At 69.4% G+C, this 57343-nt stretch carries 49 protein-coding genes and 8 pseudogenes (2 of these 57 running past the window's edge); 27 read left to right on the top strand and 30 right to left on the bottom strand.

All coding sequences use genetic code 11. From position 1 onward, the window contains the following. The 4 genes from CES90_RS43225 to CES90_RS43210 form a co-directional block, all read right to left on the bottom strand. Positions 1–344, bottom strand: the 5' portion of a protein-coding gene (locus tag CES90_RS43225; protein WP_189788487.1) for a hypothetical protein. 328 nt of this gene lie to the left of the window's left edge; 344 of the gene's 672 nt are visible here — the first part of the coding sequence; its start codon is at positions 342–344; its stop codon lies off the left edge, out of view. Beyond that, positions 341–1537, bottom strand: a complete 1197-nt coding sequence (locus tag CES90_RS51770) for an HAD family hydrolase (RefSeq protein ID WP_308437949.1) — start codon at positions 1535–1537, stop codon at positions 341–343. The genes CES90_RS43225 and CES90_RS51770 overlap by 4 nt, the downstream gene beginning before the upstream one ends. A 72-nt stretch (positions 1538–1609) precedes the next feature. Further along, positions 1610–1882, bottom strand: a complete 273-nt coding sequence (locus CES90_RS43215) for a hypothetical protein (RefSeq protein ID WP_189788488.1) — start codon at positions 1880–1882, stop codon at positions 1610–1612. 620 nt (positions 1883–2502) lie between these two features. Next, the gene (locus CES90_RS43210; RefSeq protein ID WP_189788489.1) at positions 2503–3393 is read right to left on the bottom strand and encodes a helix-turn-helix transcriptional regulator; all 891 of its coding nucleotides are present in this window, start codon (positions 3391–3393) and stop codon (positions 2503–2505) included. A gap of 138 nt (positions 3394–3531) precedes the next feature. Between CES90_RS43210 and CES90_RS43205 the strand changes: the two genes are divergently transcribed. Next, positions 3532–4311 (top strand): NAD(P)H-dependent oxidoreductase, encoded by a 780-nt coding sequence (locus CES90_RS43205; protein ID WP_189788490.1) that lies wholly within the window; start codon positions 3532–3534, stop codon positions 4309–4311. Positions 4312–4779: 468 nt separating this feature from the next. Here CES90_RS43205 and CES90_RS43200 read toward each other — a convergent pair. Continuing rightward, positions 4780–5648: pseudogene (locus CES90_RS43200) on the bottom strand (IS5 family transposase). A gap of 292 nt (positions 5649–5940) precedes the next feature. Here CES90_RS43200 and CES90_RS43195 point away from each other — a divergent pair. After that, the gene (locus CES90_RS43195) at positions 5941–6207 is read left to right on the top strand and encodes a hypothetical protein (RefSeq protein WP_189788491.1); all 267 of its coding nucleotides are present in this window, start codon (positions 5941–5943) and stop codon (positions 6205–6207) included. 300 nt (positions 6208–6507) lie between these two features. Here the strand turns inward: CES90_RS43195 and CES90_RS43190 are convergent. Continuing rightward, a pseudogene (locus CES90_RS43190) lies at positions 6508–6765 on the bottom strand (IS5/IS1182 family transposase); the annotation flags it as partial. 193 nt (positions 6766–6958) lie between these two features. Between CES90_RS43190 and CES90_RS43185 the strand changes: the two are divergent. Further along, a complete protein-coding gene (locus CES90_RS43185) occupies positions 6959–7369 on the top strand; it encodes a RidA family protein (RefSeq protein ID WP_100568610.1) in 411 nt (136 codons plus the stop codon). Between the two features lie 127 nt (positions 7370–7496). On the opposite strand, the pseudogene CES90_RS43180 reads toward CES90_RS43185, so the two are convergent. Next, positions 7497–7631, bottom strand: a pseudogene (locus tag CES90_RS43180) (IS21-like element helper ATPase IstB); the annotation flags it as partial. On the opposite strand from CES90_RS43180, the pseudogene CES90_RS43175 reads away from it, so the two are divergent. Then, positions 7631–7771 (top strand): annotated as a pseudogene (locus CES90_RS43175) (IS5/IS1182 family transposase); the annotation flags it as partial. The pseudogenes CES90_RS43180 and CES90_RS43175 overlap by 1 nt on opposite strands. A 383-nt stretch (positions 7772–8154) precedes the next feature. Then, entirely contained in the window at positions 8155–8616 is a 462-nt protein-coding gene (locus CES90_RS43170; protein ID WP_189788492.1) for a hypothetical protein, read from the top strand. A 20-nt stretch (positions 8617–8636) separates the two neighbouring features. Here the strand turns inward: CES90_RS43170 and CES90_RS50710 are convergent. After that, positions 8637–8844: pseudogene (locus tag CES90_RS50710) on the bottom strand (NF041680 family putative transposase); the annotation flags it as partial. A gap of 296 nt (positions 8845–9140) precedes the next feature. Between CES90_RS50710 and CES90_RS43165 the strand changes: the two are divergent. After that, positions 9141–9881 (top strand): transposase, encoded by a 741-nt coding sequence (locus CES90_RS43165; RefSeq protein WP_229914521.1) that lies wholly within the window; start codon positions 9141–9143, stop codon positions 9879–9881. Between the two features lie 466 nt (positions 9882–10347). On the opposite strand, the gene CES90_RS50705 is transcribed toward CES90_RS43165, so the two are convergent. Beyond that, entirely contained in the window at positions 10348–10491 is a 144-nt protein-coding gene (locus CES90_RS50705) for a hypothetical protein (RefSeq protein WP_229914522.1), read from the bottom strand. Between the two features lie 131 nt (positions 10492–10622). Here CES90_RS50705 and CES90_RS50700 point away from each other — a divergent pair, with 131 nt between their 5' ends. The 3 genes and pseudogenes from CES90_RS50700 (at position 10623) to CES90_RS43150 (ending at position 11319) form a co-directional block, all read left to right on the top strand. Next, positions 10623–10769 (top strand): hypothetical protein, encoded by a 147-nt coding sequence (locus tag CES90_RS50700; protein WP_229914523.1) that lies wholly within the window; start codon positions 10623–10625, stop codon positions 10767–10769. Between the two features lie 25 nt (positions 10770–10794). Further along, positions 10795–10976, top strand: a pseudogene (locus CES90_RS43155) (hypothetical protein); the annotation flags it as partial. A 199-nt stretch (positions 10977–11175) separates the two neighbouring features. Then, positions 11176–11319, top strand: a complete 144-nt coding sequence (locus tag CES90_RS43150; protein WP_189788494.1) for a hypothetical protein — start codon at positions 11176–11178, stop codon at positions 11317–11319. Between the two features lie 89 nt (positions 11320–11408). Here CES90_RS43150 and CES90_RS43145 read toward each other — a convergent pair whose 3' ends face one another. Further along, complete coding sequence (locus CES90_RS43145; protein WP_189788495.1) at positions 11409–11873, bottom strand: MarR family winged helix-turn-helix transcriptional regulator; 465 nt, start codon at positions 11871–11873, stop codon at positions 11409–11411. 156 nt (positions 11874–12029) lie between these two features. On the opposite strand from CES90_RS43145, the gene CES90_RS43140 reads away from it, so the two are divergent. Together CES90_RS43140 and CES90_RS43135 are read left to right on the top strand one after the other, a co-directional pair. Beyond that, entirely contained in the window at positions 12030–12974 is a 945-nt protein-coding gene (locus tag CES90_RS43140) for an NmrA/HSCARG family protein (RefSeq protein WP_189788496.1), read from the top strand. A gap of 161 nt (positions 12975–13135) precedes the next feature. After that, positions 13136–13516, top strand: coding sequence for a DoxX family protein (locus CES90_RS43135; protein ID WP_189788497.1), 381 nt, complete (start codon positions 13136–13138; stop codon positions 13514–13516). A gap of 121 nt (positions 13517–13637) precedes the next feature. Here the strand turns inward: CES90_RS43135 and CES90_RS50695 are convergent. After that, positions 13638–13850, bottom strand: a pseudogene (locus CES90_RS50695) (SMI1/KNR4 family protein); the annotation flags it as partial. A gap of 40 nt (positions 13851–13890) precedes the next feature. Between CES90_RS50695 and CES90_RS43130 the strand changes: the two are divergent. Further along, positions 13891–14085 carry a hypothetical protein gene (locus CES90_RS43130; protein ID WP_208921582.1) on the top strand — a complete coding sequence of 65 codons (195 nt, stop codon included), beginning with the start codon at positions 13891–13893 and terminating at the stop codon, positions 14083–14085. An 18-nt stretch (positions 14086–14103) separates the two neighbouring features. On the opposite strand, the gene CES90_RS43125 is transcribed toward CES90_RS43130, so the two are convergent. The 5 genes from CES90_RS43125 to CES90_RS43105 all read right to left on the bottom strand — a co-directional run bounded on the left by CES90_RS43125 (position 14104) and on the right by CES90_RS43105 (position 16576). Next, a complete protein-coding gene (locus CES90_RS43125; protein WP_189788434.1) occupies positions 14104–14484 on the bottom strand; it encodes a polymorphic toxin-type HINT domain-containing protein in 381 nt (126 codons plus the stop codon). 100 nt (positions 14485–14584) lie between these two features. Then, positions 14585–14755 (bottom strand): hypothetical protein, encoded by a 171-nt coding sequence (locus tag CES90_RS43120; protein ID WP_189788435.1) that lies wholly within the window; start codon positions 14753–14755, stop codon positions 14585–14587. Between the two features lie 96 nt (positions 14756–14851). Further along, the gene (locus CES90_RS43115; protein ID WP_189788436.1) at positions 14852–15193 is read right to left on the bottom strand and encodes a hypothetical protein; all 342 of its coding nucleotides are present in this window, start codon (positions 15191–15193) and stop codon (positions 14852–14854) included. A 771-nt stretch (positions 15194–15964) separates the two neighbouring features. Then, positions 15965–16369, bottom strand: a complete 405-nt coding sequence (locus tag CES90_RS43110) for a type II toxin-antitoxin system VapC family toxin (RefSeq protein WP_067249461.1) — start codon at positions 16367–16369, stop codon at positions 15965–15967. A gap of 9 nt (positions 16370–16378) precedes the next feature. Continuing rightward, positions 16379–16576, bottom strand: a complete 198-nt coding sequence (locus tag CES90_RS43105; RefSeq protein WP_155057999.1) for a hypothetical protein — start codon at positions 16574–16576, stop codon at positions 16379–16381. An 892-nt stretch (positions 16577–17468) separates the two neighbouring features. On the opposite strand from CES90_RS43105, the gene CES90_RS43100 reads away from it, so the two are divergent. Then, positions 17469–19292, top strand: a complete 1824-nt coding sequence (locus CES90_RS43100) for an IS481 family transposase (RefSeq protein WP_373313632.1) — start codon at positions 17469–17471, stop codon at positions 19290–19292. 97 nt (positions 19293–19389) lie between these two features. Here CES90_RS43100 and CES90_RS43095 read toward each other — a convergent pair whose 3' ends face one another. Continuing rightward, positions 19390–19821 (bottom strand): GntR family transcriptional regulator, encoded by a 432-nt coding sequence (locus CES90_RS43095; RefSeq protein ID WP_189788438.1) that lies wholly within the window; start codon positions 19819–19821, stop codon positions 19390–19392. Positions 19822–20193: 372 nt separating this feature from the next. On the opposite strand from CES90_RS43095, the gene CES90_RS43090 reads away from it, so the two are divergent. The 3 genes and pseudogenes from CES90_RS43090 to CES90_RS43080 all read left to right on the top strand — a co-directional run bounded on the left by CES90_RS43090 (position 20194) and on the right by CES90_RS43080 (position 23328). Beyond that, complete coding sequence (locus CES90_RS43090; protein WP_189788439.1) at positions 20194–21810, top strand: replication initiator; 1617 nt, start codon at positions 20194–20196, stop codon at positions 21808–21810. 81 nt (positions 21811–21891) lie between these two features. Continuing rightward, positions 21892–22083, top strand: coding sequence for a helix-turn-helix domain-containing protein (locus CES90_RS43085; protein WP_189788440.1), 192 nt, complete (start codon positions 21892–21894; stop codon positions 22081–22083). Then, positions 22083–23328, top strand: a pseudogene (locus tag CES90_RS43080) (tyrosine-type recombinase/integrase). Before CES90_RS43085 ends, CES90_RS43080 begins: the two are co-directional and overlap by 1 nt. A 113-nt stretch (positions 23329–23441) precedes the next feature. Here CES90_RS43080 and CES90_RS43075 read toward each other — a convergent pair. Genes CES90_RS43075 through CES90_RS43060 form a run of 3 tightly spaced genes read right to left on the bottom strand, consistent with a single transcriptional unit; the run spans position 23442 to position 33742 of the window. Further along, positions 23442–23951, bottom strand: coding sequence for an SUKH-3 domain-containing protein (locus CES90_RS43075; protein WP_189788441.1), 510 nt, complete (start codon positions 23949–23951; stop codon positions 23442–23444). Then, a complete protein-coding gene (locus CES90_RS43065) occupies positions 23951–30787 on the bottom strand; it encodes a polymorphic toxin-type HINT domain-containing protein (RefSeq protein WP_232791372.1) in 6837 nt (2278 codons plus the stop codon). The genes CES90_RS43075 and CES90_RS43065 overlap by 1 nt, the downstream gene beginning before the upstream one ends. Before the next feature lie 51 nt (positions 30788–30838). Further along, positions 30839–33742, bottom strand: coding sequence for a LamG-like jellyroll fold domain-containing protein (locus CES90_RS43060; RefSeq protein ID WP_189788442.1), 2904 nt, complete (start codon positions 33740–33742; stop codon positions 30839–30841). 232 nt (positions 33743–33974) lie between these two features. Here CES90_RS43060 and CES90_RS43055 point away from each other — a divergent pair, with 232 nt between their 5' ends. The 3 genes from CES90_RS43055 to CES90_RS43045 all read left to right on the top strand — a co-directional run bounded on the left by CES90_RS43055 (position 33975) and on the right by CES90_RS43045 (position 35381). Next, positions 33975–34172 (top strand): hypothetical protein, encoded by a 198-nt coding sequence (locus CES90_RS43055; protein ID WP_189788443.1) that lies wholly within the window; start codon positions 33975–33977, stop codon positions 34170–34172. Positions 34173–34208: 36 nt separating this feature from the next. Beyond that, a complete protein-coding gene (locus CES90_RS43050) occupies positions 34209–34427 on the top strand; it encodes a hypothetical protein (RefSeq protein ID WP_232791371.1) in 219 nt (72 codons plus the stop codon). A gap of 183 nt (positions 34428–34610) precedes the next feature. Next, entirely contained in the window at positions 34611–35381 is a 771-nt protein-coding gene (locus CES90_RS43045) for a calcium-binding protein (RefSeq protein ID WP_229914503.1), read from the top strand. 244 nt (positions 35382–35625) lie between these two features. Here the strand turns inward: CES90_RS43045 and CES90_RS50690 are convergent, their stop codons facing one another. The 4 genes from CES90_RS50690 to CES90_RS43025 form a co-directional block, all read right to left on the bottom strand. Next, positions 35626–35895, bottom strand: coding sequence for an AAA family ATPase (locus CES90_RS50690; protein WP_229914504.1), 270 nt, complete (start codon positions 35893–35895; stop codon positions 35626–35628). Positions 35896–36171: 276 nt separating this feature from the next. Next, the gene (locus CES90_RS43035; RefSeq protein WP_189788445.1) at positions 36172–37857 is read right to left on the bottom strand and encodes a thiamine pyrophosphate-binding protein; all 1686 of its coding nucleotides are present in this window, start codon (positions 37855–37857) and stop codon (positions 36172–36174) included. After that, positions 37854–38837: an agmatinase gene (gene speB, locus CES90_RS43030; protein WP_189788446.1), complete on the bottom strand. Its 984-nt coding sequence runs from the start codon at positions 38835–38837 to the stop codon at positions 37854–37856. Before speB ends, CES90_RS43035 begins: the two co-directional genes overlap by 4 nt. A 75-nt stretch (positions 38838–38912) precedes the next feature. Then, positions 38913–40379: a sodium:solute symporter gene (locus CES90_RS43025; protein WP_189788447.1), complete on the bottom strand. Its 1467-nt coding sequence runs from the start codon at positions 40377–40379 to the stop codon at positions 38913–38915. A gap of 145 nt (positions 40380–40524) precedes the next feature. Between CES90_RS43025 and CES90_RS43020 the strand changes: the two genes are divergently transcribed. Both CES90_RS43020 and CES90_RS43015 read left to right on the top strand, forming a co-directional pair. Next, the gene (locus CES90_RS43020) at positions 40525–42105 is read left to right on the top strand and encodes a PucR family transcriptional regulator (protein ID WP_189788448.1); all 1581 of its coding nucleotides are present in this window, start codon (positions 40525–40527) and stop codon (positions 42103–42105) included. Positions 42106–42223: 118 nt separating this feature from the next. Then, positions 42224–43018 (top strand): phosphatase, encoded by a 795-nt coding sequence (locus tag CES90_RS43015; RefSeq protein WP_189788449.1) that lies wholly within the window; start codon positions 42224–42226, stop codon positions 43016–43018. Positions 43019–43030: 12 nt separating this feature from the next. Here the strand turns inward: CES90_RS43015 and tesB are convergent, their stop codons facing one another. From tesB to CES90_RS52240, 3 genes are all read right to left on the bottom strand, one after another. Then, positions 43031–43909 (bottom strand): acyl-CoA thioesterase II, encoded by an 879-nt coding sequence (gene tesB, locus CES90_RS43010; protein WP_189788450.1) that lies wholly within the window; start codon positions 43907–43909, stop codon positions 43031–43033. 66 nt (positions 43910–43975) lie between these two features. After that, positions 43976–45133, bottom strand: a complete 1158-nt coding sequence (locus CES90_RS43005) for an acyl-CoA dehydrogenase family protein (RefSeq protein WP_189788453.1) — start codon at positions 45131–45133, stop codon at positions 43976–43978. A 447-nt stretch (positions 45134–45580) separates the two neighbouring features. Then, positions 45581–45667, bottom strand: coding sequence for a peptidoglycan-binding domain-containing protein (locus CES90_RS52240; RefSeq protein WP_208921919.1), 87 nt, complete (start codon positions 45665–45667; stop codon positions 45581–45583). A gap of 26 nt (positions 45668–45693) precedes the next feature. Here CES90_RS52240 and CES90_RS42995 point away from each other — a divergent pair, with 26 nt between their 5' ends. Genes CES90_RS42995 through CES90_RS42970 form a run of 6 tightly spaced genes read left to right on the top strand, consistent with a single transcriptional unit; the run spans position 45694 to position 54366 of the window. Further along, complete coding sequence (locus tag CES90_RS42995; RefSeq protein WP_208921581.1) at positions 45694–49551, top strand: SDR family NAD(P)-dependent oxidoreductase; 3858 nt, start codon at positions 45694–45696, stop codon at positions 49549–49551. Beyond that, complete coding sequence (locus tag CES90_RS42990; protein WP_229914492.1) at positions 49548–50807, top strand: activator-dependent family glycosyltransferase; 1260 nt, start codon at positions 49548–49550, stop codon at positions 50805–50807. The genes CES90_RS42995 and CES90_RS42990 overlap by 4 nt, the downstream gene beginning before the upstream one ends. 56 nt (positions 50808–50863) lie before the next feature. Continuing rightward, positions 50864–51058, top strand: coding sequence for a ferredoxin (locus tag CES90_RS42985; RefSeq protein WP_189788402.1), 195 nt, complete (start codon positions 50864–50866; stop codon positions 51056–51058). A 43-nt stretch (positions 51059–51101) separates the two neighbouring features. After that, complete coding sequence (locus CES90_RS42980; protein ID WP_189788401.1) at positions 51102–52169, top strand: glucose-1-phosphate thymidylyltransferase; 1068 nt, start codon at positions 51102–51104, stop codon at positions 52167–52169. Next, complete coding sequence (gene rfbB, locus CES90_RS42975; protein ID WP_189788400.1) at positions 52166–53167, top strand: dTDP-glucose 4,6-dehydratase; 1002 nt, start codon at positions 52166–52168, stop codon at positions 53165–53167. The genes CES90_RS42980 and rfbB overlap by 4 nt, the downstream gene beginning before the upstream one ends. After that, a complete protein-coding gene (locus tag CES90_RS42970; RefSeq protein WP_229914491.1) occupies positions 53164–54366 on the top strand; it encodes an NAD(P)/FAD-dependent oxidoreductase in 1203 nt (400 codons plus the stop codon). Before rfbB ends, CES90_RS42970 begins: the two co-directional genes overlap by 4 nt. A 76-nt stretch (positions 54367–54442) precedes the next feature. On the opposite strand, the gene CES90_RS42965 is transcribed toward CES90_RS42970, so the two are convergent. The 3 genes in view from CES90_RS42965 to CES90_RS42955 are tightly spaced (each overlapping or abutting the next) and all read right to left on the bottom strand, a layout consistent with a single transcriptional unit that may run on beyond the window. After that, positions 54443–55219, bottom strand: a complete 777-nt coding sequence (locus tag CES90_RS42965; protein ID WP_189788399.1) for an FkbM family methyltransferase — start codon at positions 55217–55219, stop codon at positions 54443–54445. Next, complete coding sequence (locus CES90_RS42960) at positions 55216–56016, bottom strand: NAD-dependent epimerase/dehydratase family protein (RefSeq protein WP_189788398.1); 801 nt, start codon at positions 56014–56016, stop codon at positions 55216–55218. The genes CES90_RS42965 and CES90_RS42960 overlap by 4 nt, the downstream gene beginning before the upstream one ends. Beyond that, positions 56000–57343: the 3' portion of an NDP-hexose 2,3-dehydratase family protein gene (locus CES90_RS42955; RefSeq protein ID WP_189788397.1), read on the bottom strand. Its footprint extends 72 nt past the window's final position; only the last 1344 of its 1416 coding nucleotides appear in the window; its start codon lies beyond the right edge, outside the window; its stop codon occupies positions 56000–56002. Before CES90_RS42955 ends, CES90_RS42960 begins: the two co-directional genes overlap by 17 nt.

Here is a 57343-nt window from a genome sequence, read left to right as displayed (position 1 = left end):
GCGCGGTCTGATCCCTCCCACCAGCTCCGCAGCCACCACGGCCGAGGGTTCGGTACAGCCCGCCGCCCGCCCTGCTTCTCCGCCCGGCGCTGCGCGGCGTACTCCTCAGCCCGCGCGAGCCACAGCACCCGCGCCTCGTGCAGTTCCTCCACCGCCCGCACCAGCGCGTCCGGATCCGCCTCCAGCCGCCGGGGAATCGCGGCGCTGAGCGTGAGGTGGTGGTACGTCGCCCGCAGGCCGTAGGGCGCGAAGACGGTGAGGCAGGTGCGCAGCGCGCTGTGCCGCCGGTGGAGGGGGAACCGGGCATCGTGCACGCGCGCCCGGTGGGTCAGGAAGCTGGTCACTCTGTGAGCTCCAGGTCCAACGCCCGGGCAAGGGCGGCGGTGACGGCGGCGGCGTGCGTCGGCAGGTGTTCCTCGGCCCAGTTCCCGGCGAGACTGAGGAAGTCCCGCAAGTCCTGCTGAGCGCCGGTGACGAGCGCGCGCACCTCGTCCCCCGGCAGCTCGATCACCGGGCTGCCGTCCTTCGCGTAGGCGTCGAGCGTCAACCGGACGGTGTCGCCGACGCGTTCGGCCACCGAGGACGGGTCGTGGCCGAAGAAGGAGCAGCCAGTGCCGTCGAGCACCTCCAGCCAGTCCCGCCACGTCTCCAGGCCGCTGCAGCAGCCCGGCTCGACGAAGACGGTGCCGGTGGCGTCGTCGGTCACCCGGAACCCGCCGGCGGCGAACAGGTCAGGCATGGTGAGCAGCCCGTGCAGGAACGCGCCGAGCGGATCGCTCGGGCACGGCCCGTGCTCCTCCTCCGGCTCGAAGTCGTTGCACTCGGCGATCCGCATAACCGCCGCCCCGACCTCCGCCGGGGTCAGCTCCCCTCCCAGCACGAGGTAGCCGTAGGACTCGTGCTCGCCAACCGGCCAGAGCGCGAAGTCGCTGGCAGCGACAATCTCCAGAACGGGTTGCATCACCATCACACGGGGATGATGCCGGACCCACTGCCACACCGCCACGGGCTTTCGCTGCGGCATCAAGCTCAAGGCGGGCCCGCTACCAGAGCTTCGCGGTTCCTCCGGATCATGGTCGACCGATCGCTCACCATCTGGTTTCTTGTGGCCGACGACGTCTTGGGAGACGACCCAGGCCTGGACGAGTCGGTCGAGTCCGGTGTTACGGATCTTCGTTTCCTGCTGGACGGTGCGGCCGTTGGTGACGATGACGCAAGTCCAGCCGTCCGCCGTCGCTTTGCCCAGCGCCTCGCGGGCCGAGTGAGCCAGGACGACGCGGTCGGCGGCGCCGTTGTCGACAAGGGCACGGATGGCGGCGGTTGGCACCACGTCGCCGTATCGGTCGGTGAGGGCTGCGGCGACTTCGTAACGCGCGGTGTCGCCGCTCGCGTCGATGGCCAGCGCCCATGTGAGGTCGGAGTTGGGCAGGTCGTGCTCGGCAAGGAAGTCGGCGACGGCGGCGCGGAAGCTGCATCGCGGTCGACAAAAGTGTTGTCGAGGTCCAGCAGCAGCAACGGCATGAGCGGGGTAGAACATGGAACCTCCTGCGAGGCGGGGCAGTATCCGGCTGGCTCGGCACGAGGTCGGCGAAGTGGATGTTGCGGATCGTCAAGGATGGACTTCTGCAAAGCCACTCAGCAGCCGATAGTAGGGGTAGAACGATCTCCACCGCGTTTCGGCGTCGGCTTCATCGGGCTGGCGCGAGAGCGGGATGGTTTCGCAGGGGAAGAACGCGTCGTAGATCGTCCGGCTTGGGTGGAAGGCGACGAACTTGTGGGTGCAGAAATGGTTCTCAACCCATTGGATTAGAGGGTCCTTGTGGTCCTTGTGGTCCTTGGGGACGTAGCCGAGAAGGATGTTGCGGACTGTGATCTGCTCCACGAGCAGGTGACGTGGCCGGTGGCGACCGCGACCGTATCGAGGATGTCCGCGACCGCCTCCGCGCCCCGGCCGCTCCCGCTCCAGCCACGACTCGAAGCCGACGTGCCGCCCCGGTCGTCGCCGCCCAGTACCAGGCTGGGAAGTTACGGTCACCGCGCGACCAGCGAAACGTGCGCACGGGAGGGACATCCTCGAACGGCCCGTCACGCAGTCCCGTAGCGGACGCAGACGACGCCCGTGCACCGCGTCCACGTACGACAACTCGACGCCCGGCCCCGCGCGATCCACCCCAACTGGTACAGCCATCCAGCAGCCCCAGCGCTGTCCCGTTTCATTAGATCTGCAGAGACAGGTCCGCTGACCTGTGGGGTGACAGGTTGCATTGCGACTCGGAGCACGGAGGGCGCGGAGTCCTGGAGGGGCTGAAGCCGGCGCCGAGTTCGCGTCTCATTGATCATGGCGAGACCGGCGCTTCCTGAACCGGCCTTGTCAGGATGGTGAGACGCTCTGCTCCAGGATTCGCAGTGAAGGTGGCAGTTTCCGGGCCAGTCCCGAGGGGAGCTGGGGTGTCGGCAAGAAAGTGTCACCAGCCGCAAAGTAGGCCGGGGACCGGAAAGCCGTCAGTGTTGAGGCCTTCCGGGCGGTGGATGGGCGTCGTTGAGTTGCTCGCGGACCTGAGCGTTCACTGTGGGATGCGTGTCACCGCTGTCCGCGCCCAGGCCCGCGAGCAGGTGCAGCCCGTCCTCGGCGGGGCTGCCGGGGGCCGCGGACAGCACCAGCAGCTCCATGCCTGATTCATCCGGTAGTGCGAAGTTCTCCTGGTGCAGTTCCAGCAGTCCGACCAGCGGGTGCCGGTACGCCTTGCGTCCATGTGTGCGGGCGCGCACGTCCGCGCGGGCCCAGAGGCGGCGGAAGCGCTCGCTGCCCATCGCCAACTCGCCGATGAGCGAGGCCAGGCCGGGGTCCTCGGGGTATTTGCCGGCGGCCAGGCGCAAGTGCCCGACCACGTCGAGGGTGCATTTCTCCCAGTCCGCGTAAAGGCCGCGCTCGGCCTCCTCGAGGAAGATGTGCCGGGCGGTGTTCAGGCCCCGCATCGGCCGGCCGTAGAGGAGCCCGGCGAGGCGGTTCCCGGCGAGCACGTCCAGGCGGTGGTCCATGATCAGCGCGGGTGCGTCGGCGACCAGGGCAAGGACGCGCAGCAGCTCCGGCCGGACCCGCCCGCCCGGCGCCTTCGCGCGGCGGCGGCGCTGCCGGGCGAGCCGGTAGAGGTGCCCGCGTTCGGTCTCGTCGAGGCCGAGGACGCGGGCGAGCGCGTCGAGGACCTGCTCGGAGGGCTGGATCGCGCGGCCCTGCTCCAGGCGTACGTAGTAGTCGACGCTGACTCCGGACAGGTGCGCGACCTCTTCACGGCGCAGCCCTTCGACCCGGCGGCGGCTGTCGGTGGGGATGCCGACGGCCGCCGGGTCGACCCGGGAACGCCGGGTCCGCAGGAAGCCGGCAAGATCGTCCATGCCCCCAGTATGGCCTCGGTGGTGCCCGTGAAGGTGGTCCTGCCGATACCAGGAAGTCCCGTCCGATGGAAGCGGCGCCCCTGAACGCCGGGCGCCGCGGGGCCCAGGATCGAAGGCATCCGATCCGAAGGAGTTCCCATGAAGACGCTGATCGTCTACGCCCACCCGGAGCCGAAGTCGCTCAACAGCTCGCTGAAGGACCTCGCGGTGTCCACATTGGAAACCGCAGGGCACGAGGTACGGGTGAGCGATCTGTACGCGATGAACTGGAAAGCGGTCGTGGACGCCACGGACTACGGCCCCGACGCCTCAAGTCCGCTGAAGGTCGCCCTGGACTCGGGCCGGGCCTTCGACGCCGGGACGCTCACCCCGGACGTCCTCGCCGAGCAGGAGAAGCTGCTGTGGGCCGACACGATCATCTTCCAGTTCCCGCTGTGGTGGTACACGATGCCCGCGATCCTCAAGGGCTGGGTCGACCGGGTGTTCACCTACCACTTCGCGTACGGCGTCGGCGAGCACAGCGACACCAAGTACGGCGAGCGCTTCGGCGAAGGCACCCTCGCGGGCAGGAAGGCTCTGCTGTCGGTGACCGTCGGCGGCCCGGAGTCGCATTACGCCGCGCGCGGGATCAACGGCCCCATCGACGATCTGCTGTTCCCCATCCACCACGGCATCCTCTATTACCCGGGCATCGAGGCGCTGCCGCCGTTCGTGCTGTACGGCGCCGACCGGGTGACCGACGAGGACTACACGGACGTCGCCAAAGCCTGGGAACAGCGCCTGCTCACCCTGGAGTCGACCGAGCCGATCGCGTTCCGGCGGCAGAACTTCGGCGACTACGAGATCCCCTCACTGCACCTGAAGGAGGGACTGGAGCCTGCGGGCCGCACGGGTTTCGGGCTGCACGTGCGCGGCTGACGGCCGGCCCAACACCCCGAGCTGGGCGCGGGCAATGCCGAAACGGCGTGCTGCCTCAGCCGGCAGCTGGGGATGGCCTCGCCGGTGGAGCGAGGCGAACAGGCCGGTGAGCGCGATGACTTCGGGGTAGGTGGCCACTTCGATCCGCGCTTCGGAGGGACGGTGGGTATCGCCGAACGGGTCCTCGCCCAGCACGTCGAGCCTGCGGTTCCAGCCGCTTGGACCCAGGCCACCTCGAACCCGGCCGCCCCGGCCCTGCCGCTCTGCGGCTCCCCCTGATCGTCCACACCAGGACGATGTCCGCTGGAGTGAGACAAGCCACCTGCTCCGCGAGAAGAGCCACCCCAAAGCGGGACACCGTTTTTTCACTCAAACCTGTCCCAGCCCCGCACACCGCACGGTCAGCACCCAGATCAGTGCGCCAAGCCCCGCTTCACTGAGACGGGACAAGCGCGCTCAACCGCGCGACTAGGTTCGCTGAGACTGAAGACCGAACGACTCGGTTCGGTGAGAAAACGACTCTGTGGTGAGGCGGACGAGTCGCTTGTAGCAGCACAGGGCTGCGGCGAGGCCGAGAAAGGCCAGGTAGTTGCGGGAGTGGCGTTCGTAGCGGGGGCTGAGTCTGCGGTAGCCGGACAGCCAAGGAAATCGTTCGCTCGATCACCCACCTGCGGCGGCCCAACCGTTCGCTGGACTCGATGCCTTTGCGGGCGATGCGTACGCCGATGCGCTTGCCTCGTAACCATTTGCGCAGGTGGGGGATGTCGTACGCCTTGTCGGCGTGCAGGCGCTGAGGCTTGAAGTGGCGGCCGCGGTGGGGGTCGTGTCTCGTTTGGTGACCGGCGACCATGGGCTTCAGTGCTTCGCTGTCGTGGGTGTTGGCGGCCGAGACGCCGACGAGAAGGGGCAGTCCGTTCGCGTCCGACAGTACGTGCGTCTTGGAACCCGGCTTACCCCGGTCCACGGGGCTCGGACCTGTGAGTTCGCCCCCTTTTTTAGCCCGCACGTGAGCGGAGTCGAGGACCACGCGCGAGACGTCGATGAGGCCGGCGTCATCGAGTCGGTGCAGCACCGCCTCATGCAGCCGGCCCCATACCCCGGCCCGCGACCAGATCAGGAACCGGCGGTGCGCGGTCGACTTCGATATCCCGGAAACACGGTGGCAGAGCCCGCCAGGCGCAACCGCTGACCAGCACGTAGATGATCGCCGCGAACAGCGTCTCATCAGGCGTGTCCTGCGTTCCGCCGCCCTGTGGCCGCACCTTCGACGGTGGAATCAGCGGCTCGGCGATCTCCCACAACCCGTCCGGCTGGCAGCGATGGAGGCGGGTGGCCAACGCCCGCGCGAACGCGGCTACTGGACGCAGATGTCGTACCGACTTGATGCTGTCGTAGGTGACTTTGACCGCTTGCGAAGCTGGGCCGAAGGAGTGCCCGGGGCGGTGGTCGCCCCGCTCAGGCAACGCATGGGGCTGCTGACTTTCCACCGCGCTCTGCGGTGACCTGCCGCGAATACTTTGTGACCTCTCGCAGAATGGACCGGTGGTCCATGTGAAAGCGGACTTCTGGGGCGGCGACGGGGATCAGACCGCCGCCTTGTGGCGGGATGGTGTACAGGAACGGGGGCCAGTGCATACCTCGGAATTCAGCGGTCCACGGGAGGACTGGCCGATCAACGCGGCGCTCGCCCGGCTCGGTGTGGCGTCGGTCGGCCCCGGCGCGCCGGACTACCGCGATCTGTTCGTCGAAGTGGGCCTCGGTCAAGGACGGGACGAGGAGGACTGGCGCTGGGCCGCTCTGAAGGCCTCCAACGCGGCCAACTACGACGAGTGGCACGCGAGAGAACAGGCCAAGCGTGAGTCCGAGGAGCGTGCCGCAGCCGAGCGAGCCATCTAGGAGCGGCTGCCCGGTATCCCGGTGCCCCTCAACGGCAAGGAAATCATCACCCTGCTCGGCATACCTCAAGGTCGGACGATAGGGGCGGCCATCCGCCACCTCCAGCAACTCCACATCGACCGCGGCCCCCAGTCCCGCGAGGAAGCCGAAACCGCACTGCGCGCCTGGGCAGCACAGCAAGGCTTGACCCCCGCCGCTGCGGGGCGGGGGAATACAACGTCACCGCGCGTTCGCTGCCCGGCTTCTACCGACCGCTACCGCATCCAGTAGTCATCAGGACGACCTCCTGTACCAGGGCCCTCAAGTAAGTCTGCGGTAGCAGATGAGGGTGCAGGCGATGCTGGTGAAGGCAAGGAAGTGGTCGGCTTTGCGTTCGTGGCGGCGGTGGAGTCGGCGGCATCCGGCGCGCCAGGACATGGTGCGTTCGATGGTCCGGCGGTGGCGGCCGAGTCGTTGTGAGGTTTCGATGCCTCGGCGGGCGATCCGGTGCCGGATGCCGCGTCCGGATAACCATCGCCGCAGGAGGGCGTAGTCGTAGCGCTTGTCGGCATGGAGCTTGTTGGCTTCGTTGATCTCTAGGAACAGCGTTTCTCGACGGGTTCCGGAGTCAGTTGGTGATCAGCGGGTCCACGAGTGTCGACCAGAAATGACGGCGTTGACGTGGGCGCGGCGAGAAATAGGGAGGCGGGTACCAACGGGCCGTTGGCAGGATGTCCACGCTCAACACTCCATGGGAAAGGACCCGACGACCGTGGCTCGTGCCATCACTCTGATCCGCTCCGCCTCCCTGTCCGACGTCGCCGAGTACGCCTACGCAGCTACGGCGCCCGCCGACTCCCGCCTGATCTTCCTCGCCGGGGCGTGTCCCCTGAACGACGACGGCTCGACGGCAGCGATCGGGGACTACGCGGGTCAGGCGCTGAAAGCCGTTGAGAACATGCGGGCTGCTCTCGCTGCCGCCGGCGCGTCACTCCAGGACGTCATCAGTACAAGGGTTCTCGTCGCATCGGCCCGGCGGGAGGACCTGGTGTCTGCCTGGGAGGTAGTCCGGGACTCGTTCGCTGACCACGACGTCCCCAGCACCTTGATGGGCGTCACTGTCCTCGGCTATAAGGACCAGCTCGTCGAGATTGAGGCCGTCGCCGCCGTGCTCGACTCTTGAGGTCCATTGACACAACGCGGCGGCCGAGCGCTGCCTGGACCGGAAGTGCCTGGCGGTAGCACCGCGAATATGGGATTGCCGGCCGCCTGCGAGGGCGGCCGGCAATCGAGGCAGTCAGCTCTCTGGGTCAGCCGGTCTTGGCGGGCTCCTCGGCTCGTGCCCGGGTGGAGGCGAGGCGGCAGGAGTCGGTGCCGGTTTCGATGATGGTGCCGTTGAACGTCAGCCGGTCGACGCTGGCCGCGCAGAGCCGCGGGTCCGTGAATCGAGCGGACGGTCTCGTGACTGTCCGGCTACCGCCGACTCAGCCCTCGCTATGAACGACATTCCCGCAACTATCAGGTCTTCCTCGGCCTCGCCACAGCCCTGTGCTGCTACAAACGACTGGTCCGCCTCACCACGTAGAACACCGTCTTGAATTCCCGGTCTTGGGATTACCCGCCCCCCGACTTCATCCGTGTCTTCCGCACCGCTTACGGCACCACGCCGACTGACTACCGTCATGCATTTGTGCGAGCACATCCTGGCGCCCAGGGCTAAGCAGGTGGCGCGCAGTGCTATCCCCATGCCCACAACCTCCGGGCAAGACTCTGGTCACGGTCTCGGCTGTCCAGCCGAGAGCTGCCGCGCTCGTTGGATGATCCATCACCGAATACCGTCGTGGTTTACCCCGCTGACGCGTTGGGTGGAGCGGAACGTCATACAACCGTGGGACGCGATACGCGTAGCTCTGTCCGTAGGTTCCTGTGATGAGGAAGAACAGTTGCTCAAATGATGAAGGGGGAACAATGCTCAAAGACCTGGTAACAGACGATCTGAGGGAGAGGCCCGTGCAGGGCTGGTTCAAGTCCGCTGCTCGGGGAATCGGAATCGCCGCTGCGGGGGTGGCGGTACTGGTCGGGTTCGCCGGGCCGGCGCACGCGGCAGGCGGGCACTACGAGGCTTCTACCCGGAACGGCTGCGGTCGGGCCGAGGGGTATTACTACTACGACTACACCGCCCACAAGCAGGGCAGGGCCGCCTACAACACCCGGTGGGACTTCAACGTCCGCCGGATTCTCACTTGCGGCGGAACGTATTCGCTCTATGCCACCTACAGCAAATGGACGGGCACCAAGTGGGATTATTCCCACTCCACCGAGTACACCCGGATCGGGGAATCGGGCAGGGGCTACAACGTGGCCGACGTCATGATCTACGTCTGCGAGATCGGGAAGCCCAGCACCTGCGGAAGGATTCACGGCGTATAAGTTCGGCGGATGTCTACCGTCATGGCGTCGTACAACGCGCCGTGGCCGCGGCGGTGTTCGGCCAACGGAGTCAGATCGACCGGCGAGGTCAACAGGCCCGTTCTCGCACAACATCGCGTCCGCCACCTCGAACAGGAGGTCACCGCGCGAGGTCAGGCACGCGTAGAAGTCCTCCCGGAAGTGTGACGTGAAGTCGAACGCGTCCCGCTGGGCATCCTGGTCCAGCACGCTCACCTCTGCGGCCTTCGTATGAACATGATTCCGTGGCGGAACGCATGATCATGCGAAGGCCGTCCGCCTGCCCGGCGAATCCCCGGACGAGTGAGCACGTACGGCTCGACGTACCGCCCAACAATTGAGGACTGCGTACAGCACGGTCGTGTAGCGGGCGGCAGGCTTGTCGTACCGAGAGGCCACGGCCCGGTGGCGAGTGAGGCGGTTGATCCCGCAGCGGATCGCTTCCAGGACGGGCTCGAACTGCGGTGCTTCGCCCCGCTGCCGCCTGTGCTCCCGACGGCCCCAACGTGATCACGGACGTGGCCGCCACCGCGGCCACCACCCACGACAGCCAGGTCCTGCCCGGCATCCACACCCGCCTGGCGCATCGCGGACTGCTGCCCGCCGAGCACCTGGTCGACGCCGGCTACACCTCCCTGCCCCACCTGGAACAAGCCACCCGTGAACACCAGGTCACCCTCTCCGGGCCGCTCCGGAGCAACCCCACCCGCCAACACCGCCGAAACGAGGGCTTCGCCCGGGACGACTTCCACATCGACTACGACCGTCAGCAGGTCACTTGCCCCCAGGGACAGGTCAGCGCGGGCTGGCACGGCCCCTACCCGACCTCCTCGCCCACCGCGGCCCCGCTGATCGTGGCCAGGTTCACCAAGAGCCAGTGCCGCCCCTGCCCGACCCGCATCCAGTGCACCACCACCGCCGACAGTGCCCGCACCGTGGGGTTTCCCCCACGAGAACTCCGCGACCTGCAACTCCGCGTCCGCACCGAGCAACAGACGCCCGAATGGAAGACCCGCTATGCGGTCCGCTCGGGAGTGGAGGGCACGGTCAACGAGTTCGCCCACGGACACGGCATGCGGCGCTGCCGCTACCGAGGACAGGGAACGGCCCACATCCAGCACGTCCTGACGGCCATCGCCGTCAACATCGAGCGCTCAGCGGACTGCCACCGGCTGAGGAAGCACCTACGCCCCGCCGACCGACTGCCTTCCAGAACTACCTCGACCAGCGCGAGATACCCCGGCTGAAGTCCTGGCGAACCCTGGGCAGCTGACCTCGGCAAATCCAAGATCCCCGACAGAGTCAGGCTCAGGTCAGAGCACGGATCTCCGCCTTCAAGGTCCAGACGGGCCGGGCGTGGATGACGGTGTGGACGCACCACTTGTTCGCACCTCTTGCACCAGCGCACCGGGCGGCATGATCGGACGTCTCTCCCACCTCATCGGGGGCGTCGGCCGTCTCCGCGATCTCTCAACGAGAGAAAGGCAGGACAGCGACCGACGCCAGTTGCCCAGGTGGATGACAGGAACATCGCTCGGGCCGGACCGACTGACGACTCACCGGGTGGCCGGGGCCCAAGCCGGGCGGGCGCCGGGCACCCGGTGAGTAAGACTGGTGCCGCGGCGCCTTCGTGGTGATCGCGGAGCAGGGGTGGGCGGCGATCGAGGCGGTGGCTCCGCTCCATGTGGAGCGGAGCGTTCGCTGAGGCCAGGGTCAGGCCTGGTTGAGCTTCTCCAGTTCCTCCAGTTGCCAGTCGGCGACCTCCCTCATGATCGGCCCCTGCGGAGAGGCCCAGTCGAGGCCCGACTCGGAGATCAGCGCGAAGGTCGAGTTGGGTACGCTGCCGGCCTGGGCCATGCGCTGGACCGCCAGGTCGTGCCTCCTTGGTGACGCCGCCGACCGCGTCCGCGGGGAACGTCGTCCTGAGACCTGCGGCCTGCATCTCCGCCACCGGGTAGGCCAAGCAGATCTCGGTCCACAGGCCGAGCATGATGAAATTGCGGCGGCTGGTTTTCCGTATCGCCTGGCGGAAGGCCGGGTCGTCCCAGGAGTTGTTGATGAACACCAGCGCCGAGTTGTCGAACGTGAACAGCTGCTCCTTCGAGCGACCACGGGACGCTGCTGCAGCGGCCTGAGGCACGACCATCGAGGTCGTCACGGCTGCGGCACCGGCGCCAGTGGCCGCAATCACGTGCTGCCGGGGAGACCCCGCAGTGGGAGCGGTGCCGGGTGAAGTTCACCTCGGACGCCAACGCCGCCGTGCTCGGCTTCTTCGACGGCGGCACGCCCACTGGACCATGCGCAATCCGCTCCTCGAACAGCTCGATGAGCGGGCGAACGTGACCGCGTTCGCGGTCCGCCGGCTCATCGCGCGCGGCCTGCTGACCGAGCTCAGCGGCAACCCGGAACGGCTCGCCCCTCAACCCCAACCAGGTCGACGCCGCGGGCCGGCGCGAGACGTGGCCGACCTGGTCACCGCCGTCACCCCGCTCGGTCCCGACCAGGCCACCGACCGTCTCAGGGTGAGGCGAGTTCGACCACATGCGGACCCTGGCATGGATCAAGCCCACGGAGTGGCGAGAGGTGAGGTACGGCACCTCCTGGGCCGGGGCGGTCGACGTGCCGGCCTTCACCACGGCGTCGGTCGACGCGCACCCCGAGGTCGAATGGGAACAGTCGCGTTAGGGCAAGTATTTCTGGCTGTCTCATGGGTCCTCTGAGACGAGCGAAGACAGTAATCGGCGGCGTCACCAGTGCGAGGACCGCGGTGAGGGTCACGGTGGCTCGTTGTCCAGTTGTTCGAGGATGCAATTGGAGAGCCGCGCGAAGGTGGTGAGTTCATCCGGGCTGAGGACGTCGATGACCAGGCGGCGGACCGCGGCTACATGGTGGGGTGCGGCGGCCTCGATGGTTTTGCGGCCGGCCAGTGTAATGGCGACGAAGGCACCGCGTCCGTCCTCGGCGCATTCCTCCCGGGCCACCAGGCCGCGTTTGATCATCCTGGCGATCTGGTGGGACAGGCGGCTCTGTTCCCACTCGATGGTGCTGGCGAGGTCCTGGAATCGCTGCCGACCGTCGGGGGTGTCGGTGAGGGCGACGAGGATCTGGAAGTCGGCGCCGGACAGTTTGTGCGCCTTCAGGTCACGCTCCAGCGTGGCCCAGAGCTTCTGGTGCAGGCGGATGAAGGCACGCCAGGCGTGCTGCTCGGCGGGGCTCAGCCATGTGGGTGTGTCGTTCATGCGCAACGAGTTTACCTGGATGTTTGACATGTCATGCACTCACACCTAACATGCATGACACATCATTTGACACGTCATGCACTTTCGAATGGCTAGATGCATGATTCGTCATGTACGGGGGTGTGTCACCCCCGCCCCAACAAGAAGGAGAAGGCCGTGGCGGAGAAGAAGGTGATCGCGGTGGTCGGTGCGACCGGCGCCCAGGGAGGCGGGCTGGCCAGGGCGATCCTGGCCGACGCCGATGGTGGGTTCGCGGTACGTGCGCTGACCCGCCGTCCCGACTCGGACGCCGCGCGCGAGCTCACGGCGCTGGGTGCCGAGGTGGTGAAGGCCGACACCGGCGACCTGGGGAGCCTGACGGAGGCGTTCGACGGGGCGCATGGGGCGTTCCTGGTGACCAACTTCTGGGAGGACATGTCGCCCGAGCGGGAGAAGCAGGAGGCGGCAGCCATGGCCCGGGCCGCCAAGGCCGCGGGTGTGGCCCATGTGATCTGGTCGACGCTGGAGGACACCCGCGACTACATCCCGCTCGACGACGAGCGCATGCCGACGCTGATGGGCGGCTACAAGGTGCCGCACTTCGACGCCAAGGCCGAGGCCAACCAGTTCTTCACCGATGCCGGGGTGCCGAGCACCTTCCTGCAGACCACTTTCTACTGGGAGAACCTGCTCGGCCCGATGGCGCCGCGACGGGGAGACGACGGCCGGCTCGTGCTGGCCATGCCGATGGCCGACAGTCCGCTCGCCGGCATCGCCGCCGAAGACATCGGCAGGACCGCCTACGGCATCTTCCGCCGCGGCGGTGACCTCGTGGGCCGCACCGTGTCCATCGCCGGCGAGCACCTGACCGGCAAGCAGATGGCCGAGCAGCTCAGCGCGGCCCTGGGCGAAGACGTGGCGTACGTGCCGGTGCCCTTCGACGCGATGCGGGCGCAGCCGTTCCCCGCCGCGGCCGAGACGGGGAACATGTTCCAGTTCTACGCGGAAGTGCCGCAGTTCAACGCGGTCCGCGACCTCGACGTCGTCCGCGACCTGAACCCGCAACTGCAGACGTTCCAGCAGTGGCTGAACGCACACAAGCACGCGTTCGCCGGCGCCTGACGGGCGACCCGGCGGACTTCATTCCACGCACCTGATCCCCATTCCACGCATCTGATCCCCAGGGCCCCGGCGTTCCCGCTGAGCGCCGCTTTCGTCCCGCACATCGGGACGCATCACGAGAACGTCGGGGCCCTGTCTGCCTCCCCCTGATTGGTCAACTCATGAACATCGCTTTGTGGATTCTGGCCGGCCTGCTCGCCGCGCTCTTCCTGGCCGCCGGCGGCGCGAAGCTGGCCCAGCCGAAGGAGAAGCTCGCCGCCTCGCCGAACATGGCGTGGGCCGAGGACTTCTCTCCGGGCACGCTCAAGCTGATCGGCGCCCTGGAGGTGCTGGCCGCGGTCGGGTTGATCCTGCCCGCCGCGCTGGACATCATCCCCGTCCTGGTGCCGCTGGCCGCCGTCGGCCTCGTGCTGCTGATGGTCGGGGCGGCGATGACCCACGCCAGCCGCAAGGAGTCCAGCGCGATCGTGACGAACCTCGTGCTGATCGTGCTGGCCGGTGCGGTGGCGTGGGGCCGCTTCGGCCCGTACCCCTTCACCTGATCACCGGCAGCGTCAAGCTGAGGCCGCACCGTGGAAGGGCCGTAACAAGCCGCGACGCGAAGACCGCAGGTGGGTGGCTTTGTTCACCGGTTTCGGTTCTGGCTCAGGTTCTGTGGAGTGGTCACGGCGAGTGAGCGAGCCGCTGCCGAATCGGATGCGCTCGGAGCTGGGGTGAGGTGAGCTCCAGAGCCCGGTTGTCCTGTCCGCCAGCCATGTGGTCGAGCCATCGTTCATACCAGGCGAGAAAGTCCGGGGCTGAGGAGACGTTCGGGCCCCAGAAGCCGTCTGCGTTGCCGGTGAGCATGCGCCCGGTGAGAGGGCCGGTTATGCCTATTGATCCGAAACGGTAGGTGTTCCGGGTCGTTGATCCCTGTGTGAGTGAACTGGTGGGGGACGCACGGCAGTTGTCGCCGTCGGCGCAGGAGGTTCTTCGGCTGCGGGCGGTGGCCGCGTTGGTGGCCGGCCGGACTCGTGAGGACGTCGCGGCGGTGTTCCAGGTCTCGCTCAAGGCGCCGCACATCGTCCGCGGCTACTTCGGCGGACCCCACGTCCGCTACATCCTCGAATAGAACCCTTTGAGTTTCGGATCAATAGTACGTGTGGGCGTTGTCGACCGTCAGGTTGTGGACGGTGGCCGACCCGCTGGTCCGGTGTTCCACCGCTGTGATCTGGACCAGAGTGCCCGCGCTCGTGCGCAGCCACTGGCCGCTCTTGAGGTCGGTGGCGTCGATCCATTCGCCGAGTGAGGGGACCCAGAAGGGGTGGCCGTCGGTCGCGGTGATCGTGGCCGTGGCCGTGCCCGTGTCGCCGTCCGTGTCAACGGTGAGTTCGACCAGGTGCTTGAGGCCCTCGCCCTTGATCTCGGCGGTGACCGTCTCCGTTGTGGTCTCGCCGGTCTCGGGGTCCGTGGCAAGGACCTTGTCACCGGTCTCGACGTCCTCGATCGGCTTGGCGGAGCCGTCGGCCATCAGGACGAGCGTGCCAGGGATGAAGCTGTTGCTCGTCTTGCAGGAGCCGCCCGCAGCGGGTGCGTCGGCGTCCTTGCCACCCCCTCCGGTGTCGGACTTCTTATCCGCGCCGTCGCCCCTTCTTGCCGCCGGAGTCGCCCTTCTTGGCCTCGGGTGCCTCCTTGGCCTTGGCCGGAGGTGCCGGGGCCGGCTTCTCCTTCGGCTTCGGGGTGACCGGCGGGGTGACCTTGTCGGCGGCGTCGACCGCGTCCTTGGTCTTCTCGACCGCCACCCTGCTCCTGGAACTTCCACTACTTCCGTCACCCACCCCAGAGACCCCGCCAGGACTCCTCACCCGGCGGGGCCTCTGGCTTGCCATCGCTATCCCTCAGCGAGGCAACTGAGACAGCATTTGCGCGAGGTCGCCCGGAAACTCAGACATGTGGGATTCGGCGCTATATCTCACGGTGCAGGCGGCAGAGACCAGCTCCAGCGCCGAATAATCACCACTCGAAAGCATCCTCGCGCACATCCCTAGGGGGACTACGAAATCTGCTTGCGCACCATCCGATAGCGAATCGAGCATGTCGTCTTCCCCTGCGAGAACCAGCTCCACGATCGAACTCAACACTCCCACCACCCTTGGAGCATCTACTCCATGGGCGAGCTCAATCATGTCTTCATATTCGGCAAACCCGAATCGATTAACCTGGAGGTGCTCTCTGGCCACATCAACCACCTTCGAAACTGATCCCCTGATGTTGCAGCCTGGGCTGACAGACCAACGCACATGGACTGGCAGGCGTGCCGTGCGCGCCACCGGGCGGAGAATTCAATCCCCGCACCTTTACCACTTCGAACGATCCCCCTCGGATCCCGGCCGCACCCTCGGCCGCCTCCGCCTGGATGAGGCACATCGTTTCAGCACATCCCGCATGGTAGCGACCCCCCTCAGGCGTGAACTGCCGCACGAGAGAATCCACCTCTCCACCGGGAGCTGGCGTCAGGTCATGACCCGAGTGACCAAAATAGGTTCGCCCTGACGGTGATGTGTATTTCGCCGCAAAGAAGGGGCCATCCGTTTTATTGAAGCCAGCACGCAGGCTGTCGGCATAGTCACCCAGGTTGCAGTTGTGAACGAGGACCGGCGTAGCCCCCGCCACCACATAGTACGTGTGCTGCGCGGCCTCTCTCTACCTGCGTTTTCGCAGGTCAAGTGATATTCGGCGGTCCGCTGAGGTGCGGGTTCGGCCGGGGTTGTTCGTGGTTGTTGCCGTCACTACTGCCGTCAAGGGTCTTGACCCCTCAGGCAGGGCTGGGGACTCGCGGCGGCTCGGCCGTCCGCCGGTTCGGCAGTGCGGGGCCGGGGCGGGACGGGTTCGCCGCTCGGAGGGGGCCAGCTTGGCTCCCCGTCGGAGGCCATGCGCCGACAGCCCGTTCTTGGTCAGCCTGGTCACGGGCCGCTGCCTGGTCTGGGAGCCCGGTCCGGCTGCGCAGGCGGCTACTCCGTGCCGAGGATGCGCAGACCGTGGTGGGCTTGGAAGTCCTCGTAGTCCTTGAGGTTGAGCGTGGCCAGCGGCAGGTCGTAGGTGAGGGCACAGGCCGCGATCCACATGTCGTTGATCGGGCGTGGTCGTCCGCGTTGTATGCCCGCGGCTGACAGGCGGCCCCAGGTTGCGGCGACGGCTTCGTCGCCGGGAAGGATCGGGATGCCGGAGAGCCAGTCGGCGAGTTCCTGGCGGCTGCGGGTGCCCCAGTGACGGATCTCGGTCCACTTGGTCAGTTCACCGAAGGTCACGAAGGTGATCAGCGGCTTGCGGCCGATCAGCCTGGTGGCGAGCGGGCCGGTGAGCTTGCGCTTGTGGGACAGCGAGGCGACGTCGGTATCGAGGATGACGGGTTGCACGGCGGCGGCTCAGGCGACGTCGCGGTGGCGCTCGGCGTACGTGAAGGCCAGGAACTCCTCCAGTTCCTCGTCCGACTCGAAGGTGTCGGCGGCGAGGTCGTCCAGGGACCGGATCGGCTGGGTGTTCTTCGCGGCCAGCAGTTCCTCGACCGAAACTCGGGGCCGAAGCGGTGGGTAGCCGGAATACTCCGCGTCGGGTGTGCTCATCGGGACCTCCACGGGATGGGATGCGGCTACCGAGGCCAGCATACGGGGGCTGCACCGCGCCGACACCGGGCTTCACCCCACAGCCGATCTCCGAACGTGCGTGCGCCGATCCTCGCAGGTGCCGGCGGGATCCTGGGCCGATGGCTTGCCTGGGGGTGTGGTCGGGTACGGGCAGGGGCCATACACCGGGCCAATGAATGGGGCAGGCACTTGGTCCTGCTACATCAGTGCGTCCGCCCGGACGGCTTGCCGCGCCGGAAGCCGGGGTCTGCTCAGCTCGGTCACCAGCCGTCGACGGATCCTGAGTCAGTCGCCGCTCAAGGCCCAACGCGCATCCGTGGACCGCGCAGGGAGCAGGCCGCGGCGAACGGCCGAGTGCATGTTTTCCAGATCCGGGTGGGGAGGGATCGGCCGATGGCGGGGCGCCGGGAGCTTCATGCTCCCCGCCGAAGGCAACGTCGGCCACCGCCCTCGGTGAGCCTGGCGATAGACGCGAAGGGTCGGCCCCCTGGCCAGCCCTGTGCCTGCGATCCGGCCGTAGGACGGTCGTGGGCGACAACTTGCTGTGCGAAGCGCGAGGGGCTCCACGCCGCAACTTGGATCCGGCGGCACCAAGCTCACGCGTGGGTCCGACCACCCGCCGCGCCCAGGACGGGCGTCGGCTGCTTGCCCGACGGCGGGTCGGTCGGCGGCGGTGGCCGGCTCTGGCGGGCGGGCGCCGCCTTGAACCTCGTAGAGAAAATCTGGACGCATCGCCTGACCAGCGTCTTGTCCGGTCCCGGTAGATGCTTGACACTTCGGTCCCAGCTGATGGTTGACAGTGGCCGTGATCGGCTTTTCTGTGCGCGTCGTTGCGGCGTGTGTGGGGAGGCCGGGATTGGCGCTGGTGGAGTTGTCGGTTGTTGAGCAGAGATACCGGGCTGTGCTTGCGGTGCTGGCGGGTGCGACGGTGACGGAGGTCGCTGCTCAGCTGGGTGTGTCCCGGCAGACGGTCAGCGGGTGGAAGTCGCGGTATGCCGCCTCGGGTCTGGCGGGGTTGGTGGACCGTTCGCGTAGGCCTGCCTCGTGTCCGCATCAGGCCTCTGCCGAGGTGGAGGCGGCGGTGTGTGAGCTGCGGCGTAAGCATCCTCGGTGGGGTCCGCGGCGGATCGCTCATGTGCTGGAGCGGGCTGGTGTGGTGGATCCGGTGCCGTCGCGGATGACGGTCTACCGGATCTTGGTGCGGCATGGGCTCGTGGAGCCGGGCGTGCGGCGCCGGAAGCGGTCGGATTACAAGCGCTGGCAGCGCGATGAGCCGATGCAGTTGTGGCAGATGGACATCGTCGGCGGGGTGATGCTGGTCGACCCGGTCACGGGCGAGCTGACCGAGGCGAAGATCGTGACGGGTGTGGACGATCATTCCCGGTACTGCGTGATCGCGTCAGTGGTGGCCCGGGCGACGGGGCGGGCGGTCTGCTCGGCGTTCGTCCATGCTCTGCGGGCGTTCGGGGTGCCGCAGGAGGTGCTCACCGACAACGGCAAGCAGTTCACCGACCGGTTCGGGCAGGGCGGTGAGGTGTTGTTCGACCGGATCTGCCGGGAGAACGGGATCGCGCACCGGCTGACGCAGCCGGCCTCGCCGACCACGACGGGCAAGGTCGAGCGGTTCCACCAGACGCTGCGGCGTGAACTCCTCGATGACTGCGGCCCGTTCGAGAGTGTCCAGGCAGCTCAGCGGGCGCTGGATGCGTGGGTTGAGGAGTACAACTCCTCGCGTCCGCATCAGGCGCTTGGGATGCAGAGCCCTGCGGACCAGTTCACGCCTGTTCCCGAGCATGAGCGGGAGGTGCTCGGCTTGAGGGTGCCCGGGGTCCTCGCGCTCGTCCCGCAGCAGCGGACGGCTCCTGTAGTGGAGCCCTCTGCAGTGGAACCGGCTGAGCCGGTGACGGCCGTGCCTGAGCTGCCGGATCAGAGGGCGGCGGGTGACCTGGCGCCGGTCGAGCATGGCGGGCCGGTGGAGTTCGAGCGGGTGGTGCCTGCGTGTGGGAATCTCCAGGTCGCGGGCAAGCAGTTCTGGCTGGGTCCGGCCCGGTCGGGTCTGACGGTGACGTTCTGGGCCGACACGCAGGTGATCCATCTGCTGGTCGCCGGGGCGCGGATCAAGACGGTGCGGTCGCATCTGTCGGTGGCGGATCTGGCGCAGCTGGCGGCTCGGGGCGGGCGTGCGGCGGGTCCGTCTCCGCTGCCGGTGGGTGAGGGGGCCGCGTTCGAGGTGGACCGGACCGTGAACAACAGCGGGCTGGTGGGCCTGGCCGGGCGCCAGGTGCTGGCAGCGGAGATCCTGGGCGGGCGGCAGGTGGGCGTCCGGATCGACGAGGCCACGCTGTCGTTCTTCGACCCGTCTTCGCGGGAGCTGCTGCGGGTGCGGCCCAACCCGCTCACCCCGGATGAGGTGCAGCGTCTGCGTGGTCTGCGGCCTGCGGGCCCGCCGCCACGGCCCCGGGTGGAGCCGGTGCGTGTCCAGCGGCGGGTCAGCGCGGTGGGCACGGTCATGGTCTGTCGGCAGAGGGTCTCCCTCGGCCGCCCGTACGCAGGCCGGACCATCACCGTGCACGTGTCGGAATCGACCCTCACGGTCGAGCTGGACGGCCAGGTCCGCGTCATCCAGCGCACTACCGACATCCCCGTCCGCCACGTGAAGGCTGACAAGCCCTACAAGGTTTCCGATGTTGTCTAGGCCCACCGTCAGGCATCAGCTGGGACCAGAACGTCAAGCATCACCTGGGACTAGACAGCCTGACCAGCGTCCTGTTCCAGCGTCCCGGCACGGCGGGTCAGTGGCCCCGCCCGCCGCCGCCTGACTCCAGTGCCTCGACGCGGCCACGAAGGTCGGCAATCTGCTGAGCGGCCTCGGCCAGCGCACGTTCCAGCGCCTCGACGCGAGCCGCCGTCCCGCCGACGGATGCGGTCGCGTCCGGGCCGTCGAGGTCATCGGCATTGTCGGCAGCGTGGTCGTGGTGGGCGACGAAGGCTCCCTTGCCGGGGCGGGAGACCGCCCACCCGTCCTGCTTCAACAGGGCCATGGCCTTCTGCACGGTCAGGCTCGCCGCCCCGAACTCCCGCATCAACACGGCCTGCGTCGGCAACGCGTCCCCCGGCCGCAACCCGCCCGAGCGGATCCGCTCGCGCAGGATCTCGGCGATCACCTCGAACGTCAACTGCACCCCACTGCCCGCCGGCCTGCGCCCGCGCCGCCCCACCACCACGCCCGGTCACCCCCGCTTTCCACGCCCTTTACCAGCAAGATCCGGCCCGTCCAAACCGGGAAACCGGCCCCACACTACCCGCGCCCCACCACTCACAAGAAAGGAATCAGGATGGATGTACTTGAATGCGCCTGTGGGCCGATGTTAACGTCACGCACCCGCCGGTGATCACCGCGCGCACTCCGCCCAGACCCCGCCGGTCCCGGCATCCGCGCCCACCCACGAGGCGCCCGTTCCCCTGTGAGCCGAATGCTTCGGCCTGCCCACGCACCCCGCGCCGCCCCTCTCACGTTCCGCCTTCCGCCGAAAGGCCATTCACCCATGCCCGCACAGCTCCAAGTCCCGTCCCCCGCAAGCACACTGTCTGCCGCCATGAGGTTCGCCGCACCAACCGCGCCGCCCACCCCGACGCACAGCACCACCGACGCGTCCGCCGGTCGGCATGCGGCGCTGGAGCGCCGCGCCAGGTTGACCGGCAAGCTGGCGAAGCTCGCCGCCACCGGCCAACTCGCACCCCTCGCACGACAGATCAGCACGCTCGGCGGGTGCGCGCACCCGATCCGCCTCACTGGGCACCGCACCCGTCTGGACAGCGCGACCGGCGAGATCCTCGACCACTTCGACTCCGGTCAACTCCCGGCGGGCGAACTGCTGGTCCGCTGCGGCAACCGCCGCGCCACCCGCTGCCCCGCCTGCTCCACCGTCTACCGCTACGACACCTACCAACTCATCACCGCAGGCCTTCGCGGCGGCAAGACCGTCCCCACCAGCGTCGCCGCCCGCCCACGCGTGTTCGCCACCCTCACCGCACCCGGCTTCGGCCCCGTCCACAACCAGCCCGACACCGGCCGCTGCCACTGCGGCCACACCCACCCCGACGACGACCGGCTGCTGGGCACCCCGCTCGACCCCGAGCGGTACGACTACGCGGGCGCGGTGCTGTGGAACGCGCACGCCCCGGCCCTGTGGGCCCGCTTCACCACCCACCTGCGTCGCGAGATCGCCAAGGCGGCTGGGGTGCCGCAGCGGGTCCTGCGCCATCACGCCACTCTCTCGTACGCCAAGGTCGCCGAGTACCAGAAACGGGGCCAGATCCACTTCCACGCCGTCATCCGCCTCGACGGCCCCACCGGCCCTACCAGCACCCCACCCGCCTGGGCCAGCGTCCAGCTCCTCGACCACGCTGTCCGCGCCGCCGCCGCACGCACCCGCGTCCACCACGAGGGCGAGCCGCCGAAGCAGCCACAGCCCACCGGATACGCCCCCGCGCCCCCGCCCCAAGCCTCAGATCTGACGGGGCGGTTGGTGTTCCGGTTCGGGCGGCAGATCGACGTCCGCGCGATCCGCGGCACCGACTTCACCGAGGGCGGCCCGGTCACCGACCGGCACGTCGCCACCTACATAGCCAAGTACGCCACCAAAGGCGCCGAGACCGCCACCGGCACTCTCGACCGCCGCCTCCGACTCCTCGCCGAACTCGCGACCCACGGCATCACCGACCACGCCCGCCGCATGATCCACACCGCCTGGCACCTCGCCACCAATCGCCGACACGCCCACCTCCGCCTGCGCCAATGGGCCCACATGCTCGGCTTCCGAGGCCACTTCTCCACCCGCACCCGCCACTACTCCACCACCCTCGCCCACCTCCGCGCCGAACGCACAGCCTGGCGCAAATCGGCCGACTCGACGCCGCAGCCGACATGCCGACCGCTGACCACCGCACCGACAGGCACCCGGTCGGTGACCGGGCCGGTCACCGACCGGCCTGACCGCCGGTCACCGACCCGGTCACGGCCACCCCACAGGTCACCGCGATACCGCCAGTCAGCGCGTGGACTCGGATACGACGCTGGTCATCTCCCACTGGCAGTACGCCGGAACCGGCCTCCTGCCCGAACTCGAACATCTCGCCGACCTCCTGGCCGCGACGCGGCAGCCCCGACCCGAGCAACCGACCCCAACCCGGCGCTCGGAGCGCTCCGGTGACCGCGCCGGTCACTCCACCAGTCACCCGGTCGGTCACTCCGCTAATCGGCTGACCAGTGCTGTCCGGGCGGGGGCCGTCGCGTGACCGCCGGCACCGAACTCCTCACCGTCCCCCAGGTCATGGCCCGCCTCCAACTCGGCCGCACCGCCGTCTACGACCTCCTCCGCACCCGGCAACTCGCCTCCCTCACCCTCGGCCGCGCCCGCCGCATCCCCGCCCACGCCCTCACCGACTTCATCCACGCCCGCCTCGACCAGGAAGCCGCCGCCTGATGACCACACCCCGAGACACCCCCGCCTCCCGCCGCGTGCGCGCCAACGGCGACGGAACCGTCTACCAGCGCAAGGACCGCCGCTGGGAAGCCGCCGGATACGTCCTCGCCCCCGGCAGCACTCGCAAGCGTGTCCGCGTCTACGGCAGCACCCGCAAGGAAGCGCTGGCCAAGCTCACCGAGAAGATCGCCGCCAGCAACCGCGGCCTCCCCGTCCCCTCCGCGCAGGGCAGCCTGGCCGCGTACACTGACGTACTGGCTGGAGAACGTCGCCCTACACCACCTCCGCGAGAACACCCACACCCGCTACACCACCTGCATCAACCGGTACCTCATCCCCGGCCTCGGCAAGAAGAAGCTCACCAAGCTCACCGCCAAGGACGTCCGCACCTGGCTCAACCAGCTCCGCACCACCTGCCAGTGCGGCGCGCGAGGCATCGATGCGGGGCGTGATGAGCCCCGTTGCTGCGCCGTCGGATCGTGCTGCCACAAGCTGCTCTCTCCGCTGACGCTGACCTACATCCACTCCGTGCTCAAGTCCGCCCTGGAGCACGCCGTGCGCGAGGAGGAGATCCCTCGCAACGTGGCCCGTAACGTCCGCACCGGCACGCCACGGCCCCGGCGCTTCGAACCCCTTACCGCCGACGAAGCCCGCCAGTTCCTCACAGCCGCGCGTGGACACCGGCTCCATGCCCTGTTCGAACTCGCGCTCCACACCGGACTCCGCAAAGGCGAACTTCTCGGCCTCCGCTGGGAAGACCTCGACCTCGACCGGGGCACGGCTGCCGTCCGCCGCACCTTGCAGCGCACCAGCACAGGCGGACTCACCACATTGCCCACCAAGACCCGGGCCTCCGAGCACCGCATCGCCCTCCCCGCCCGCTGCCTCCAGTCGCTGAAGCACCACCATGAGGAGCAGCAGCGGGACCGTCACACGGCAGGCACCGAGTGGCAGCACAACGGGTACGTGTTCACCACACCGCAGGGCAGGCCGATCGACCCGACCAACCTCACCCGCACCTTCACTACGCTCCTCTGCAAGGCTGGCCTCCGCCGCATCCGCTTCCACGACCTCAGGCACTCGACCGCCACCCTGCTCCTGGAACAGGGCGTCGAACTCGTCGTCATCAAGGAACTCCTCGGCCACGCCCACATCGGCGTCACCGCCACCGTCTACGCCCACGTACGACTCCGCCTCCAGCGAGACGCCATCGACTCCCTCGGCCGCGCCCTCGACCACCCCTGACATACGTACGGCAACGGCGGCGGACACCAGGTGTCCGCCGCCGTTGCCGTCAACTACTGCCGTCAACCCGGCCAGAAGCCCCGTTAGACGAAGCTCTACGCGGCCGAGATTCACTAACGAGAATCAGGTCTTGGCCAAGGATCGAGTCCCGGATCGGAGTACAGACAGATCAGTGGGCGATTCGCGCAGACTGCCAACTCTAGGGAGTCTTCAAAGGTGGAACCAAGCTTCCAAATCCAACCCATGCCAGCAGCAACCACCCTCCCCCCAGCTTCGACGAACACACTTGAATAACTGAGCCATTCACCGATGGGGAAATAGTCCCCGCCGAGAACACTCTCCACCTCTGTTGCTAGATCACGCTGCCCTGATCCAGCGGCGATAGGATCGAAATTGTAAGGCTCGTCATTACTGAAGTTCGGGCCGACTCGATTGACCGGCTCGATTGAGAGCCCTCCCACCGCCGCGAGGATTTCCTCTGCCAATGGGTGGGACCGGTACCCTTCACCCTCCAGCGGCTCCACCCATTGACCTGCGTCGACCTTCCTGCCTGCGCTCCATCCGGACGCAACAAGCGCCCCGAGCAGATCCTCGCTGAGCGAGTCGAAGCGAATCAGGGACATCAGTTGATCTCCAGGTCTTCCAGCAGTCTGACACAACGGCCGCAGGGGTGAGCTGGTTCACCATGCCCATCCGTATTCGATGTCGGCATGGAGTTATTCCGCGTCCTTACCGTTTGCATGGTTCCACCCCTGATGGCCTCGGGCCCCTCCGCCGCCTGCGCCTGAATTAGACAGTGCACCTCCGCGCACCCTCCATGGTGACCTGTCCGTTCGAGCGCATCCGCCAACGGCCCTTCCGCCTGCTGGCCGTGCTTATTGCGGCCGTAGTACTTCGCGCCTGAAGGAGATGTGTACTCGGAGGCAAACTTCACCCCAGGTTCGTTGCGAACACTGTCGGCATAGTCACCCAGGTTGCAGTTGTGTACGAGTACCGGCGTCCCGCCCGCCAGCACATAGTACGTGTGGGCGTCGCTGACGGTCAGGTTGTGGACCGTGGCCGAGTCGCTGGTCCAACGCTCCACCGCTGTGATCTGAACCAGCGTGCCCGCGCTGGTGCGCAGCCACTGGCCGTTCTTCAACTCGGTGGCGTCGACCCACTCGTCGAGTTCGGGGACCCAGAAGGGATGCCGGTCGGTCGCGGTGATCGTGTCCGTGGCCGTGCCCGTGTCGCCGTCCGTGTCGACGGTGATCTCCACCAGGTGCTTGACACCCTCGCCCTTGATCTCGGCGGTGACCGTCTCCGTGGTCGTCTCGCCGGTCTCGGGGTCCGTGGCAAGGACCTTGTCGCCGGTCTCGATGTCCTCGATCGGCTTGGTGGATCCGTCGGCCATCAGGACGAGCGTGCCAGGGGTGAAGCTGTTGTTCACCTTGCACGAGCCGCCCTGGGCGGGCGCGTCGGCGTCCTTGCCGCCCCCGCCACCGGTGTCGGACTTCTTCTCCGCCCCGTCGCCCTTCTTGCCGCCGGAGTCGCCCTTCTTGGCCTCGGGTGCCTCCTTGGCCTTGGCCGGAGGCGCAGGGGCGGGCTTCTCCTTGGGCTTCGGGGTGACCGGCGGGGTGACCTTGTCGGCGGCGTCGACCGCGTCCTTGGTCTTCTCGGTCGCCTTGGTGGCGTCCGTCGCCGTGTCGACGGCGTCCACCGCTTTGTTGACGTACCGCGCGCCCTTCGCCGCACTCGCCGCGTATCCCGCGATCGGGATGGCCGAGGCGTAGGCCAGGCCCGCGTCGATGTAGTTGCCTTCGGCTGTGTACCACAGGCCGTTGAGCAGGTCGGCTGGCTCACCGAAGCCGGGGACCAGGCCCACGACGTCCAGGGCGCCGTGACCGATCGGGCTGATCCAGGACTCGCCCCAGTACAGGCCCGTCGGGTCCGGGAAGGCCAGCGGGTTGTTACGGCCATAGGCGTAGGCGTTCAGGTGTTGCGGGTCCCCGACGTTCAGAACGGGGTCGACGGAGACGAAACGGCCGGACGCCGGATCGTACGCACGGGCGCCGAGTTGGATCAGGCCCGTCGCCGCGTCCGCCGTGCCGCCCACGAACGACTTGTCACCGGGCCATACATCCGCCGCCGGCTTGGCGCCGCGCACCTGGCCGAAGGGGAGGGTGCGGCGCTGTGTGATTGCCGAGTCCGCCGCCTTGATCGCGATTTCGGCGGTGCCGTTCTGGCCGCCGACCAGCCAGGTCACCCCGGCCGACGTCCGCACCGCGATCTTCTGGCCGCCGTGGGAGTAGTAACGGGTACCGGACAGGGAGTTCTTGGCCGTGTCGAGGCGGATCTCCTGGCTGCCCAGGTACAGCGTCACCGCGCCCTTCTCCTTACGGAGCAGGCGGCCGCCCGAAGCGTCGTACACGTACGAGGTCTTGTTCGCCTCGTCCAGGTTGTCGCCGGACAGGTACGGGGTCACCGCGCTCAGGCGGCCCTCCTCGTCCCATTCCAGCTTCTGGTCGACCGCCGGGGAGAGGTCCGTCGCCGCCTTCGTACGACGGACGGTGTTGCCCGCCTCGTCGTACGCGAACGACTGGGCCGCCGTCACTTCCTTGCCCGCCGTCGCGGTACGGACCTCCGCCGACTTCAGAGCGTGGGCGTGAGGCTTCCCCGTGCCGTTCGGCACATACGTCGTCGTCTGCGTGACCGCCGCGTCGCCGGTCGTGCCGGTGGCGTGACGGACCTCGCTGGTGCGGTTGCCCGCAGCGTCGTAGGTGTAGGAGTGCCGGTACGGTGCCGGGCCGCCGACGGTCGCTTCACCGGCGCTCGGCGCGCAGGCGTTGGCGGTCTGGGTCCATGCCTCGGTGAGGCGGCGCAGGTAGTCGTACGTGAAGCACTGGACGTCCGCGGTCTTTCCCTCGGGCGTGTCCGCGATCTTCTGGATGTTGCCGGTGGCGTCGTAGCCGTAGGTGATGTCGGAGTCGGGTGTCTTGACGATCTCCCGGTCGATCCGGGCGCGCTCCAGGCGCCGGGTGCCCTCCTCGTAGGTGTTGGTGAGCCAGGTGTACTTGTCCGCGCTGGCGGTGCCCAGGGTCAGCTGGAGCATCTCGCCGTAGTTGGAGTAGCGGGTCTCGCGGGCGTAGTCCGTCGAGTCGCCCAGGGTGAAGGACGCCAGACCGGTCGCCGTGTAGCCCGTGGTGATCTTCTCCGCCGGGAGACCGCCGGCCGCCGGAACGCCGACCTCGTCGATCGAGCCATCTGGCTTGTACGACGCCGTCGAGGTGTAGGTGCCGGCCAGTTTGCCCTCGGAGGCCGGGATCGTCACCGAGGTCTTCGTCGGGCGGCCCGCCACGTCGTAGGCGTCGACCGACGAGGTGTATCCGTCGTTCCCGACCCACTTGGTGGCCGAGGTCAGCCGCCCCTTGCCGTTCGGCACGGTCGCGCTGTCGTATTCCCAGGTCGTCAGCTTCTTGTCGCCGTTGAAGAGCGAGCGCTGACGGCCCAGCTTGTCGTAGTTGAAGGTGAGGGTGATCTCCCGCTGGTTGCGGACCGTCTTGACCTGGTCGAGGTCGTTGTACGTCATCCACGTCGTGCCCGCGTCCGGGTCGACGGCCTTGGTCTGCCGCCCCCGCACGTCGTAGTCGTACGACCAGAGGTTGCCGGTCGTGTCCTTGACCTCGGTGAGACGGCCCGCCGCGTCGTAGTCGTACGACGTCGTGTCCGCCGCGCCGGTCGGCGAACTGGCCTTGAACTCCAGGACCTTGGTCGTCTGCCCCTGCGCGTTGGTGTACGACGCGGTCGGCGTGGAGCCCGCCGGCGGGTCGACCGTCGTGTGGTCGCCGTGGTACGCCGTCTTCGTGCGCCACTTCTCGGTGCCCGCGACGCGGAAGATCGAGTCCGTCGCCCGGCCCGCCGCGTCGTAGACCGTCTCCGTCTCCCGAGGCGTCCCCTCGGAGGCGTCCTTCACGTTCACGAACGTCGTGCCCACGGCCGCCGTGTTGTAGAACGGGCCGATCTCCTTCACCGCCAGGCCACGGCTGTCGTACTCGGTGGTCGTGATGACCCGTCCCAAGTTCGCCGCCGGGGTCTGCGTCTGGCGGGGGCGCAGGAGACCGTCGGAGAGCTGGTGGCTGGTGGCCACCGAGCCGTTGGGCAGCAGCGACTTGGTGGTGGTGACCACCGCGTCGTTGTTGCGGACCAGGTAGGCGTACTCCAGGCTCGGCGTGTCCGAGGCCTTGGCGCGGCCGGGGAGCCAGACCTTCAGCAGGCGGCCGAGGGCGTCGTACTCCAGGTCGGTGCGCTGCTTGTTGGGGTCGACCGTGGAGGTGACCAGGCCCCAGCGGCGGTCGACCGTGGAGGTGGTGGTGTTGCCGAGGGGGTCCTCGACCTTCATGCCGGTCACCGGGCCGCCGGTGGCCGGGGTGTAGGTCGTCTTCGTCGTGTTGCCCGCCTGGTCGGCGGACTCCACGACACGGCCGTGGACGTCGTACCTGGCGGTCGAGGTCGTCACGTACTGCGGGGTGCCGTCGGCCGTGTAGCCCTTGACCTTCTCGCTGCGCACCACGTCACCCTTGGTGGGCGTGGCGCCGTACGTGTCGCGGTCGTCGTACCAAGTCCGGACGTCCGAGATCGCCTCGCCCTTGAAGGACGTCGGCGCTCCTTCATCGCAGTTGACCGGGACGACCGTGACCCGCTTCAGCAGCGTGAGCAGGTTCGCGTCCGTGTTGCGGTTGTACTCGTTCGTCGTGCAGGTGTCGTCGTCCTTGACCGCCAGGTCTCCGGAGTCGGAGGAGCGCACCAGCATGCCGTACGAGTCGTAGAAGTGCTCGATGGCGGCGCGGCGGACCTTGCCGCCGTCCAACGCCGTACGAGTCTTCGTGGCCTTGACCGCCGCGTACGACGCCTCGTCGTTGCCCTCCGTCGCCGTGGCCTCGGACTTCCACGGAGTGCTCACCGAACCGGTGATCTCCGTGTCGCCGTTGAAGCTGCGCTGCTCCACGACGAAGCCCTGGTGGCGCGCGTCGTCACGGATCTTCGTGCCGTCGGAGGCGGTGACGGTGACGGACTTCGTGCCGCCGGACTCCTTCTCCCGGTCGCCGTCCATGCCCTGGAGGTAGGTGGTCTCGGTGCGCAGCTGCTTGCTGCCCGCCTCACCCGTCTTCATGGTGACGGTGCGGTAGCCGCGCCACTGGTTCCAGGTCTTCTTCTTGGTCTTGACCAGCTCGCTGTCGTCGAAGGCCCAGGCCGCCCCGGAGTAGTCGTACGACGTGATCTTGTTGGGGCCGGTGACGGTTACCTCGTCCTCGATCACCGTGTCGACGACGAACTTGTGGAACCAGTCCTCCTTCTCCCCGATCGTGCCCTCCTTCGACCAGAAGGACGGCATGCACCGCTTGGTGTTCGTCTCGGGGGTAGGGAGATTGGAGGGGGTGCACTCGGTCGGCTTGTAGTTGACCGAGATCGTGCCGCCCGTCTCCGACTGGATGGCCCGGATACGCCACTTGTACATCGGCAGACGGTCGTGGGAGTCGGAGTGGACCCGGTTGGCGTCCTGCCGCTCGTAGAAGGTGACCTTCGGCAGCTTGTTGGCGCCGTCCTTGCCAGAGTGGGTGACCGACTCCAGCCACATGGCCGGGGCGTGGGTGGTGTCGGCGCTCTGGTACTTGTGCGCCAGGTCCCACTCGTCGACGTCCCCGTACGTCTTGCCGTCGGACCCCAGAACCTGCGTGGTGACCTTCGCCAGCCGCTTGCGGGAGAAGAAGGTCGGGGACCACTGGTCCTTGCACTCGGTGTCGGAGGTGCAGATCTGCTCGAACGGCACGTCCGGCCAGCGCTTGGCGGTGGACTCCTTCAGGTCGCCCGGCTGACAGTCCGCAGCGGCACCCGTGCAGCGCTCGGCGACGTCGAAGACGACCTGCGAGGGCGCGGCGGTGGTGTTCTCCTTGCCCTCGCGCTCGCCGTACTCGATCCGCTTGAGCCAGCCGCCGCGGTCGTAGGAGACGACCTTGTCGCCGCGCACGCTGTCGTACTTGTTGGTCTCGGTGCCGTAGTAGTACGTCATCGAGTTGCCGTGCACGTCGACGACGTAGTCGAGGTTCCAGCGCCAGGCCTGCTGGCAGCGCGAGCCCTTGAAGGTGTCCGCGTGGCAGGGCTCGTCCTTGTCGTCACCGAAGACCGGGACCTCGAAGGTGGCACCGGTGTTCTCGGTGTCGGCGGCCTCCGACTCGCGCTTGCCCTTGCCGAAGTGGTAGCGGGTACCGTCAGTGGTGGTGACGACCCAGTACTCGTCGTTGTTGTCCGAGTTGAAGCCGTCGTACTTACGCTCGATACGAGTGCCGTCGTCCTGCTTCAGACGCCACTCGTCCTTGCCCTTCTTGACCAGCTCACCGGCCCGGCCGCCGAAGTTCATGGTGGCGTTGTCGGAATGCCAGCACAGGTCGTACTTCTGCGACCCGGCCTCGTCGTGACCGTCCTCCGTGCACGAGCGGTACGAGCGCTCGATGTAACCGGCGCTCAGGTCGAAGCCCTCACCGACCCAGGAGGTCTGGTTGTTGCTGGACGCCGTACGACCGTCCGTGGAAGCCGAGTTGTAGCCGAGACCCAGCTGCGGGGAAGGCCCGGCGACGGCCGGCGGGACACGCAGCGGGTACTGCCAGGTGAAGCCACCGGTCTGGCCCGCGACCTGCCAGGACGCGGACGGGGCAAGGGAGGTCGCCGTGTACGACCCCGAACCGCCCGCCGGGCCCGCCGCAGCAGCGAGCAGCGGCGCCTTCGCGGCGGACAGCGCCGCCACGTCGGCCGTGAGCTTCTGCCCGCGGACGTCGTTGTCGGTCTTCAGTGGAGTGACCGTCTGGCACTTGGGCGCCTTGGGCGTGGTCAGCGCACAGGCGGGGAGTTCGACCAGGCGCAGCCGCTGGGCCCAGTCGCCGCCGTAGGCCTGGGCGAAGGCCGCGTAATCGGCCTCGACGGACACCTTGCCGTTCGTGGTGCCGCTGTCGGCGCGGGTCACCTTGAGCAGAAGGCCGTCGATACCGGCCTTCTGCGCCGCGGCGTGGCTGAGGACCTCGACCTTGGCGCGGGTGGGTGTCGCGGCCGCCATCACGGACCGGGTCATGCCCTTGGGCGGGCCGACCCGGACCGGGAGCGAACCCGCCTTGCTGCCAGCGAGCGCGCTGCGCTTCTTGGAGCCCGCCAGGTCGACGGTCGCGCTGCCCGCCTTCGGCCAGGTGGCCTTGAGGTCAAGCGGTTTGCCGTACCCCTTGGTGTGCTTGAGCGGGGCGGCCTGGCCGTCCTGCTCGACCACCGGCGTCGAGGCGACCTCCTGGGTCTTGGGGCGCCGCTTCTCCCGGGCCTCGTCGGGGTCGTCGCCGAGGGCCGGGGTGCCCTGGAGCAGGGTGATGGTCAGGGCGGAGGTGAGTGTGACGGACAGGGCTCTCGCCCAGTTGTTTGCCTTATGTCTGCGTGATGCGCGCACGCGCGCTCCCCCTCTATGGGATGTGGGAAGTGACGCTCTGGTCAGGAGCCGTCAGTTGTTGGCGAGCCGGAAGATCTCAGTGCCGGACAGCAGGCCGGGGACGAGTCGTACGTCGTCGATGTCACCCGCGAACGGATCGGACCAGTCGCCGCCGTACTGGGCGCGGCCGATGTTGAGGCCCTTGGAGGCGTTCCAGACATCGGTGACGGTGGCGCTGCCCTGCTCCTCACCGTCGACGAAGAGCGTGAACTTCCGCGCCACCGGGTCGTAGGTTGCGGCGAGGTGGACCCACTTGTTGACGGTCGCGGGCCGCTCGCCGGCGGCCATGGCCCGGACGAGGTCGGAGCCCGCCTTGTCGGAGACGTGGCGGCCGAAAATCCAGCGCTTGTAGGCGGTCGAGTAGTAGAGGTTGAAACCGCTGCCCTGGCTGCCCGCCTGGCTGACCACCGAGATGTTCTTCGCCAGCGACGTGGGACGCACCCACGCCGAGACGGTGAACGCCTGACCGGTGTGGACCGCGGACACGGCGGTGGCGTGGTCGGTGGTGCCGTTGAAGCGCAGCGCCTTGTCGGCCGGGGCGCTCGCGGCGCCATGGCCCGCGACCCAGTCGGCGCCCTTCACGGTCAGCGTCCTGTTGTGGCCCGAGGTGTCGGGGGCCGTGGTGCCGGAGGTCTGGTCCAGGCCGTACACGGCGGCGGCGCAGGTGTCGGCGAGCGCGTCTGCGCAGGCCCGGTCGACGGTGAAGAAGTACTTCTCCAGCGGGCCCCGGTTGCCGGCCCGGTCGACACTGCGGACGTAGAGCACGTTCGGGCCGAAGGTGCTGGTCGGCACCTCGATGGTGGCGTTGCCGCCGAGGGCGGTCGGGGTGGCCTTGCGTGTAGGGGTGTCGTTGCCGAGGTCCCACTCGTAGAACTCGACGTCGTTCTTGAAGACCGGGTCCGCGTTGCCGTTCGCGGAGAGGGTGAAGTGCCGCTTGCCGCCCACCGGCAGGTCGGCCTCGCTCGCCACGGGCGCGACGTGCGGCTTGGTGTCGGGCGCCTTCACGTCCACCACGAACTCGCACCAGTCGGACCACTCGGAGTACCCGGAGTTCTTGAGCTTGCCGGTGGAGCCGTCGTAGGTCTGGGCGTGCCACTTGTAGCCGTGGCCATGGGCGAGCTCCCTGACGGGGATGTTCTCCTCGAACACGCCCTCGTTCTGCGGTCCGTCCTTGCCCTCGTAGACCATCGGCCGGCCGTCGACCTGGTCCCACACCCGGAAGGTCGCGGTGAGGTTCTGGCCTGTGCCGTCGGTGTACGAGTCGGCGTCCGTGCCGGTGACGGACATGGTCGGCGTCGCGTCACGGATCCAGGGGCGCTTGGTGTTGTCGGTGGTGCAGGTCTTCTCCTCCGGGTTGCTCAGCTTCTCCCCGGTGGGCTTGTTCGGACGGGTGTTGTACGTGACGACGAGCTTGGCGTCCTCACCCCGGAACCGCTTCCAGGAGTTCGGGTCGCCCTCGTCGGCGGCCCGCAGCGAGAACGCGATGGGATCCTCACCGGCGGCCTTCTTGCGGACCGAGGAGGTGAGGTTCTCGTTGGACTCCTCGGCGTTGTCCGCGAAGTGCACCCAACTGGGCGGGGCGTCCGGACTGCAGCTGTCGCCCCGCCCGTACGCGACGGTCCTGTCGACCATCAGGTCGCCGTCCTTGGGCTTGTTGTTCCAGTTCGTAGCGGAGTCGACACCGCCCTCGGCGACCATGTGCAGGTTGACCGTGCTCTTGGTGCAGGAGAAGGAGAAGGTCTCGTAGACCTGGAAGACCGCCTTGGAGATCGTCCGGTTCTTCCAGCCCTTGGTGGAGAACTGGAAATACATCCGGTTCGTGTACGGCGAGTTGCTGCACACGTAGTAGATGCCGCCGATGGTCTTGGCCGAGCAGCGGCCGACACCCTCGTCCTTCTTGAACTTGTGGTACTCGGTACTCGGATGCGAGCTGGACACATACAGCCACTCGCTCTTCGACATACCGGCCTCGGGGTCGATGTAGACCGGGAAGTCGGTGTCGGCGGCGGTGAGCAGGGCGCGGTCGGGCTCGACGGTGACGGCGGACGCGGAGACATCGAGGGTCATGTCGGCGACCTTGGCGGCGGCGCCGGGTGCCTCCTGGGCGCGCGTGTCGGTGCCCGAGGCGGGGACGGCGTCGGCGGGGAGCCCGGTGGCGGACGAGTCCCACATCTTGGGTGCCTGGCCGCCGAAGACACGCTCGCCGGAGGCGTCCACCGCCTGGAGGCCACCGGTCGGGCCGGTGCCGAGGTCCAGACCCTCCGACCGTACGGGCAACCGCAGTTCAGCCAGCCGCGGATCGCGGGCCGCCTCCGCCGTCTTCACCTCCAGGACATACGAGTAGCCCGTGACCGAGGCGGTGGCCAGCAGGTCCACGCCGGGCAGCACCTCCCGGTACTCAGCGGTGTCCCCGCTGAGTACCGGCTCCGGCAGCGGGGTCGGCCAGCGCAGCGTGAAGGACTTGCCGTCCTCGCCGAGCGTGACGAAGTCGGACGAGCCTCCCGCCGCGAAGGCCAGGTCGACGACGGCTGCCTTGGGGCCGACCGTGCCGTCCGGGCGGCGTTCGAGGGTGGCGTCGGCCTTCTCCCAGCTGCCGTCGGGCCGCCTCACGCGCTGCGGCTGGACACTCGTCTCACTGGTCAGCGAGCCGTCCGGGTTGGCGTGGACGAGTTCGTCCTCGGTCCGCAGGCCGACGATCTCCACGGGCTCACCGGTGGCGGCGGCACGGGCGAAGGCGGAGGCCTCGGCCTGCTCGGCGGCCGTGGTCGTGGTTGCTGTCGTGGCTGCGGTCGTGGGCTGTGCGCCTGCGACTACGGGTGTCGCGAGGGCTGGTGTTCCGGTGAGTACGACGGCCGTGCCGAGCAGCACGCCGAGTCTTCGGGCAGCACGCGGCCGCCGGTTCCAACGGGTGGTCATGCCCGTTCCCCCTTGGGCTCCCCCGGAGCCCGTTATGAAGTTTGCGTGGCGAACCTGTGAGGCAGCCGTGGTCGATTGAAATCTAAAGTGGCAGGGGAGACTCAGGAAGCCTGATTAATTCGGACACACTGCCGATTAATCGGCGGAACCCTTCCGTCCGGTGCGTGATGTACATCACACATGGGCATGGCGGCAGTGGAGCGAGGACGGGCGGCGACAACGGGGGCGGCGCATGAGCAAGCGTTCCAAGGTTTCGTTCAGCGTGCGAGTGGAGCGCTGGAAGTGGTTCTGGGACGACGTGATCGAGGCGTCGGCCGACCTTGTGACCTCCCGCCGAGGGCTGATGTTCCTCGGTAATGCCGCGGTGCTGCCCTGCGCCGTCGCGGGGCTCGTGTACTTCTGGTCACGGCCGATGACGTTCGAGGGATAGGTCATCCTGCAACTGGCCTGCCTGGGCTGTCAGTCGGTGGCGCTGGTGCCGGTGGCGTGGCCGGGACGGGCGGCGACGCCACGGGATGTCACCGAGTTCTCCAAGGGCCACCACGGCATGACGATCATCACCGCCTGCGGCTCCTGGATCTTCGGCGTGCTCCCGGGCGCGGCCTTGCTGGCCAACTTCGACGTGGACACGGAACGCCCGGTGTGGGCCGCCGCGTTCTGCCCGGGGACGGCCCTCATGAAGTGAGGACACAGCTCCGCGAGGCGGCCGGTCCACCGAGCGGGTCAGGCTGGGCGGCGGAGACGACGCCGACGCGGACTCGGGCGGCTTCGACGGCGACTGAACGCAGGGATCAGCCACAGCCGAAAGCACCACACACCTGTACGATGCGCCGAACAAGGTGTTCAACAAGCCTTTCCGGAGGTCCACTTGACCAGCCATACCAGACGCGTCGTCACCGTCGCCCTGTCCTGCACCCTGGCGGGAGCCGCGCTCACCGCCGCCCCGGCCGCGCACGCCGCGCCCGACGCCGACGACATCACCATCAACAGCGTCGTCGTCAACGGCGGCAAGCCCGTGGTCGTCGGCACCAAGGCCCCCGTGAAGTTCCCGATCGCCGTCACCGCCACCCACGCCTCCGGCGTCTACAGGGCCGCCGCCTACCTCTACGGCTCGTACGCCTACCTGGACTCGGACCACTACCAGCTGGACTGCTCCCCCAGGACCAAACCGACGACGACCTGCTCCGACACCTACACCCTGGATCCGGTCACGCTCTTCTACCAGGGCAACAGCCCGGCGGGCACCTGGACGATCCAGCTCCACGTCGACGCGTGGGACGCCACCTACAGCACCAGCGGCAAGTACACCTTCAAGGTACTCCGCGCCGCCCGGCTCACCGCCGACGCCGCGCCCGAGCCCGTGAAGAAGGGGAAGACCGTCACGGTCAAAGGCGCCCTGACACGCGCCGACTGGAAAACTCACAAGTACGCCGGTTTCAAAGGCCAGTCGGTGAAGCTGCAGTTCCGCAAGAAGGGCAGCAGCACCTTCACCACCCTCAAGACCGTGAAGACCGGCACCGGTGGAGCGGTCAAGGCCACGACCACCGCCACCTCCGACGGTTACTACCGCTTCGTCTTCGGCGGCACCGGAACCACGGCCACCGTCACATCTGGCAGCGACTTCATCGACGTGCGCTAGTTGTTTCACTCTCCCTCTGCGTGCGCTGCTCCTCAGGGTTGATCAGCCAGAGATTGCGGCAGAACCAGTGAAAGGGCGGAGACAGCTGCGGATGGTTGTCCGTCCCCGCCGTGGAAAGCAGCAGCGCGTTCGACCGAGTGCGCCGCACCAGCTGCGCACGGTCCTTGATCCGGCTCCCCGGCCATTCGTACGCCTCGCCCCGCGAGGCGTCCCGGTCGAGCCACACCTGACGGTGGCCTCGCGGTTAGCTGTGCAGCCATTCGGCCTCGACCCGAGTCCGGCTGAGCTCGAAGCCATACGTCCAGCGCACGCCGTCCATGACGAGATCGACCTCGAAGAAGCTCGGCTCGCTCTCACGCGTGGGGTCCAGCGCGAACACGGAGCGCGGAATTCCGTCGTACGATGCCCAGCGGGCGTAGGAGTTGATGACGGCGGAGCGCATGTCGACCAGCGCGGCCAGGACGTTGGACTTGCCCGACGCGTTTGCACCGAAGATGCCGATCAGCGGGAGCACACCGACGGACCGACCCGCCTGCCAGTTCCACTACCCGGGCCGCAGCCCCGTCCCGTCCTCGGGTGCGACGAAGGACAGCTCCTGCTCGTCTCGCAGGGACCGTACGTTCGCGACACGGAATCTCAACAGCACGCTGTCCTCCTTTCCAAGCTCACACTAGCCGCCGGGACTGACAGTGACCTGATCAGAGAGGCGCTGGCCTCCGGGAACATACCCTCCGCCACATGCCGGGCGTCACCGAACGGGTGATCGTCTTGGAGGAACCCCTGGTTAGCCCTACAGGTGCGTCGGCGCGAACATCCGCAGCCGCGCCGGGAGGACGACCACCGAAGGTCCCGGCGCGGCCAGCGCCTTCGCCAGGTCGTCGGCGAGCGTCTCGGGGGTCGTTCGTACCCCCGGTACGCCGAACGACTCCGCCAGGGCGACGAAGTCCGGTCGAGACAGCTCCGTACCGGTCGTCTCCCCGAATGCCTCCGTCATGTACTCGCGCAGGATCCCGTAGCCGCCGTCGTCGACGATCAGCCAGGTGACGTCGAGGCCGTACTGCCGGGCCGTGGCCAGCTCGGCGATCGAGTACAGGGCGCCGCCGTCGCCCGAGACGGCCAGCACCGGCTGCGTCGGGTCGGCGGCCGCCGCGCCGAGGGCCGCCGGGAAGGCGTAGCCGAGGCCGCCCGAACCCTGGGCCGAGTGCATGGTGTTGGGGAACCTGGCGTCAAAGGCCGACCAGGCCCAGTACGCCAGGATCGTCATGTCCCAGAAGGAGGGCGCCCGGGACGGCAGGGCCCGCCGGATCGACGCCAACAGGTCCTGCTCCAGGGTGAGTTGTTGCCCATCGATACGCTCACGAACCTGCGCGAGCACGCCCCGCACGCGCTCCGGCGCCGACTCGTCCTCCCTGGGTTCCTCGATCGTCTCCAGCAGCGCCTGCAACGCCAGCCGCGCGTCCGCGTGGATGCCGAGGGCCGGATGGTTGGACTCCAGCTTCCCCAGGTCCGCCTCGATCTGGATCACTCGGCCCCGGGGCTTGAACGTGTGGTAGTTCGAGGAGAGTTCGCCGAGCCCCGACCCCACCACCAGCAGGACGTCCGCGTCCTCCAGGAAGTCGGTGGTGTGCCGGTCCTCCAGCCAGGACTGGAGAGACAGCGGATGCGTCCACGGGAACGCGCCCTTGCCGCCGAAGGTGGTGACGACCGGCGCCGACAGCCGCTCCGCCAGCTGCCGCAGCTTGCCGGACGCGTCCGCCCGTACGACCCCGCCGCCCGCGATGATCGCGGGCCGGGCGGCCTTCGTGAGCAGGTCGGCCGCCACGGCCGTCAGTTCGGGGCGCGGGGGCAGCTCCTCGGGGAAGGCGTCGCCACCCGTCACCACGGGGATGGACGTCTCGGCCAGCAGCACGTCCTGCGGGATCTCCACCCACACCGGCCCGTGCGGGGCGGTCAGCGCCGACTGCCAAGCGGCGGCGATCGCGGAGGGGATCTGGGACTGGGTACGCACGGTGTGGACCGACTTCACCACGCCCCTGAACGAGGCTGCCTGGTCCGGGAGTTCGTGCAGATAGCCGTGGCGGCCGCCGCCCAGCCCCGCCACCGGGATCTGGCTGCCGATGGCGAGGACGGGGGCGGAGGCCGCGGCCGCCTCCTGGAGCGCGGCGAGCGACGTCAGCGCGCCCGGCCCCGTCGACAGCAGCAGCGGCGCCGCCTCACCCGTGATCCGGCCGTACGCGTCCGCCGCGAATCCCGCGTTGTTCTCGACCCGCAGGCCGATGTAGCGCAGATCGCTGCGGCGCAGCGCGTCGAACATGCCGAGCGCGTGCTGGCCGGGCAGCCCGAACACCGTCGTCGCGCCGAGCCCGGCCAGCGTCTCCACGACCAGGTCACCGCCGTTGCGCCCGGGGGGCGGGTTCAGGGCAGCCGATGTCTGTGCCTCCGTCGGGCGGAGCACCAGGTCGTGGTCGTGGGTCACTTCGCTTCCGAGTCCTTCCGGGCCGCCGCGATCTGGCGGGACATGATGGTGGTCAGCTCGTACGCCGTGTGCGACGCGGCCACCGCGGTGATCTCGGCGTGATCGTACGCGGGCGCCACCTCGACGACATCGGCGGAGACCAGGTTGCAGGAGGCCAGGCCCCGCAGGATCTCCAGCAGCTCGCGGGAGGTCATGCCGCCGGCCTCGGGCGTCCCGGTACCCGGCGCGTGGGCGGGGTCGAGGCAGTCGATGTCGATGGAGATGTAGAGCGGGCGGTCACCGATGCGCTGCCGCAGCTGGTCGGCGACCTCGTCCACGCCGCGCCGCATGACGTCCGCCGACGTGACGATGCCGAAGCCCAGCTTGGCGTCGTCGTCCAGGTCCCGCTTGCCGTACAGGGGGCCTCGTATGCCCACGTGCGAGAGCGCCTCCGTGTCCAGGATCCCCTCCTCCACCGCACGCCGGAACGGGGTCCCGTGCGTGTACTCGGCGTCGAAGTACGTGTCCCAGGTGTCGAGGTGGGCGTCGAAGTGCAGCAGCGCCACCGGGCCGTGCTTCTTGGCGACCGAGCGCAGCAGCGGGAGGGCGATGGTGTGGTCGCCGCCCAGGGTCATCAGGCGCGCGCCCGTCTCCAGCAGCTCGTCCGCCGCCGCCTCGACGGTCTCCACGGCCTCGTTGATGTTGAACGGGTTCACCGCGATGTCACCGCCGTCCGCGACCTGCGCCAGCGCGAACGGCGAGGCGTCCTGGGCCGGGTTGTAGGGGCGCAGCAGCCGGGACGCCTCGCGGATCGCGTTGCCGCCGAAGCGGGCGCCCGGCCGGTACGAGACACCGCTGTCGAACGGCACTCCCACGACCGCGACTTCGGTCCGCCCGCCCACCTCGTCGAGGCGCGGCAGCCGGGCGAAGGTCGCGGGCCCGGCGTACCTCGGGACACGGGAGGAGTCGACGGGGCCGCGGGGCGTCTCGATGCTGCTCATGGGGTGATGCCTTCTCTCCTGCGCCTCATCCGCTTCATCGCGTATGAGGCTGTTTGTACTACTTCTTCTTCGACTTTACTGGGGAGCCGGGGCCGGCTCGGATGCGGGTTCGGGTGCCCGCCCGGCCAGCCGGTCGCGCCAGGCGGCGAGTACGGCGGCGTCGGTCGCGGGGGTGGCCAGGGAGACGGCGAGGTACGCGGCCAGCGAGGTCAGGAGGCCGTAGTAGACGGGTTCGTTGGCGAGGATTCCGTACGTCGCCATCAGGACGATCACCGCGACGCCGCCGACCACGACGGAGGCGAGCGCGCCGTGGACCGTGCCGCGCCGCCACAGCAGCCCGCCGAGGATCGGGACGAGGAGACCGCCGACGAGGAGGTTGTACGCGACGGTCAGCGCCTCGACAACGTTGTTCAGTGCGATCGCCGTACAGATCACGCCGATGCCCATGATCAGGATGAAGACCCGGTTGCCCTTGACCTCGTCCCGCTCCCCCTGCCCGTCCGAGGTGCGCAGGGCGCCCCGCAGCCTCGACCAGATGTCGTTGTTGGCGACGGTCGCGCAGGCGATGAGCGCGCCGGAGGAGGTGGACATCACGGCGGCCAGGGCGGCAGCGAGCACCAACCCCCGTACGCCGATGGGGAGTTCCTCCTTCACGATGGTCGCGAAGGCGTCGTCGGCGTTGGCGAGGTTCGGGAAGAGCACCTTGGCCGCCGTACCGATGACGGCACCGGCGAGGGCGTATGCGAGGCAGTAGGTGCCCGCGACTGTGCCGCCCCACTTGGCCGTCCGGTCGCTGCGGGCCGTGAAGACGCGCTGCCAGATGTCCTGCCCGATGAGCATGCCGAACGTATAGATCAGGACGTAGGTGAAGATCGTCTCGCCGCCGATGCCCAGCGGGTCGAAGTACGAGGTGGGGAGGGAGTCCCTCATCTCACCGAAGCCGCCCGCCTTGACGACGGCGATGGGGAGCAGAAGCAGCAGCACGCCAACCGTCTTCACCACGAACTGGACCATGTCCGTCAGCGTGATCGACCACATGCCGCCGAGCGTCGAGTACGCGACGACGATCGAGCCGCCGAGGACGATCGCGAGGGTGCGGTTCATGTCGAACAGGACGTCGAAGATCGTGGCGTACGCGATGGTGGACGTGACGGCGAGCATCAGGGTGTACGCCCACATGACGACGCCGGAGATGACGCCGGCGCGGCCGCCGTAGCGGAGGTCGAGCATCTCGGAGACGGTGTAGACCTTCAGGCGGGCGATGCGGGCGGAGAAGAAGACGGAGAGGGCGAGCAGCCCCAGGCCGATGGTGAAGACCATCCAGGCGCCGGAGAGGCCGTACTGGTAGCCGAGGCCCACGCCGCCGATGGTGGAGGCGCCGCCGAGGACGATGGCGGCCATGGTCCCGGAGTACATGGCCGGGCCGAGCCGGCGCCCGGCGACCAGGAACTCGCTCTTCGACCGCGCCCGGCGCATACCCCACCACCCCATGGCCAGCATTCCGACGAGATAGACGACGATCACGGTGTAGTCGACGGCCATAGGCCCTCCCTCAGTCGAGGTCACTCGATTCGCCGGCGGGTGACGAACCTCGACACTAGGTGGCCGGAAAGCGACTGCGAAGTGTACGTTTCATCCACTTGAGCGGACACGACTGAAGGAAACGCACATCACCACGCACATCGCCATGTCGGACCCCGCCGTTCCCCCCACCCCACCCGTGCCCCTCGCCGCCCTCCTGGCCCGCCAGGACCTGGGCCTGCGCCAGATCGCCGGCCCGGTCGACGAGGACACGGTGATCCACTGGGCCCACACCTCGGAGATGTCGGACCCCTACCCGTACCTGCTGGGCGGCGAGCTCCTCCTGACGGCCGGCGTCCACATCCCCGAGGCGGCCGGCTCCGGCACCTACTTCGACGACTACATCTCCCGCATCGTCGAGGCAGGCGGCACAGCCCTCGGCTTCGGCGTCGCCCCGGTGCACGACACGGTCCCGAGGGCCCTGATCGCCGCCTGCGACACGTACGGCCTGCCGCTGATCGAGGTCCCGCCCCGGACGACCTTCTCCGGTGTGGCCCGAGCGGTCTGGCAACTGATGGCCGAGGCCCGCCACACCGAACTCCGCCGAGTCACAGAGGCCCAGCAGAGCCTCGCGGCAGCCGCGTCCCGCCCGGACCCGGTGAGGGCGGTCCTACGCCGGCTGGCGCAACGGGTGGGCGGCCGGGCGGTGCTGTACGGGGCCGAGGGGGCGGAAATGGCGTCGTTCGGCCGGGAGCAGGGGGAAGCGGTGACACGACGTCTGGCGACTTTGGCAGCGGTGGTCCACCCCCGTTCTCTCAGGGGCGCGGGGCGTGACACCGTGCGGCTCCGCCGCGTGGGCGCGAACAACCCCCACGCACCAGCACCAGCACCAGCCGAACCACCCGAACCACCCGAGCCCTCCCCGCGCACCTCCACTCCCACCTCCGCGACCGACACGATCAACGGCACCCACCTCACCGCCTACACCCTGACCACCAGCCCCGGCTTCGTACTCGGCGTAGCAACCCCACACCGCACCCCGGGCGACCACACCATCACCTCCGTCGCCGCCGTACTCCTCTCCCTCCTCACCGGCGAACAACAGAGCGGCACAGGCGCGACCCGCACCTCGGCCCTCGTACGCCTCCTCCTCGGCGCATCCCCGGAGGAGGCGGCCCCCCTCCTCGGCCACGGCGACCGGTGGCAGGTCGTGCACGCCCGCCCCACCAAAGACGCCCCGGACCCCCTCTCCGCAGCCACGCTCGGCGCAGCCCTGGGCTCCGCCCTCGTGGACGCCCACGGCGACACCGTCCGCGTCCTCGTCCCGGCCGACCACGAGATCACCGCCCAGCCCGGCTGGACCTGCGGGGTCAGCGCCCCGGCCGCCCCGCACGCGTGGGCGTCCGCCGACACGCAGGCGGCCCGCGCCCTGGCCCGGGCGAGGGCGACCCGTACGGCGTTGGTGCGCCACGGCACCCGTACCGCGCTCGCCGAGCTGATCCCGGCGGACGACGCGACCGCGCACGCCCGCGCGCTCCTGGCCCCGCTCGCCGACTCGCCCGCGCTCGCCGAGACCCTGCGCACCTGGCTGTCGCTGCACGGCAGTTGGGACCGTACGGCCGTGGCGCTGGCCGTGCACCGCAACACGGTCCGCCAACGGATCGGCCGTTGCGCCGTGTTGCTGGAGGCGGACCTGGACGACCCGGACGTGCGGATGGAGTTGTGGTTCGCGCTGCGCGAGCGGTGAGCCGCGAGCGGTGAACCGGCGGCCTTCTTGGGATGGCGCAGATGGCCGGGGAGTGACGCAGGTCGCATGCGGCGGTCACACGGAGGACTCCCACAGTTGTCTGCCTCACAATGGGGGCATGCCGATATCCGGGATCCCCAGCCGCGCCGAGCTCGTCGAGCACCTCGTACGGACGCGTATCGCGGGCGACGTCGCCACGCCGCGCGAGAACAACCTCTCCCACTACCGCGAACTGGCCAACGGCAACCGCCACTACTGGCTGGGCCTGGAGCTCGGCGACCGCTGGAGCGACGAGCAGGATGTGCTGGCCGTGATGGCGGAGCGGGTCGGCGTGAACGACGACCCCGGTCACCGGTACGGCCAGGACACGATCGACCCGGATCTGACGGTCGACGCGCTGGAGCGCATGGCGGCGCGGCTGCGCAAGGCGGCCGACGGCGAGCAGCGGGTGCTGTTCGCCACCGGCCACCCCGGCGGTCTTCTCGACGTGCACCGGGCCACGGCGCAGGCGTTGCGCGCGGCGGGCTGCGAGATCGTCGTCATCCCGGACGGCCTGCAGACGGAGGAGGGTTACGTCATGCAGTTCGCGGACGTCGCCGTCCTCGAACACGGCGCCACCCTCTGGCACACCCACTCCCCCGAGCCGATGCGGGCCATCCTCCGGGGACTTGAGGGCACCGGCCGTCCGCTGCCCGACCTGGTGGTCGCCGACCACGGCTGGGCGGGCTGCGCGGGCCAGCTCGGCATCGACTCCGTCGGTTACGCCGACTGCAACGACCCCGCCCTCTTCCTCGCCGAGTCCGAGGGCACCCTCCAGGTCGCGGTCCCCCTCGACGACCACGTGGTCAGCCCGCGCCACTACGACCCGATGACGGCGTACCTGCTGGAACAGGCGGGCCTGAGCGAGCTGTAACCGACTGGAGGCTTACGGAGTCCTCGGCCTCGGCACGCGTACGACGCCCTCCTGGATGACCGAGATCGCGAGCCGTCCGTCCTGGGTGTAGATCCGGCCCTGGCCGAGGCCGCGGCCGGCCGACGCGGACGGCGACTCCTGGTCGTACAGGAGCCATTCGTCGGCGCGGAACGGCCGGTGGAACCACATGGCGTGGTCCAGCGACGCCCCGACCACGTCCCCCACGGCCCACCCGCCGCGCCCGTGCGCGAGCAGGATGGAGTCGAGGAGCGTCATGTCGGAGACGTAGGTGGCGAGGACGACGTGCAGGAGGGGGTCGTCGTCGAGCTTGCCGTCGGCGCGGAACCACACCTGAGAGCGCGGTTCTCGGGGCTCGCCGTAGCGGCCGTAGGGCGGATCGTCGACGTACCGCAGGTCGACGGCGGCCCGCGCCTCCAGCATCCTCTGGACGAGGGCCGGGGCGAGGTCGTACGACGGCAGCCGTTCCTCGGCGGTGGGGAGGGTCTCCGGGTCGGGCGCGGCGGGCATCGGGGCCTGGTGTTCGAGGCCCTCCTCGTACCGCTGGAAGGACGCGGAGAGGGCGAAGATCGGCTGCCCGTGCTGGACGGCGACGACGCGGCGAGCGGTGAAGGAACGGCCGTCGTTCATGCGGTCGACGGTGTAGACGATGGGCGCGCCCGGGTCGCCGACACGCAGGAAGTACGCGTGGAGGGAGTGCGGCAGCCGGTCCTCGGGGACCGTCCGCCCGGCGGCGACGAGCGCCTGGGCCGCGACCTGCCCGCCGAAGACGCGCGGGACGATGGCGGGCCGGGAGCGGCCGCGGAAGATGTTCTCCTCGATCTGCTCGAGGTCGAGCAGATCGAGGAGATCCTGAAGTGGTGCCTGGCTCATAAAGCCTTTTCTACCGGCGAGTAATTTCGCGGACCTTACAAGATCATGTCCTTACAGGATCATGCCTTACAGGCCCATGTCCTTCGCGATGATCGACTTCATGATCTCGCTGGTGCCGCCGTAGATGCGGTTGACGCGGTTGTCCGCGTACAGGCGGGCGATCGGGTACTCGTTCATGAAGCCGTAGCCGCCGTGGAGCTGGAGGCAGCGGTCGATGACACGGTGGGCGACCTCGGTGCAGAAGAGCTTGGCGCTGGCGGCCTCGGCCGGCGTCAGCTCACCGGCGTCCAGGGCCTCCGTGGCACGGTCGGCGACGGCCTCGGCGGCGTCCACCTCGGCCTGGCAGGCGGCCAGTTCGAACTTGGTGTTCTGGAAGGCGGCGACGGGCTGGCCGAAGACGACGCGGTCCTGGACGTACTGCTTGGTGAACCGCACCGCGGCCTTGGCCTGCGCGTAGGCGCCGTAGGCGATGCCCCAGCGCTCGGAGGCGAGGTTGTGGCCGAGGTAGTAGAAGCCCTTGTTCTCCTCACCGAGGAGGTCCTCGACGGGCACCTTGACGTCGACGAAGGCGAGCTCGGCGGTGTCGGAGGTCTTGAGCCCGAGCTTGTCCAGCTTCCGCCCGACCGAGTACCCCTCGGCCTTGGTGTCCACGACGAGGAGGGAGATGCCGTGCCGGCGGTCCTCCTTGGTCGGGGCGGCCGTACGCGCGCAGACGATCATGCGGTCGGCGTGGACGCCACCGGTGATGAAGGTCTTGGCACCGTTGAGGACGTAGTGCGTCCCGTCCTCACTGAGCTTGGCGGTGGTCTTCATGCCCGCGAGGTCGGAGCCGGTGCCCGGCTCGGTCATCGCGATGGCCCACATCTCCTCGCCGGAGACGAACTTCGGCAGGTACCGCTTCTTCTGCTCGTCCGTGGCCAGCATCTTGACGTACGGCAGACCGAGCAGCACATGCACCCCGGAGCCGCCGAAGGTCACGCCCGCACGGGCGGTCTCCTCGTACAGCACGGCCTCGAACTTGTACGAGTCGATGCCGGCGCCGCCGTACTCCTCGTCCACCCGGATACCGAAGATGCCCAGCTCGGCCAGCTTGTAGTAGAAGTCCCGCGGCGCCTGACCCGCGGCGAACCACTCGTCGTAGACCGGCACGACCTCGGCCTCGATGAAGGCACGCAGGGTCTCCCGGAACGCCTCGTGATCCTCGTTGAACACCGTACGGCGCACCGCCGTCACCTCCACCTGAGTACCTTCGGATGTACCCAAGCGCCCACCGCAGACATGGCTAAGCGCTTGCTCAGACAAACCGTACCGGCGAGTACCAAGTGCGTCCAGAGTGCCCCCGACGTAACACTCGTCACTCCGCCTCGCGGACGGGGACGCCGGCCCGGTACGGCCTGGCAGCCACTCGTGGGGCAGGGGCCCGCCGGTAGCGCACCGAGGTCAGCCCTGCTTCTCCCCGAGGGCTGCACGCAGCCAGTCCAGAACCCAAGACCCACGAGGTGCGGCTCACGTCGTGGGCGAGGAGAACAGCCCGTCCGGAACACAGGGCCTGGGGCCACCACGTCGGGGGCGGCCTCGTTCGGCTTGTCGCCGGCCATGTGCAGCGACGGCTCCTTTCCGCTGCGGGTGCGGTGGGAAGGAGCCGTCGGCCGGCCGCCGGGACCGCTCGCGTCAGCGGGTGCCCAGCAGGGCGCGCCAGGTCTGCGGGCCGATGACGCCGTCGACCTGCAAGTGGTGCTTCTTCTGGAAGTCGACCACCGCCGACTTTCCGTTACGCCGACGCCGTGGGCGTCCTCGCCGAGCAGGGTGTTGGCCGCTACCTCGAACTCGGCCCCGACGGCACCCTCACCACGCTCGCCCAGGCAACGCTCGACGACCCCGAAACGGCCGTCCTCGCCCCGGCCCTGCGCAAGGACCGGCCCGAGGTGTCCGCGCTCCTCGGTGCGGTCGCCAGACTGTACGTCGACGGTACCCGGGCCGACTGGGCGGCTCAGCTGCCCGAGGCGCCGGCGGTGCCGCTGCCGACGTACGCCTTCCAGCGGCGTCGCTACTGGCTGGAGGCGTCCGAAGCGGCCGGTGATGTGACCGCCGCCGGGCTGGAGAGGGCCGAGCATCCGCTGCTCGCGGCCGCCGTGAGCGTCCCCGGCACGGACGGGCTGCTGCTCACCGGGCGGCTGTCCCTCCGTAGCCACCCCTGGCTGGAGGGGCACCGGGTGCTGGGCCGGGTCATCCTGCCGGGCACGTCCTACCTCGAACTGGCGGTGTACGCCGGGGACCAGGTCGGCCTCGGCCACGTGGCCGAACTGACCCTGGAGACCCCGCTGGTGCTGCCCGACCACGGCGCCGTACAGATCCAGCTCGCCGTCGGCGCCCCCGACGCGGACGGACGGCGGGAGTTCAGCCTGCACTCGCGGGCCGCCGACGCCGCCCCGGACCAGCCGTGGACCCGCCATGCGCAGGGGCTCCTGGCCGCAGACAACGCAGACGCCGCAGACGCCCAAGAAGCCGGGAAGCCGGCCGCCTGGCCACCGCCCGGCGCCGTGCCCGTCGTGCCGGATGCGGCGGGGGAGGCCGACTGGTACGAACGGTTCGCGGCCGGAGGCTTCGACTACGGTTCGGCGTTCCGGGGGCTCCAGCGTGTCTGGCGCCAGGACCGGGACCTGTTCGCGGAGGTGGCGCTCCCCGAGTCCCACCGGGCCGAAGCCGCTCGCTACGCCCTGCACCCCGCCCTGCTCGACGCCGCCCTGCACACCCTGCTCGTCGGCGTACCGGACGACGACAGCGATGACGCACAGACCGGGGCGGGGGCGGTCCTCCCCTTCACCTGGAACGGCGTCTCCCTGCACGCGACCGGGGCCACCGCACTGCGCGTCCACCTGGCGCCCACCGGACGCCCGCTGGAGTTCGCGCTGTCCGTCGCCGACCCCGAGGGCCGGCCGGTGGCCACGGCGGACGGTCTGCTGCTGCGGAGGCTCACCGCCGGCCAGATCCCCGACGCGGCCCCCGGCGGTACGGCGGACGCCCCGCCCCTGCTGGTCCAGCGCTGGCGGCGCACCGAGCCGCAACCCGCCGCCCCGGCACCCGAAACCGTGCGCTGGGCCCTCATCGGGCACGGCGACGGCGGGCTCGCCGAGGCGCTGCACACGGCCGGAGTCCATCTGGAGTGCTACGCCGACCTCGCCTCCCTCGGCGCGGCCGTCGACACCGGGACCGCCGCCCCCGAGGCCGTCCTCACCGTCCGCACCGGTTCCGGCGCACCCGCCCCGGAGGCCACCAGGGAGCTGCTGACCGGGACCGCGGACCTCGTCCGGCAGTGGACCGACGACGACCGCTTCGCCGACTCCCGCCTGGTCCTGGTCACCCGAGGCGCCCTCGCCACCGACGGGGCCGAGGACGTGACCGACCTCGCCGGTGCCGCGCTGTGGGGTCTGATCAGGTCCGCCCGGATCGAACACCCCGACCGGCTGCACCTCCTCGACCTCGCGCCAAACCTGTCCAGTTCGCCCGGTGATGCCGCTGTCTTCGATGCCGTCCCCGCCGCGATCGTCGCGGCCCGCCCCGAGGCCGCCCTACGCGAAGGGGCCCTCCTCGTACCGGACTTGAGCGAACCGTCGACACCGGCGGCCGGTCCGCCCCTGGACCCCCACGGCACCGTCCTGGTCACCGGCGCCACCGGCACCCTCGGTACCCTCGTGACCCGGCACCTGGTCAGCACGCACGGCGCGCGCCGACTGCTGCTGGCGTCCCGGCGCGGCGCGGACGCGCCGGGCGCCGACGCCCTCGTGGCGGAACTCGCCGAACACGGCGCCGAGTCGACGGTCGTCGCCTGTGACGTCACCGACCCGGCCCAGCTGGAGGGCCTGCTCGCCGGCGTCCCGGAGGAGCACCCGCTGACCGCCGTCGTGCACATCGCCGGCGTCGTGGACGACGCGACGCTCGCCTCGCTCACCGACGCGCAGATCGACCGCGTACTCGCCCCCAAGGCGGACGCGGCCTGGCAGCTGCACCGGCTGACCGAGGACCGGGACCTGTCGGCGTTCGTGCTGTTCTCGTCGGCCGCGGGCACCTTCGGCGCGGCGGGCCAGGGCGGCTACGCGGCGGCGAACGCCTTCCTCGACGGGCTGGCGGCGCACCGCCGGGCGCGAGGGCTGCCAGCCACGTCGATCGCCTGGGGGCTGTGGGCGGCCGAGTCGGCCATGACCGCCGGGCTCGGCGCTGCCGACCGGGAGCGGATGGCGCGCGGCGGCATGCTGCCGCTGACCTCCGAGGCGGGCCTCGCCCTGTTCGACCAGGCGATGGCCACCCCCGACGCGGCCGTGGTCGCTCTGGCCCGGCGCACCCCGTCGACCACGGGTCCCGCCGCCCGCCGCAGGGCTGCCGCGGGCACCGCCACGGACGGCGGACGCTCGCTCGCCGCACGGCTCACGGCAGGTGACCCGGAGCAGCGGCTCGCGCTGCTCCTCGACGAGGTACGGGCCCAGGTCGCCTTCGTGCTCGGCCACGACTCCACCGACGAGGTGCTGCCCGACCGGCACTTCGTGGAGCTGGGCTTCGACTCGCTGACCGCCATGGAACTGCGCAACCGGCTCGGCTCGGCGACCGGCTTCCGGCTGCCCGCCACCCTGGTCTTCGACCACGACACCCCGCGGGCGGTCGCCGCCGAGCTGGCCGAACGCTTCGCCGCGACGGAGTCCACGGCGTCCGGGACCCCGCAGCAGGGCGGGGCGCACGAGGAGACGCCGGAGCGTGCCGCCCGCCCGCAGGACACCGTGGGCGCACTGTTCCGGGACGCGTGCCGGCAGGGCCGTATCGACGAGGGCTTCGCCCTGCTGAACGCCGTCGCCGATCTGCGCCCCGTGTTCGACTCCCCGACCGGGCTCCCCGCCTCGGCCGGCGGGCTCCGGCTCGCCGCCGGCGACAAGGGCGCCGCGCTGGTCTGCTTCAGCTCCTATGTGGCGCTGGCCGGTGTGCACCAGTACGCCCGGTTCGCGTCCGCCTTCCGGGGCGAGCGCGACGTATGGGCGCTGCCCACACCCGGCTTCGGGCCGGACGAACCGCTGCCCGCCTCGCTGGACGTGGTGGCCAGGACCCAGGCCGAATGGGTGCTGCGGTGCACGGACGGCAGGCCGTTCGTGCTCACCGGATCGTCGTCCGGCGGCATCCTGGCCCTGGCCGCCGCCCGCCATCTGGAGAAGTCGGGGCATCCGCCGCTGGGCGTGGCCCTGCTCGACACGTACATGCCGCGCGCGGACTCCCCGTTCACCCGGTTCTCGGCCGAGATGCTGGGCGGGATGTTCGACCGGGAGTCGATGTTCGCGCACATGGACGCCGACCGGCTCTCCGCGATGGCCTGGTACATCCGCATGATCGGCGAATGGGACCCGGACGACCTGTCCGCGCCCGTGGTGCTGGTCAGGTCCACCGAGCCGCCCGTGACCGCGGCGGACTCGGGGCTGCTGCGCCCGGCGGACTGGCAGAGCTCCTGGGACGGCGCCGGATCCGTCGTGGACGTCCCCGGCAACCACTTCACGATGATGGAGTCCCACGCCACCACCACCGCGGGCGCCCTCGCCACCTGGATCGACACCGTGCTGCCGCACGCCACCGGCGACGAGCCGGCCGACCGACCCGAGGGAGCATGATGCGCGTCCTGTTCGTCACCCTGTCCGAGAAGTCCCATGTGTATCTGACGGTCCCGCTGGCGTGGGCGCTCACCGCGGCCGGCCACGAGGTCCGCGTCGCGAGCCAGCCGATGGCCACCGAGACCATCACGCAGGCAGGTCTCACCGCCGTCCCCGTCGGCACCGACCACGGCATCCACCAGGGCATGAGCGCCTACCGGGACTCCCAGGACTACCGGACCACGAACTGGAGCCGCTGCGAACGCGACGGCCCCGACGGCGTGGACTGGGCGGAGCTGAAGGAGCGCTACGAGGTGAGCGTGCCGTACGCCTTCGCCGTCTACAACGACTCCATGATCGACGACCTCGCGGCACTCGCCCGGAGCTGGCGGCCCGATCTCGTCATCCGTGACCCGCTGGCGTACGCCGGTGCCGTGGCCGCCCGGATCAGCGGCGCGGCGCACGCCCGGCTGATGTGGTGCGCCGACGTCTGGGGCCGTACCCGGCACACCTATCTGGACCTGATGCGGGAGCAGCCCGAGCACGAGCGGGTGGATCCGCTCGCCGACTGGCTGACGGCGAGGTCCGAGCCGTTCGGGTTCTCCTGCGACGAGGAGATGCTGCACGGCCAGGCCACCCTCAGCACCCTGCCCGCCGCCCTGTCCGTCCCCACGGCGTCCCCCGAGCTGCCGATGCGGCACGTCCCCTACAACGGGCGCGCGGTGGTGTGGGACTGGCTGCGCGAGGAGGCCGAGCGACCCCGCGTCTGCCTCAGCCTCGGCACCTCCAACACCGAGGGCTACGGCGGCGACTACGTCTCCGTGCCCGAGATCCTCGACGCGCTGGCCGACGACGACGTGGAGGTCGTCGCCGCGCTGCTCCCCGCCCAGCGGGAGAAACTCGGCACCCTCCCCGACAACGCCCGGGCCGTCGACTCGGTGGCCCTGCACACCCTGCTGCCGAGCTGCTCCGCCGTCATCCACCACGGCGGCTACGGCAGCTTCGCCACCGCCATGGCCGCCGGGGTGCCCCAGCTGGTGCTCTCCACGCTGGTCTCCGACCACGAACTGCGCGGCCGGGCGCTGGAACGCACCGGCGCGGGCGCTTATCTCCACCACCGGGATGCCACGGCCGAGACGGTCCGCGACCAGATCCGGCGGCTCGTCGGTAAGCCGGAGCCCGCCGCGGCGGCGCGGCGGCTGCGGGCCGACTGCGAGGCCATGCCGACCCCGCACGCCGTGGTGCCCGCGTTGGAACGCCTGGCGGCGGCCCGCTGACAGCGTGTGCCAGGCACCCCACGACCCCCCCCGATCACAGGAAGCAGGACAATGTCATGAGGATCAACGTGGATCGCGAGCGCTGTGTCGGCGCCGGCCAGTGTGTGCTGGCCGCCGCCGACATCTTCGACCAGAGCCACGAGGACGGTCTCGTGGAGCTGCTGCTGGCCGAGCCGCCGGAGTCGCTGCGCTCGGAGGCGAAGGAGGCGGAACTGATCTGTCCCGCCCGGGCCATCGAACTGCGGCCCTGACCGCCTCCCACACCCACGACACAGTTAAGGCGGGATGGAAACCGTGAAGGCTCTTGTGCTGTCGGGAGGTGCGGGCACCCGGCTGCGACCGATCACCCACACGTCCGCGAAACAGTTGGTGCCGGTCGCCAACAAGCCCATCCTCTTCTACGGCCTGGAGGCCATCGCCGACGCCGGGATCACCGACGTCGCGGTGGTGGTCGGCGACACCGAGAACGAGATCCGGCAGGCCGTCGGCGACGGCTCCGCGTTCGGCCTCGACGTCACCTACCTTCGGCAGGAGGCCCCTCTCGGCCTCGCCCACGCCGTGCGGATCGCCCGGGACTTCCTGGGCGACGACGACTTCGTGATGTTCCTCGGCGACAACTTCGTCTTCGGCGGCATCAACGACTGCGTCGACCAGTTCCGCAAGGAACGCCCCGACGCCCAGCTGCTGCTCACCCGGGTGCCCGACCCGTCCGCGTTCGGTGTCGCCGAACTCGACGACCTGGGCCGGCTGGTGGGGCTGGAGGAGAAACCCCGGCAGCCCCGCAGCGACCTGGCGCTGGTCGGCGTGTATCTCTTCGGCCCGGCCATCCACGAGGCGGTGGCCGCGATCCGCCCCTCGCAGCGCGGCGAGCTGGAGATCACCGACGCCGTCCAGTGGCTGCTGGAGCGGGAGCACGACATCCGCTCCACGGTGATCACCGGCTACTGGAAGGACACCGGCAACGCCGCCGACATCCTCGACGTCAACCGCAGACTCCTGGACCTGCTGGAGTACCGGGTCGACGGCGACATCGACGAAGCGAGCGAGATCGTCGGCCGGGTACGCGTCGAGGCCGGGGCCAGGATCCGCGGGTCGCGCATCGTCGGCCCGGCGATCATCGGCGCCGGCACCCTCGTCGAGGACTCCTACATAGGCCCCTCGACGTCCATAGCCCAGGAGTGCGTCATCCGGAACAGTGAGATCGAGTTCTCGATCATCCTGCAGGAGTCCGTCTTCGACGGCATCCGCCGGGTGGAGGGGTCGCTCGTCGGTCGCAATGTGCGGGTCACGCTGGGGCCGCGGGTCCCCGCGACTCACCGGCTGGTCATCGGCGACCACGGGCGGGTGCAGATCTCGTCATGACCCGTACCCACCGCACCCGCGTCCTGGTGACCGGCGGCGCCGGCTTCATCGGCTCCCACCACGTACGGACCCTGCTCGGCCCCGGCGGCCCGGCCGACGTCTCCGTCACCGTCCTCGACGCCCTCACCTACGCGGGCAACCCCGAGAACCTGGACGAGGTCCGGGACCACCCCGCCTTCGTCTTCGTCAAGGGCGACATCTGCGACACGGAACTCGTGGACGATCTGATGGCCGACCACGACGAGGTGGTGCACTTCGCCGCCGAGTCCCATGTGGACCGGTCCATCCTCAGCTCCGGCGAGTTCGTCCGCACCAACGTCCTCGGGACCCACACCCTGCTCGACGCGGCCCTGCGCCACGGCGTCCGCACCTTCGTGCACGTCTCCACCGACGAGGTGTACGGCTCCATCGACACCGGAGCCTGGACCGAGGAGTGTCCGCCGAGCCCCAATTCGCCCTACTCCGCCTCCAAGGCCTCCTCCGACCTGCTCGCCCTGGCCTACCACCGCACCCACGGCCTCGACGTCCGCGTCACCCGGTGCTCCAACAACTACGGCCACCACCAGCATCCGGAGAAGGTCGTCCCCCTGTTCGTCACCCACCTCCTCGACGGCCGCAAGGTCCCCCTCTACGGCGACGGCGGCAACGTACGCGACTGGCTGCACATCGACGACCATGTCCAGGGCATCGAACTGGTCCGCACCGCCGGTCGCCCCGGCGAGGTCTACAACATCGGCGGCGGAACCGAGCTGACGAACCGTCAGCTCACGGATCTGCTGCTGGACGCCTGCGGCGCCGGACCCGACCGTATCGAGTACGTCGCGGACCGCAAGGGCCACGACCGGCGCTACAGCGTCGACTGGTCCAAGATCCGCGACGAACTCGGGTACCGCCCGCGCAAGGACTTCGCGACCGGCCTGGCCGAGACCGTCGACTGGTACCGGAACAACCGCGGCTGGTGGGAGCCGCTGAACCCCCCGGCGGAGGTGGCCTGGTGACCGGCCTGCACAAGATCGTCGTGGTCGGCGCCGGCGCCGCCGGCGCCACCACCGCCGAGACCCTCCGGGCCCAGGGCTACGACGGCCGTCTCACCCTCGTCGGCGCCGAACCGCACGAGCCGTACGACCGCCCGCCCCTGTCCAAGCAGATCCTCGCCGGCAGCTGGCAGCCGGACCGGATCCGGCTGCGCGCCCCCGACACCTACGACCGCCTCGGCATCGACCTGCGCCTGGGCACCGACGCCGTCGGCCTGGACCGCACCGGCCGTACGGTCGAACTCGCCGACGGCACCCGGCTGCCCGCCGACGCCGTGGTCGTCGCGACCGGCGTACGGCCCAGGCGGCTGCCCGGCGACGAAGGGCTGAGCGGTGTGCACGTGCTGCGCACCGTCGACGACGCCCTCGCCCTGCGTACCGCCCTGACCGGCGGGGTGCGGCTGGTGGTGGCCGGAGCCGGCCTGCTCGGCACCGAGGCGGCCGTCGCCGCGCGCGGCCTGGGTGCCGACGTCACGCTCGTCGGCCCCGACCCGGTCCCGCTGCTCGGCCCTCTCGGGCCGCAGGCCGCCGGGCTGGTCGCCGCCGCCCACCGCGGCCTCGGGCTGCGCGTCCGGCAGGGGCGCGTCCTCGGGGTCGAGGGCGCGCGCGGCGCCGTCACCGGGGTCCGGCTGGCCGACGGGACACTGCTGCCCGCCGATGCCGTCCTCGTGGCGACCGGTTCGCTGCCCAACACCGAGTGGCTGCGCGGCGGGGGAGTGCCGGTCGACAACGGAGTCGTCTGCGACGCGCTCGGCGCGGCCGGGCCCGGTGTGTGGGCCGTGGGCGACGTGGCGAACCGGCCCGACGCGAGCACCGGGGGCCGACGACGCCGGGAACACCGCACCCAGGCCACCGAGCAGGCAGTCGCCGTCGCCCGCAACCTGCTCGCCGGCACCGGCACCGGAGCCACGCCCTTCGCCCCGTTGCCGTACTTCTGGACCGACCAGCACGACCTCAAGATCCAGGTCTTCGGCGAGATCGACGGCACCGAACCGTCCCACGTCGTCGAAGGCAGCCCCGCCGAGGGGAGGTTCGCCGCGGTGCACTACGCCGACGGCCGGGTCCGTGCCGCCGTCGCCGTCAACCTGCCCCGCGCCGCAGGGCGGTTGCGTCGCATGGTGCTCAGCGGGGTCCTGGAGGCCCCGACGCCATCGTCGGTCTGAGCGGCCGAAGGCGAGCCCCGTCCACAGACAAGGCCCGGCACCGCGTCCCTGCGGTGCCGGGCCTTTCGCCTGTCGGTCAGTGCCCGCGCCGGGCGAACACCATCGAGTAGCGGAAGACCTCCGGGAGGTTCGCCGCGCCCTCCACCGTCACGTCGAAGCCCTGCGCGTCGAGGACGGCGAGGACCGCGTCCAGGCGGCCGTCGAGGTCCTGTACCTCGATGACGGCCTGCTGGACGCGCTGCCAGTCGGTCGCGTCCAGCCCCTCCATGACCTCCAGCTCCGCACCCTCCACATCGATCTTCAGCAGATCGATCGGGCCTTCCGGCGCCCAGTCGCGCAGCATGTCGGAGAGGCGGTGCACCTCGGCCGCCACCTCGACCCCGGCCATGATGCTGTCCACCGCGTCCTGGCCGATCTGCTCGACCGTCAGCTCCTGCCCGACGCTCTTCTGCTCCGGGTAGCGCGTCGAGTTGCCGGGCAGCGCCGGGTAGAACGTGAAGCGCACCTCGTCCTCGTGCCGGCGGCCCAGCGCCGCGCGGTGCACCTCCACGTCCTTGGCGCCGTGCTCGTCGAGGTTGCCCAGCAGCGCCCGGTGGATCGCCGGGATCGGCTCGAACGCCAGGATCTTCGCACCGGGGAACTCCTGCTTCACGAAAAGCGAGAAAAGGCCCACATTGGCGCCCGCGTCCACGACCCGCGAGGAGTCGGACAGTGTGATTCCGTGCTTGAGATACGTGCGCTCGAAAAATATCTCGTTGTAGATGAAATCGACCTCGGAGAACAGCGCGCCCTCCGTCTGCGGCACGAGGACCGAAACCCCGTCGGCGACCTGAACCGACCTGATGTCCGTCATGTTTGCTCCCTCTGTGGTGAATTCTGTGACGAATTCTGTGGTGAATTGCCGTTCAGGGCCGTGTAGTAGGGCAGATACGCGTCCAGCAGCGCCCCCAGGTGCTCCCGGCCGGCGGGCGGGAGGTCCGGGACCAGGCGGCGCAGCCGCCGTACGGACACACGGGTGAGCGCGGGGGCGCCCGGGCGGCGGTCGCGGGCGGCCGTGACGCCCAGCCGCCGTTCGATGGCGGTGACGATCTCCTCCACCGGCCGGGGATCCCCGGAGGCCACGTTGAGCACCTCGCCGGTGACCCCGTCGCGCAGCAGCCGGTCCAGCGCGTGCATCAGGTGCCGTACGTCCAGCAGATCGCGGTGCGCGCCCTCGTGGATCGTCACCCGCCCGTCCAGGACGGCGCGGACGAGGGTGGGCAGCAGCTGGTGCGGCCGCTGGTGCCGGCCCACGACATGACTCAGCCGCAGGATCAGATACGGCACCCCCGAGGAGCGCACCACACTCTCCAGGGCCAGCTTGTGCCGACCGTACACGGACGGCGGCCGTACCGGACCGGCCTCGGTGGCCTCGCCGTCAGGGAAGCCGTACAGGGAGAAGGAGGCCGTCGAGAAGAACACCAGCCGCCGCCCCGCCCGCCGGCACTCCTCCAGCGCGTCGTAGACGACCTCGGCCTCACGGTCGTACTCGGCGAGGTGGGCGGTGGAGGTACTGGAGACCCCGGCGGCGATCGCCGTGACCTCCGGGAAACGGTCACCGAACGTGGTGTCCAGGTTCCGGCCGAGGAAACCGTCACCGATGATCCGCACCGCTGAGCCCTTCGACCGTGCGCAGGGCGGCGACCAGGGTCCGGGCCTGCACGTTGACGTGGTGGCTGTACTTGAGCAGCTCGCCCAGCTGGCGCAGCGTCACCCACCGGTACCCGTCCGGGACATCGGCCCGGATGTCCTCGTCCGTCTCGACGATCAGATAGCGGTTCCGCGCGTTCAGGAACCGGCCGCCCTCCTCCGACAGCACCGTGTCGAACAGGATCCGCTCCGGGCGGGCGCCCTCCACCAGGTCGAGGAAGCGGGGCCGGGCGGCCGCCGGGAGGTGGGCGTAGTTCTCCGGGGTGCACTGCACCGTGGGGCCGAGTTCGACGATGTTCAAATAGCCCGGTTCGACACGGGCGTGGACCAGACAGTGCGGCACCCCGTCGACCCGTCGCACCAGCATCGCCGCCACCCCCAGGCCGTGCGGTTCGAGCAGGGGCTGCGACCAGGAGGCCACCTCCCGCCGCTTGGAGACGACGTCCACCGGCACGATGCTGAAGTACAGCCCCCGCTCGTGGGAGATACGGTCCTCGGCGCGGTACCAGCCGTGCCCCTCGACCTCGCGCAGCGGCAGCGGGTCGGCGGTGAACTCCCGCTCGCTCTGCTGGGCCGTGAACCAGCTGCGGACCGCCACGTCCGAGTGCGCGGCCGGTGTGCCGCCGGGGCCGAGGTGCCAGTCAGGCAGACAGGACAGCACCGTACGGGTGTCCATGTTGACCAGGTCGTCGTGGTGCAGCAGCGCGCCCAGCTGACGCAGCGTCAACCAGCAGAAGTCCTCCGTCGCCTCCACCTCCGGACCGACCTCGATGATCACGTTGCGGTTGCGCTTGCGGAGGAACCACGCGCCCTGCTCGGACTGGAGCACATCGGCCAGCACCCGGTGGCCCCGGGCCCCCGCCTCGCGGAAACAGTCCAGGTACGGCACGGACGAACCACCGTGCACCCGGCTGTAGTTGCTCTTGGTGGCCTGCACGGTCGGCGACAGCTGCACCCCGTTGACGTTGCCCGGCTCCGCCTTCGCCTGGAGCAGGAAGTGCAGCACACCGTTGATCTCCCGCGCCGCGAGGCCGAGGATGCCTATCTCCGGCTGTCTGATGATGGGCTGGCACCACTCGGGCACCGGCCCGAAGTCGGTGCGGACGCGCAGTCCGCGTACGGCGAAGAAGCGTCCGCTGTGGTGTTCCAGGTCGCCGGTGTCCGGGGCGAAGTGCCAGCCCGAGAGCTCGGCGAAGGTGGTGCGCCGCACCTCCTGGACGTGGGTGCGGCGGCGGTCGTCCAGCCAGTCGAGGAACTGGAGGTCGGACATCGCCTCGCCACCCGCGGC

The organism is Streptomyces capitiformicae, assembly GCF_002214185.1.
Taxonomy (GTDB): domain Bacteria; phylum Actinomycetota; class Actinomycetes; order Streptomycetales; family Streptomycetaceae; genus Streptomyces; species Streptomyces capitiformicae.
The sequence above is the reverse complement of the archived record's forward strand: the minus strand, read 5'-3'. Positions and strand labels throughout refer to the sequence as shown.

Bases quoted from the DNA above. Each gene is read 5' to 3' on its own strand.
- CES90_RS43125 (WP_189788434.1), bottom strand. From the start codon at position 14,484: ATGGCCGACGGCTCCGCCAAGCCGATCGAGGACGTCGAGACCGGTGAC.
- CES90_RS43015 (WP_189788449.1), top strand. From the start codon at position 42,224: ATGCCGATATCCGGGATCCCCAGCCGCGCCGAGCTCGTCGAGCACCTC.
- CES90_RS43025 (WP_189788447.1), bottom strand. From the start codon at position 40,379: ATGGCCGTCGACTACACCGTGATCGTCGTCTATCTCGTCGGAATGCTG.
- CES90_RS42965 (WP_189788399.1), bottom strand. From the start codon at position 55,219: ATGACGGACATCAGGTCGGTTCAGGTCGCCGACGGGGTTTCGGTCCTC.
- CES90_RS43075 (WP_189788441.1), bottom strand. From the start codon at position 23,951: ATGTCCCTGATTCGCTTCGACTCGCTCAGCGAGGATCTGCTCGGGGCG.
- CES90_RS42985 (WP_189788402.1), top strand. From the start codon at position 50,864: ATGAGGATCAACGTGGATCGCGAGCGCTGTGTCGGCGCCGGCCAGTGT.
- CES90_RS43150 (WP_189788494.1), top strand. From the start codon at position 11,176: ATGCGGACCCTGGCATGGATCAAGCCCACGGAGTGGCGAGAGGTGAGG.
- CES90_RS43145 (WP_189788495.1), bottom strand. From the start codon at position 11,873: ATGAACGACACACCCACATGGCTGAGCCCCGCCGAGCAGCACGCCTGG.
- CES90_RS43205 (WP_189788490.1), top strand. From the start codon at position 3,532: ATGAAGACGCTGATCGTCTACGCCCACCCGGAGCCGAAGTCGCTCAAC.
- CES90_RS43020 (WP_189788448.1), top strand. From the start codon at position 40,525: ATGTCGGACCCCGCCGTTCCCCCCACCCCACCCGTGCCCCTCGCCGCC.
- CES90_RS42990 (WP_229914492.1), top strand. From the start codon at position 49,548: ATGATGCGCGTCCTGTTCGTCACCCTGTCCGAGAAGTCCCATGTGTAT.
- CES90_RS50700 (WP_229914523.1), top strand. From the start codon at position 10,623: ATGATGAAATTGCGGCGGCTGGTTTTCCGTATCGCCTGGCGGAAGGCC.
- CES90_RS43170 (WP_189788492.1), top strand. From the start codon at position 8,155: ATGCTCAAAGACCTGGTAACAGACGATCTGAGGGAGAGGCCCGTGCAG.
- tesB (WP_189788450.1), bottom strand. From the start codon at position 43,909: ATGAGCCAGGCACCACTTCAGGATCTCCTCGATCTGCTCGACCTCGAG.
- CES90_RS50705 (WP_229914522.1), bottom strand. From the start codon at position 10,491: ATGGCCCAGGCCGGCAGCGTACCCAACTCGACCTTCGCGCTGATCTCC.
- CES90_RS51770 (WP_308437949.1), bottom strand. From the start codon at position 1,537: ATGTTCTACCCCGCTCATGCCGTTGCTGCTGCTGGACCTCGACAACAC.
- speB (WP_189788446.1), bottom strand. From the start codon at position 38,837: ATGAGCAGCATCGAGACGCCCCGCGGCCCCGTCGACTCCTCCCGTGTC.
- CES90_RS43055 (WP_189788443.1), top strand. From the start codon at position 33,975: ATGAGCAAGCGTTCCAAGGTTTCGTTCAGCGTGCGAGTGGAGCGCTGG.
- CES90_RS43210 (WP_189788489.1), bottom strand. From the start codon at position 3,393: ATGGACGATCTTGCCGGCTTCCTGCGGACCCGGCGTTCCCGGGTCGAC.
- rfbB (WP_189788400.1), top strand. From the start codon at position 52,166: ATGACCCGTACCCACCGCACCCGCGTCCTGGTGACCGGCGGCGCCGGC.
- CES90_RS43135 (WP_189788497.1), top strand. From the start codon at position 13,136: ATGAACATCGCTTTGTGGATTCTGGCCGGCCTGCTCGCCGCGCTCTTC.
- CES90_RS43105 (WP_155057999.1), bottom strand. From the start codon at position 16,576: ATGAGCACACCCGACGCGGAGTATTCCGGCTACCCACCGCTTCGGCCC.
- CES90_RS43090 (WP_189788439.1), top strand. From the start codon at position 20,194: ATGAGGTTCGCCGCACCAACCGCGCCGCCCACCCCGACGCACAGCACC.
- CES90_RS43060 (WP_189788442.1), bottom strand. From the start codon at position 33,742: ATGACCACCCGTTGGAACCGGCGGCCGCGTGCTGCCCGAAGACTCGGC.